Source organism: Nocardia sp. NPDC059236 (assembly GCF_042754085.1).
Lineage (GTDB): Bacteria > Actinomycetota > Actinomycetes > Mycobacteriales > Mycobacteriaceae > Nocardia.
On the sequence record NZ_JBHZAF010000001.1, the window covers coordinates 280,152 to 337,822 of the forward strand.

The following is a 57,671-nucleotide window of genomic DNA, read 5'->3' on the forward strand; positions in this document are numbered from 1 at the left end:
AGGCGGTGTCCGGCGCGGCGAGCGCGAAGTTCCCGCCCATCCCGATGAACACCTTCACCCGCCCGGCCGTCATCGCCTCGATGGTGGCGACCGTGTCCAGGCCGTGTGCACGCGGCGGCTCGATGCCGCACACCTGGCCGAGCCGGTGCAGGAACGCCTCGGTGGGCCGATGGTCGATGCCGCAGGTGCGATTGCCCTGCACATTGCTGTGCCCGCGCACCGGTGACGGACCCGCACCCTCGCGGCCCAGATTGCCGCGGAGCAGCAGCAGGTTCACGATCTCGCGCACCGTGTCGACGCCGTGCTCGTGCTGCGTGACTCCCAGACACCAGCTGACGATGGTGCGGTCGGCGGCACGATAGATGTCCACCGCCGCGCGGATTCGCGCTTCGCTGACTCCGGACAGCTGTTCGATCTCGGCCCACGAGGTGGCCTCGCAGACCGCGCGATAGGCGTCGAACCCGCTGGTGTAGCGGTCGATGAATTCGTGGTCCAGCGCCTTCGGATCCGACTTCGATTGCTCCAGAACGGCTTTGGCCATTCCCCGGAGCAGGGCCATGTCGCCGCCGATGCGAGGCTGCAGGTTCAGGTTGCTGGTCGGCGTCGCCCGGAAGGTGGCCATCGCGAGGAATTCGTGCGGGATGATCGCCTTGCGCGCCGCGGCCTCGACCAGCGGGTTGATGTGCACGATCCGCGCGCCCCGCTTGTGGGCCTCGACCAGCGCCGTCAGCATGCGCGGCGCGTTCGAGGCCGCGTTGACCCCCAGGATGAACAGCGCGTCCGCCGCTTCCCAATCCTTCAGATCGACTGTGCCCTTGCCGGTTCCGAGCGAGGCCTGCAATGCGCGGCCACTGGCTTCGTGGCACATGTTCGAGCAGTCCGGCAGATTGTTGGTGCCGAGCTCCCGCGCGAGCAGCTGATACAGGAACGTGGCCTCGTTGCCGAGCCGGCCGGAGGTGTAGAACGCCGCCCGATTCGGGTCGTCCAGCTCCCGCAGCGCGCGCCCGGCCATCTCGAACGCGTCTGCCCAGGAGATAGGGACGTAGCGGTCGGTATCGGGGTCGTAGCTCATCGGTTCCGTCAGGCGGCCCTGATTCTCCAGGTCGAACTCGCTCCACCCCGACAGTTCCGTGACGGTATGGGCGGCAAAGAATTCCCGCCCGACACGCTTGTGGGTCATCTCCCAGGTGACGTGCTTGATGCCGTTCTCGCAGATGTCGAGATGCAGGCCCTTCATGTCGTCGGGCCATGCGCACCCGGGACAGTCGAAGCCGCCGTTCTCGTGGTTCATCTTCAGGATCGCGCGCGGCCCGATGATGGGCTCGCCCTCGCGGGCCAGGAGACCGGTCACGCTCTTGGCCGCACCCCAGCCGGCCGCGGGGTGATGGTAGGGGTGGAAAACGGGTTCGTGCTCGTCGCTCTCGCCGACGCTCTCGGGTGAAACCGTGGCCATCACGTATCCCTTCGACGATCCGATGATCCGACCGGGCCGGGCCCGAAACTGTCCTCATCCTCGCCACTGCTCGCCGATGACGTCCAAGACGCATCAACAGACAAACGATAGATCTCGCCGATCACCGCGCGCGGGCGCCCCACCGATTTTGCTCGAGACAGCAGAAAGGCCCGGCGTGAGCCGGGCCTGATCTGTATGAAACATGGTGCGCGATACTGGGATTGAACCAGTGACCTCTTCCGTGTCAGGGAAGCGCTCTCCCGCTGAGCTAATCGCGCGGGTCTTCTGCTCTTCATAAAAGAAGAGGCGGCGACGGGAATCGAACCCGTGTGCACGGCTTTGCAGGCCGTTGCCTCACCACTCGGCCACACCGCCAAGCAGGCCGTGTTGGCCTCTCGAGCGGATGACGGGATTCGAACCCGCGACCCTCACCTTGGCAAGGTGATGCGCTACCAGCTGCGCTACATCCGCATTTCGTCCCGGGCGCCTTTCGGCTGTCCCGCTGACGAGAGAGAACATTAGCCGACGATCTGCGCAGGTAACAAATCGCCTGGTAGGAGGGGGTAAATCTGAACTACAGGCATGTAGTTCCGCCGGTCGTCCGAGGCGGGGAGAACCGGGTGGGCGTGAATCGCGGTCCATCCCACCGTGCCCAGGCGACGGGTCCGTGTCGCCTCGGCAACGCGCCGGTGAAGCCTCACCCACCACACCACCCTCAGAAACCTCAGTTTTACGCTGTTGTGCACGCGATTTGGTGTGACAGCAACCGGGTGTGTAATCTTCATTCTCGTTCGAGCGGCACCGCAAACGCCGGTCCGAACAGTCGCCTCGGCGACAACCCGCGGTTCTATAGCTCAGCGGGAGAGCACTCGCCTCACACGCGAGGGGTCGCTGGTTCGATCCCAGCTAGAACCACCATAAGGGGCTTATTCCAACCGGCGTCCGCTCGCTGGTTCGAGTAAGCCCCTTTCAGCATGTCGAGGCCGATGCGGTGCACGAGCAGCTCATGCGACGTGAGGTGATCGGGGATCTGCTGGCACGCGAACCGGACACGCGTGCATCGATAGTTTTCGGTATCCGCGCCACGAATCTGCTCGAGGACCGGTTTCGCCACCACTGTGCAGGGCGAGGGCCGCAGCCGCTCAGAATGCCGCGTGATTGGGGCGCTGGTGCATCGCGGCGAGGCGGGCCGGGATCGGGAGCCGTCATGCCGCGGCCTCGGACAACGGCGTCTACTGAAAGTTCCTTTTGAACCAGTCGACCAATTCCTGTTCGGACTTGGGACGGTTGTAGGGGGAATCGGGCGGGTCGGATAGGAAGCCGATGACGATATCGGCGCTCTGATCCACAGCGAGGAGCGAGGGAAAGGGCTGCCCGGTCGATCGATCGGTGGCGCAGGTGAACCGGCCGACCGTCGTGCCCTTTCGAATCCACGATTGGTCGGGAACCGTCGCATCGTCGCACGCGTGGCCGTCGAGCAGGATCCTGAAGAAATCGAAAACCCGGCTCGCGGCCGCATGGTCGGGTGACTGCGAGAAAGCTGCAAACGGTACACCGGACTCGTTGCCGAAGCAGAAAGCGGCGGCGGTCACATTGTTGGAGGGGGGTTCGACGTGTCGGCAGTACCGTGGGTTGTAGGCGGCGGGGAGTTTGGCGAGCAGCACGTGGTCGGCCGGAGTGTAGAAGTCAGGGTCCGCCGGAGTGGTCTTGAAAAGCGAATTCCCGTCTCCCTTGTCGCGCACCTGATAGGCCAATGCGGCGCTGCCGCCGGCCGACTCGTCGAAGAAGAAAACCGCTATGACGAAGGCCGCCTCGTCTGTTTGGATCAGCGCCGGTGTCGGTGGTGTCGTCGTCGCACTCGTGAAGCAGGCCATCCGCCCGACCTCCCTGCCGGCCTTTGTCGCGGGGCCGTCGGGGCCGGGTGGATCACCCGGACAGCTGCTGGCGTGGAGATCGCGGCTGACGCGGCGGTAGGTCAGGTGTAGTGCATCGGCATTGGGAAACAGATGGAAATCGCCGTTGGCCGAACGGATTTCGGCAATCCCGTCGCATGTGAGATGGGCTTTGTCCCCGTAGGTCCCCGGGTTCTGGTGATGACAGGTGCTGCGGCTGTACGGCGGGGGCAGGATTTTCAGCAGGGTGACATCGTCATCGGTGAATTCGGCTTTCGCCGGCCCTGTCCTCGGTGGTGCGGACTTGTGGAGCAGCGGCCAGGCGCCGACGGCCGCGGCGGCCACGACCGCGACCGCGGCAGCGGCGATCCAGAGGTGGCGTGGTCGGCGCCTGCCCGCCGGCACGGCCCCGGCCTCGGGTGTGGAGGTCGCCACCGGTGTGCGACGCGTCATGGTGGGCTCGCCGTCGACTGTGACGGTGGGACTGCCGTCTTCGGCGTCGCTGGGCGAGGATGCCAGTGCGGCGCGGGCGGCGGCGGCAAGTTCGCCGGCGCCGGTATAGCGCTGATCGGCTGGCTTCGCCATGCCGCGAGCAACGACAGCGTCGATCGCGACCGGTACTCCCGGTGCGCGGGTGCTCGGTCGGGGTGGAGGTTCGAATATGTGTGCGTGCATGACAGCGGCGTCGCTGCCGTCGTTCGGGTAGGGGCGGGTGCCGGTCAGGCATTCGTGCAATACGCACGCCAGGGCATACACGTCGACAGCCGCCGTGGTCGGGCCGGATTGGAAACGCTCGGGTGCCATGTAGTTGAACGACCCGATCGCCGAACCGGTCTTGGTCAGGCGTTCGTCGGTGTTCGTGTTGGCCAGGCCGAAGTCGACCAGATAGGCGAACCCGTCGTGGGTGAGCAGGATGTTGTCGGGCTTGACGTCGCGGTGGATCAGGCCTTCGTGGTGTGCGGCGTCGAGCGCGGCGGCGATCTGGCCGATCACCGCGATCGCTTGCTCGGGTGGCAGGGGGCCGGCGGTTCTCAGCACGGTGCCCAGGCTTTCGCCGCGCACCAGCCGCATGTCAATGTAGAGCAGCCCGTCGATCTCGCCGTAGTCATGGATAGGGATGACGTGAGGCTCCTGCAGCACTGCGGCGATGTGGGATTCGCGCCGGAACCGGGCCCGATAGACCGGGTCGTCGGCCAGTTGTTCGGGCAGCACTTTCAAGGCAACTACCCGGCCCTTGGTGGTATCGAGCGCCTCGAACACTCTGCCCATTCCGCCGGAACCGATCAACCGCCGCAGCCGATACTTCCCGAACGTCGACCCGGGCGTCAGCGGTAGCCGTGGGCTATTCACGCCCGCCCCGTATGTATTGCAGGTGACCTGCGCAGGTCGGTTGCTGCGGCACCGTGCCGGGCGCGATCGGGCATGTGCCCGGCTCCCAGGATCGTCCGATCGGATATCGCATCACCGCACCGACTTCCGGAATTCCCGCCGACGAGGGGCACCGACACGAAGCCTCGCAATCAAGGATGTCACGATTCACTGCACCCGGCGACGCTGCGGACAACCTGTCCAGCAAACCAAACGCGACCTCGCTGTCAACGCCGAGATGCGGCTGCCCTGCCCGAGCGTGTCGGGCGGTTGTCACCGGACAAGCCGTGCAGGCACCTCGCCGTCGTCGAAATGCACTGCGCTGGGCACGAATACGGCCTCGGCACCGGCGGCTCGGACTGTATCGAGGAGTTTCGGAAGCAGGCCGGCACGACATGTTCGAGTACGGTGTCGAGCCTCCGCTGATGGTGTTCGAAAGGTTCATGCACGCGTGCTTAGACGCTGTCCGCGACGGCGCCGTGCGACCTGGGGCTCGGGCACTGCGGGCCCGATCGTGACGTGTGCGAGCAACCCCGGTAGGTCGATGCCCAGATGCCGGGTGACCTCACACAGCGCGTTGTCGAGTGCCGTCCGCATGGACCCCGGCTGGGGGTGCAGCCGGACAATGGTGTCCGCGTGGCGGATTTCGACGCGGCAGACCTTGTCACCGTGGGCGCACCCGGCGACCGGCCGCGGTGCACCGATAACGACATGGGCCTCACCGCCGCGGCGGCTGACCCGGCCGGTGATGAACATCTGCACTCCAGCACTTCCCCTCGAGCGACTATTTCCACCTTGACGGTCCAATTGCTGCTCAGGCCGGGTGGATAGGAAGAGCCTGCGGGCCGATCCACCCGGCCGTCGAGCACGGTGCACCGCTCGGAGTCGGCGAAGCGGGGCACCTTTTCCGGAGCCGTCCACTGTGACCCCGGCCGGATGATCCGAAGTGAGAATGCGGCGCGATAACCCGCCCGGATTCCCGCCATGCTCCACGATCGGCTCACCCGCACCGAACCGTATCGAGATCCTGCGCTGGAGCGGCCCGAATGCCGCGGTGGTGGCACGAATCGAGAGTGCCCAGGCACGGAAGGTCAGCGATATCTCGGAATTAACTACGCGATTGAGATCCTTGACGCCTTCATCGCCCGTCTGCACCTCCTCCTGGACACACCCGCAGTCGCACGCCCTGTCGCAGTCGCGCCCTCGGCCGGTGGCCGGCACCGGCTCGCAGAGCCCAACGGGCCGAGTGCCGATGTACTGCAGCCCACCTCGCCTACGTGGCTGAAACCCGGGGGTTCCGGGCTATTGAGAGGCATGCGCAGGCAGGGTCAATCCGTATGCGCCGATTGCGGATTGGAGATCCTGCACGCAGGTCGTATGCGCTGATCAGGAATTTCACGGCGGTGACGACTTCGCCCTGAAGTCGAGGTGAGCCGTAGGCGGCCGCGTCGAGGACGGCGCGAGTGAGGACGCTGGCGGCCTCGAGCGTCCGGGTCGTGAACTTGCTGCGCACGCGGGCGGACCGAAACGTCACCCGCGAACGCGACTCGCCGAGGTCGGGGCTCCAGCTTCGGGAGGCCAGGACGGTGTGAATGCGTCCGCGGGTGCGGTTTTGGCGGTGGCCTATCCGTGCCAGGCCGTGCTCGAGGCGGTTCGATCCTCGTATGACAGCACACATTCCGCGATTACCGACCGCTGCGGTCGGCAGGCCGGGATCCAGCCGGTGTATGCGGTGTGGTCAGGTTCTCCAAATCCTTCGAACGGTTCCACGGGCCGTCTATCGGGTGTCAGTTCCCGATTGTCCGTGGTGGTGCGCTGAGTGCATGCACCGCACCGAGAGATGCGCCTATGCCGGCACCGATGGCAGCAATTGGAACCTCCATGAGGGCCGCACCGTAAGCAGCTCCTACGGGAACCGCCGCAAGGCCGATCGGCGCAAATGGCAGGCCGATTGCCGTGCCCATCATGCCGCCGACGACCCCACCGAACAGCCCGAAGGGGCTCGCCGCCACTGCCCCTGCCGTTACGCCGACCGCAGCGCCGCCAATGATTTCTCCTGCGACGCGGTCGGACCGGCTGCGCTCCATTCCGATCGAGTCGAGGAAGGTCGCCGTGGCCGCCTCGGCTTGGGCGGCGCCATCGTTCAGCTGGATTGCCTGCTCACGATTCAGCCACTCCGGTGAATCGACTTGCACGTCACCGAAGCGCAATTTGCCGGGCGGGGGCGCAATTGGCGGCACCGGGGCTACCGGCACGGGCGCATGCAACTCTCCCAAGGGAGCGAGGTACTTGTTCTCCGGCATCGGCCGCGCCCACTGCAGCGAACTCAGCGTGTCATCTGGAATCCGAAGCCCCTGGTACGGATGCACATTGGGTGCTTCAGCCGCGGGCCACTGCACCGGCTGGTCGGATCGAGGCTGTTCGCCCTGGAGCCGGTCAGGCTGCGATCCTTCAGGCTGAGTCTGGCCGGGCCGAGACGGGTCGGCCAGACGCTGGTCCTGTTGAGACTGGTCGGACTGCGACACTTCGGTGCTCTCAGTGGGCGCGGCGTTCGCGGGCTCGGTTCCCGCCAGCCCCAACGTCACCGGAACTACTCCCACGACGGCCAACGACGCCAATTTGTATCGGGGCTGGTGGGGGGCTCTATGTTTGCCCGTGCTCATAGATCGCCTTTCATATGGAAAGAGAATTTCAGCTACTACGTCACAACTGCCGGTGGCGAGTGTAATTCTCTCGCGTACGTTTTAATTCGACCTCGAGTCAAGCCTCGGTAACCTGCGAGCGTTCGGCGCGGACAGCCGAAACGCCTGTATGGAATACTTACATCCGCTCTGTACTATAGAAGTTCGGATAAAATCAACTGGACCTGCCGATGAACAATTGCAGCATTGATCGCGTCGTGTCGCAGATGGCTTGGAGCATGGCTGGATCAACACCGCTATCATCTTCTCCGTCTGTGTGAGTCGACACCCCCGCAGATCATGCCCGCGAACCGCGCGGTATGCGGCAACCGCTGAAATCGTGGCCGTAAGCGACGCACGGACGGGAACCGACCGGAAATCTATCCACCGCGGACTCGGACGTCAAGCATTGTCACATGCTGGCGTGTCACGTGGCTTATTCGTGCAAAACGGGCAAAATGTAAATATTGGTCAGGGTGCACGCCAGGGGTGATTCGGCCAGGGGTGCCACCACACGATTGTGGAGTTCAAAGACACCGCGAAGACCTCATGCAATTCTGTTCCAGCCAGAATCTGATCTTGACATCTTTGTACGAGAAGTCCATTCGAATCCAGAAGGTCGCAAATTTGAGCCAGACGGTTGTTTTTGATCGTTCGGTGGCCCAATCGTCGGCTTGTCGATCTGCGTAGATACCGGAGTTCGCTGGTGCTCGCGGGTGCCAGGTGAGCTGTTCGCTGCCACGGCCGGCGGTGGCGACCCCTCTGCTGCCCCGTCGTTCATCGGCAATCGTTCATCGGCATCGGGCGACGGAAGGGTAATACTGTAGCGAGTTCACTAGACCACCGGGAATCGTCGAGTGCGTTCAGCTCTTTCACGGATTCGGACCGTACCCGCCCCGACGTCTCGGATCTCGCCGAGCAATAGCAACACCCATCGCAGATCACCGTGATGGCTGGCGGGTAGCTCTGGCGCTTCCGTAGGCGCGCCGACATCAGATCTGCGACCGGCTGCGTTCTCGCTGTCACCCACGTGCTGCCGTTCCTCCGGTCCATCCGCGCACGTCGCCACGCCCGCGTGTTAGCACCCTCAGGATTCATAGCAGATGACTCTAGCTGTTCTGTCGTGGCTGGCCATGGATTTGCAGGATTAAGTCAAGCCAAATCCTTGAAATTCCCGGCGGGTCTCGTGGGTCAGGCCGACTGGGGAGTCCAGCCGCCGACCCGGCGCTCTGCGGCTGAATCTCGAGGCGGCGGCCGGTGCAATCTCGATGCGAATCCGACCAAGCCGGGTTGTTTCGATCGAATTGTCCGATTGCGGACCGTCCTCAAAGCGGCAATCAGGACGGATTACCTGGAATATTTGTAGGTTCCAACACGTACGTGCGCCGAAGCGGACCAACGGCCATCCCGTCGACGCAGTACGATGGCCGTCAGCGTTTGCCACCCATCATGACCCAGCCGAATAACAGGCCTAGAAGCGTCCAGATGGAAATCACCTCGGCGAGGATCACAATGCTCATGAGATCACGGCTTTCATCGAGCGGCCTCCGAACATGGGCGAAGCTGTCCAGGGGATATGTCGACGTCTCCGACGGTGAGTCATTCGGTAGTCGCATCGGAATCCTTTTCCGCATGAAGTGCCCTTTGGCGTATTTCGACGGATCCAAGCGCACCACCGTGCTGAACTCACGAAAGGTCGCTGCACACCAGCACATTGCGTGCCAGGTCCTCCAGACTCCGTCTAGCGCGCACCGCTGACCAGGGGTCTTTGGCGAACAGTCCCGGATAGCGTTCGCAGTAGGCAATGAAGGTAGATCTTTCGGTAACCCAGACAACCCGGAAATCGTTGAATGTTACGTGCTCGGCGTACACTGCGCTCCGTCCATGCAATCGGCACCTAAGACTTGCCCAAAACACTTACTCTCGAGTTGACATGCGAATCAGTGGAACAGCCGGTAACGGCCGGCTCGGATGAATTGGTTGCCGACTCGCGATTCGAGCCTCGGCCACCACTCTCTCATCGCGACAGTCCAACGCCTCCCAAGTCCAACGCCTCCCGATCGGTGAACATGTTCCCCCCGAGCGGTGGTGTCGGGGATAGACGACACCACCGCTACGTTGCGGAGCACAGAAGGGCGTTCGTTCCACAACATCGGGATCCGCCTGAGGGGGATAGCGGATCATTCGCCACATTACAGCTATTGGGCGATAATTGATGGATAAAGAGGAAAGGTTTCCTGTTTGCCGGATTGGTGACCGTCTCTATCCGGACGAAACGCCCGCAGCCTCGGTCTTGGGATTCCGGCAAACGTGCCAGTCGCCCTGCGTCCGGGATGGATCGACAAGTGTCAAACCCATTCCATTGTGTTAGCTGGACGATGGCCATATTGCTGCGCGGCCTCGATGAACCGGCTTCACCGGCCCCGGTGATCGCGAGGAGTGCGTTGAACACGGCGGCGGCCGGCTCCAGCAGCGCCTCGCGAGACTTCGGATCGGCCGGGACGCGCGGATCGTCGGCACCCTATGTCCAATGTTCGGACTTTGTCCGTTTTGCACGAACAATCCATGTGACACGCCAGTCATGTGGCAGTGCTTGACGTCCTGGTCCACGGTGGTTAGGTTTCCGGTCGGTTCCCATCCGTGCATCGCGCGGTGACGGAACACCGCGCAGTTCGCAGGCATGATCTGCGGCAAGTATCGACTCGCGCGGACAGAGATGACGATGGTTTGATCTAGTCATCCCTGGTGCGTACATGCCATGTACGCGCCAGGGATGATTGTCTTGCTCCTGACCACCTGCTACACGACGCAATCGATGCTGCAATTGTGAGGCGAGAATGAGCACTAACCCATTCGATGACGAAGACGGCAGGTTCTCCGTTCTGATCAACGACGAAGACCAGTATTGCCTGTGGCCAAGCTTTGCCGATATCCCGAGCGGGTGGCATCGAGCGTTCGGTGAGGACAGCCGAAAAGCTTGCATGGAATACATCGATAAGAATTGGACTGATATGCGTCCGAAATCCCTGAGACAGTCGATATCCGCCGATGCCGCAGCAGCTCAGGTCGCCGAGGCTTGACCTGAGGTCGAATTAGCGCATACGTGCGATAAGACGATAGCGCCATGGCAGTCGGCGCAGACCACGAGAGTCTCGCGCCGCCGATTCGCCACAGTCATGCCCTCGTTCTGGTGATGAAGCGGGATCAAGGCATGGCCGATCGGCGCAAGCAGTTCTTGGGCGTCCGTATCCGCCCGGCGTGCCGTTCGAATCTCTTGCACAACTCATCAGAAGTCGACAGAGAGGTCTTTCATGGCAGGACAGCATCTCGCTCGCTCGACCAGGCGGTTCGGGCGTGCTGGATCACTACTGGTCCTCGCGACGGTTCCATTGTCGGTGGCGTTGTTCGAGATCCCCGCGGCGTCGGCGGATGCGACCAATTCTCCAACGGCGACCAGTCGCAACGATATGAGCGGGAAGCGGTCCGTTCCTGACGGCCGCCTCGCCCCGGTCGACCCGTCCAGTCTGCACCTGCCAACGGCTCTCGCCCCGCCCGTCGCGCCGATCCAGGCTCCGGACGGGACCATTCGCATCGGCTCAGTTTCGGTCGGACGGCCGGACTGGGTCGACCCTGGGTTCACCGACGGGATCAACGACTCCTACGGGCAGACGGAGGCCATGCTGGCCCAGGGATTCGACTCGGTCGGATTCGCGCCGACGCGGTCGGACCGCATGGCCGCCGACGCTCTCGCCGGTGCACTTGCAGGCAATGTGGTGGCGGGGATAGTTTCCAGCCCGTTGACCTCCACCGGTGCGATGGTCGGTGCCGTCGCCGGTTTCATTGCCGGTATTCCCTTCCTCCCGGCGGGCTTGGTGGTCGTACCGGTCATCGGCGCTGCCATCGGTGCCGCAGTGTTCGCGATCCCTGCGGCCGTGGTCGGTTCCGCGGTCGGGGCGGGGGTGGGTGCCCTTGTAGGTGCGCTGGAACCCGCGACACCGAACCTGCCCGCCGATCAGCCGCCGCTGCAGGCCTAGGTCCACCAGAAGGGCCTCATCTTCACCAATTCAGGGTGAAGATGAGGCCCTTTTCGGCTTTCGGCGGCGTTGGTCCAAGGCTGAGCCGTGGGCGCTGATTCGGCCGAGCGGATCGTCGCCGCGGGCGGCGTCGGCGGGCTATGGTCGGGTATCGCAAGTAGGCGGTGACGTCCCTGCAACCTTCCGGGAGGCAGGCATATCGGCATGAGCCAGTCGCCGGCGGGCTCGCGGGTAGGCACGACATTCGGGCACTACCAGCTGAAAAGGCTGCTCGGGCTCGGTGGTGTGGGGGACGTCTACGAGGCGTATGACACGGTCAAAGACCGCACGGTTGCGCTCGAGCTGGTGTCTGGAGACCTGGCCGCCGATTCCCGCTACCGGGAGCAATTTCGCCGCGAATCACGTCTCGCGGCACGTTTGCAGGAACCGCATATCGTCCCGATTCACGACTTCGGCGAGATCGACGGATTGCTCTACATCGATCGGCGGTTGGTTCGCGGTGACGACCTCGGAACGCTGATCGCCCGGCACGGCCCGATGGATGCTGTCACCGCGGTGGCCGTGGTCGGTCAGGTTGCGGCGGCACTGGACGCAGCGCATGCCGATGGGCTGATCCACGGCGACGTCGAGCCCGCCAATATCCTTGTCGGCGACGACGACTTCGCCTATCTGGTCGACTTCGGTATCGGCCGCTCGGTCGCTCGTTCCGGATCGACCGACAGGGACACCCGGGCAGGAGTCTCTGGCAACGAGGCTCCAGAAGTCTTGCAGGACAATGAGATCACCGGCCGAGCTGACATCTATTCACTGGCGTGTGTTCTCCACGAATGCCTCACCGGCACCCGCCCGTACTCCAGTGGCAGTGCGGAGGCGGGGATCAGTGACGATCTGTTCGAACCGATTCCGCGTCCCAGCGTTGTGCATCCGGGAACTCCTGCGGCGTTCGATAGAACGGCCAGATTCAGGACACCAGTTTCGACGGCCTTTTCGGACCGGTCGCCGAGTACACCCTCAGCGGGCTGGACGGCCTGTCGCCGGGCGTCTACGACATCCACATCGTGTGCGGTGACGACAACGACGTGACCACCTTCGACCAGTACATCTACGGCGTCGAGGTCACCGGCTCCGACTCCGGGTGGAACTACGACAACCCGGACAACAGTCTCTCGCCCGACGATCAGGGGCTGGATGGCATCCCGTTCGACGGTGTCGGCGGCGCCGACGGCGTGTAGTCGTCGCCACGCAGAATCGTCGACGTACCTCCGGCCGGCGAGTGAGCGGGGGCGCTGCACCGATGCAGGCGCCCCCGGTTCGCTGCTCGGCGAGGGATAATCGACTTGATCATGCGGGTGCGGCCCAGCGGCAATCCTCGGAGCGGACAGAGCATGCCCAGCGAACGTCTTCGATTCCGGCTCCTCGGCCCGTTGCGGATGACGATCGACGGGATCGAGCAGGGGCTCGGCGGGCCCCGGCAGCGCGCCGTGCTCGCGATGCTGGTCATCAACCGCCGCCGAGCGGTCTCGGTGGAGGCGCTCGCGCAGGCGGCCTGGGGCGAGGAACTCCCGTCGGACATCCGGGCCGGCATACAGGTGGTGATCTCCACCCTGCGGAAGTTGTTGCGCGACGCCGGAATCGATCCCCGAGCCGTCCTCGCCACGGTCGCACCGGGGTACCGGCTCACCATCGACGACCGGTCCTGCGATCTGGGTCGATTCCTGGCCGAGAAGACGCTCGGTCTTCGATCGATGGCCGATCGACGCTTCGATGAGGCGACCGACCATTTCACCGCAGCCCTCGACGAATGGCATGGCCCGGCGCTCGCCGACCTGCGTGAGCTGTCCTTCGCGGACTCGTTCGCCACCGCGCTGGAGGAAGAACGGCTGATCGCCCTCACCGCCCGCGCGGAAGCGGAGATCGCCCGGGGCCGGGCGCAGGAGATCACGCCGGAACTGATGACCCTGGCCGCCGAGCACCCGCTGCGCGAACCCCTCTGGTGCCAGCTGATCTCGGCGCTCTATCTGTGCGGGTGTCAGTCCGATGCGCTGGGCGCCTGCCGGCAGCTGAGCAGCGCGCTCGCGGACGAGCTGGGCATCGATCCGAGCCGCCAGCTACAGGAGCTCGAGGGCCGGATACTGCGGCAGGAGCCGCTGCCCGCGCAGGAGGCCGCGGCCGCGACCGCCGCGGTGGCGGTCACGATCATCGACGAGCGTTCGCCGTCGGCAACCGCCCAGCTTCGCGACGACACCGGGAAGATCATCCGCCTCGGGTCCACAGCGCTGTGCATCGGACGTCTGCCGGACAACGACCTGGTGCTCTCGCACGGCAAGGTCAGCCGCCATCACGCGGTCATCGTGGACACCGGCCTGAGCTTCGTGATCCGCGACCTGCGATCGTCCAACGGGGTGTTCGTGCACGGTGAGCGGATCAGCGACAGCGCCGTGCTGTCCGATGGTGACGAAATCCGGATCGGCACCAGCGATTTCGTCTTCGAGCTGGTGGAATAGCCGGTCCATCGGAGATCTCCGATGGACCGGCCATCGTCAAACGGCAGTGCTAGTGGTGCTGCAGTTTCCGCTTCATCTCCTTGGTTCGGTCCTCCATGTCCGACCGCGCCCGCTGGCCTTCTCGCTTCATGCCGTCGCCCACCCGGTCCATATCGCGCTTGGCGTCGTCGGCCAAACGGTCCACGTCACGTTCCATGCGCTGGCCCTGGTCCTTCATGCCCTGCTTGGCCTTGTTTGCCGTCTGGCTGGGTTTTCGGCCCTTGCGATCAGACATTTCAACCTCCGCATTGGTAGGTTCCGTCCGAACTATGAGATCGGACGCGGATGACACCGCGTCCGCCGAATCTCCGTGCGCTGTGCAGCTCTCCCCGCCGCTCCGGCGACGATCACTGACAACCGGATACCGCAGCAACTGTCTAGACAACAATTGCGCCTCGTAAAGCCTGCGACGCCGGATCACCCTTGTCAATGATTTCGTCGAACCCGGCCGGATTCCCCCGGTCGAACACGCCGCGCGGAAAAGAGCGCGATGGGCACACGGGGGAGCGCTCGCGTCGGTAGGGTGACACCTCGGTCCGGGTCCGGGACGTGCGGTGTCGGGCGTCGGTGGAGTGCTGCGCAGTATGTGGAGTGGGTTCGATGTCAGAGTCAGTGCCGACCGTCGGCGGCCGGTATGCCGCGGTAGTCGATGCCGCCGGTGCGCGGGTGCCCATCTACACGCCGGAGTTCGCGGCCGACCCACACCGGGTCTATCGGGAGATGCGGGACAAGTTCGGGGCGTTGGCTCCGGTGGAGTTGGCGCCCGGGGTGCCGGCCACACTGGTGCTCGGATATCGCACGGCGGTAAGGATTCTCAACGATCCGGACCGTTTTCCCGCCGATCCACGGGAGTGGCAGGCAGGGGTTCCCGCCGACTGTCCGGCCCTGCCGATGATGCAGTGGCGGCCGAATGCCTTGCGTAATGCGGGAATCGAGCACGCGCGGTACCGGCGGATCAATACCGCCGGGCTGGCCGGAATCGATCAGTACGGTCTGCAGGGCACGGTGGAACGGGTCGCGGTGTCGCTGATCAATACGTTCTGTACGTCCGGGTCGGCAGATCTGGTGCGCGACTACGCTTTTCCGCTGGCATTCCGGGTGCTCAACCACCTGTTCGGCTGCCCGGTGGACATCGCGGGGCAGGCGGCGGAGGGTTTTCGCGCCATCTTCGAGGGCGTCGGCGCGGAACAGGGCAACAAACTGCTCGTGGACGCTCTGCTGCGGCTGACCCTGTACAAACGAGCGCACCCGGGCGACGACGTCACCACCCGCATGCTCCGGCATCCCGCCGATCTGAGCGAGACCGAAATGGTGCACCAGCTGGCCACGCTCTACGGCGCGGGTATCGAGCCGCAGCAGAATCTGATCGCCAATACGCTGCTGCTGTTCCTGGTGGACGACCGGTTCCGCGGCAGTGCCCTGGGCGGCAGCCTGTCCACCCGGGACGCGCTCGACGCGGTGCTCTTCGACGATCCCCCGATGGCGAACTTCTGCATCAGCTTTCCGCCCCGGCCCGTTCTGCTGGACGACCACTGGCTGCCCGCGCACCAACCGGTCGTCATCAGCATGGCGGCCTGCAATACCGATCCGGCCATCCGCGACAAGGAGCTGGCGGGTAACCGTTCGCATCTTGCCTGGGGTGCGGGCCCGCACTCCTGCCCCGCCAATTCGCTGGCCTATCTGATCGCCCAGGAGGCCGTCGACCAGCTGCTCGACGCCCTCCCGGAAATCCAGCTGGCGGTCCCGGCCCCCGAATTGTCTTGGCGGCCAGGACCGTTCCATCGCGCCCTGACCGCCCTCCCGGTCGTCTTCACACCCTCGCCGCCGCTGCCCGAGATGTGAGAGCTGCGGGTGTCACCGGGTGCTTGCCGCCTTCTTCCCCCCGCGGTGGTATCACACGTAGTATCATCACGCTGTGGCCTGGACGATGCGTTTTCCCGCCGATGAAGAGGCTGCGCTCGAGGCGCAAGCCGAGACCGAAGGGCGCTCCAAGCACGAGATCACCCGGGACGCGGTTCGGGAGTACCTCATGCGGCATCGTCGCTGGGAGGAGCCGCTGGTCGACGATGAGGACACCTTCGATATGGGTGGTCCAATCGGCAAGGACGATATCCACGATGCGATGAATCGGCCCGCATGATTGTCGTCGCGGATACTTCGGGCTTGCTCGCGTTGTTCAATCGGTCCGATCCCGAGCATTTCGCGGTCCGACGGGCGGCGGATGCCGCGAGCGCTCTGGTGGTGAGCCCGCTGGCGCTGACCGAGGTGCATCATGTGGCGAGCGTCCGTGCCGGCCGGAAGGTCGCCGATGCAGTGCTGGGCAAACTGGCCGACCGTATCGCAGTTACTCGTATTGTGCTCGGGGAAATCGGTGCCGCACAGTTGCGTTCGGCTCTGGAGTTGCGTTCGGCATACTACGACCTCGATCTCGATATCGTCGATGCGACCTGCGTCGTGCTGGCCGACCACTTCGACACCGATCGGATCTTGACGTTGGACCGCAGGGACTTTCGCACGCTCCGGCCGTTGGGCCGCTACTCTGCCTTCCAGATCCTCCCAGATGACTTCGCTGGGTAGCAGCGATGCGGGTCGAGCGGGGCCCTTGGCTCGGTGGGATCGTTGGAGGCCGTCCAGCGTCGATTCGGCGTGGATGGTTTCGGGCGGCTATGTCCGGTTTACCGAAGCTGTTGCGCGGCCGATCAACTCGTGGATGAATCGCATCTTGTCCAGTGCCGCCGGGGCCAGGACGAAGGGATAGAGGTCGGGGTGGCCCATCGACCGGTTGACCTGGTTGAGGGCCCATGACAGTGGCAGCCAGTGCTCGATGAGACGATCGAAACCGGTGTTGGCGGGTAGCCGCACTTCTGATCGGGTGCTTGCCGAGGTCATCGCGAATGATGCTGCGGTATCGAGGGTTTCACGGATGTGGAGGTAGTGGGCGAAGGTCTCGGCCCAATCCTCGACGGGATGCATTGCGGCATACGAGGAGACGAACCGATCCGGCCAGTCCGGTGGCGGGCCGATCCGATAGTTCCGGTCCAGTGCGGCCACATAGTCCTCGTCGGGGTCGCCGAACAGTGCTACGAATCTCGGCTCCCGCAGGCCGTCGCCCACCAGAACCTGCTGGTAGTGGTGGCCGAGTTCGTGGCGGAAGTGGCCCACGAGTGTCCGGTATGGCTCGTCCATCGATACGCGGAGTCGTTCGCGGTGCACATCGTCGCTTTCGGCGAGGTCCAGCGTAATCAGCCCGCTGTGGTGGCCGGTCGTCACCTCCTCACCCGCGCTGGACAACAGATCGAAAGCCAGGCCGTGGTCGGGATCCTCGTCTCGCCCGACGATCGGCAACCCGAGTTCGTTCAGCTCGAAGATCACCCGCCGCTTGCTCGTCTCGGCTTCGGCGAATTGGGCCAGCGCCGGGGAGTTGTCGTCCGCGGGCCGGGTTCGGGTCAACCGGCACGAACGGCACAATTCACCGCCGGCCCCGGTTGCCGCTGGGGCCAGCCAATTGCACCGGGCGCGCTGCAGATTGCCGCATGTCCGCCAGCGCTGACCGTCAACAGTGGTCGTCCCGCGCGTATCGAGGACGAGCAGGGTGCGACTGGGCAGGTGAAACCCCAGTGCCCCGCCGCACCTCAGGCAGACCGAATTCTCGAACGACAATCGCTGTCCGCACCGACCACACGTGAAGTCTCGCAAGGGATTCCTTCCAGTCGTACCTTCTGCTCCCGCCTTCTTCGTTCGGACCCCTGGCTGCGGGTACCCCCGAAGAGCAGGCGTCGGGCGTGTCGCCCGGGCCGGATGTGAGGTATCGACAATGACCACGGAAGGAGCGTCGGAGTTTCCGCCGCTCGACGGCGCTGCGGATCTTTCCCGCGCGACGCAGCTGCAGCAGGGAGAGGTGCTGGCCGACAGCCGGAACTGGGCGGGCTTCGCGTTGATGTTCTTCGGCGTCCTCGCCACTGCCGTCGCGTTCCTGGCCCTCTGGCTGCATCGGCCGACCCTGGGCCTGGTCGGGACGACCCTGGCCGTCGTCGGCCTCGTCAGCGGCGCCGCGCTCATCGTCCTGGAACGACGCAGGCGAACGACGGTGACGACCGACATCGACGAGCCGATCGTCTGGCGTCCAGCCGGGCCGCCGCGGTATTGAGTCTGACCCGGTGCAGCGATGTGGTGTTGAGATGGCGGACTGACCCAGAGGCGAGGAGCTATCCGTCGGTCGAATCATTCTCGGCCGAAACGCTTTTGCGCAGAATGCGGAAATCACGCTGCAGATCGCTGAGCGATACCGCACACACCCGGCCGCCACCGATAGGTCGAACCTCCGCGTACGGAATCGGGTTGTGTCGCACCGCTGTGACCTGAATGGAAGCGCCGAGCGCGGTGTCGTGGATGGGGACCAGACGCGTTCCTTTTGCGATTTCCACGGTTCTCGACCTCCGGGTGTATGCCGCGATCTGTTTCGTATTCGCGTACCCGCCTCGGCGTCGGTCAAACGGCACCAGGTCGTCTTCACGCCCTCGGCGCCCCGGCTCGAGCGGTGAGGGTCATGGGGAACCGAAGCCTGGCCAGGCGCGATGCACTGGCCAGGCGCGCACTCGTCAGTTGATGGAGAAGCTGCCCGCCATCGGGGGCGTGCCGGCCGCTCCGGCCGCCACGGTGCCGATCGGATCGCCCGAGCAGTCGATGCTGGCGTAGAAGGTGGCGTCCTGGTCGGTCGAGTTCGTCACGGTAGTCGTGTCCAGGTCGGTGAGCTTTATCCGGACACAACCGGACGGGTTGACGAGAACCCTGCCGTTCGAGACCAGGGTGCCGGTCGACGCGCCCGCGGTCGCGGGCACCAGCACCGCCACCATCCCGGCCACCGCGGCAGCGCCGAGTACTCCAGCAATACGCAACTTCATTGGATCCTCCGTGGTGAATCTGCACCCGATCGCTCGGGCACGTAACCCTGGCAAAGTACACCGGCCGAAGGCGCCGCCATGTATCCAGGAAAATACGGGCGTGTTTCGGCATGCGACCGGACCGCTGCCCGCGAATGCCCCACCAGTGCAGACGATTACCCTGGCGCCGGGCTTTTCGGAGGGCGCGGTCGCCGTGGGCAAGCGGTCCGCGAGTGCGGTGTCGCGGCCCGAGATCACCTGGCGCCCAGGTATCGGCGATTTCGAGGCGGTCTCGGAGGCCTCGACGCCGACGGTGTAGTAGTGAACTCGAATAGCGCAGCATTCCTGTGCAACAGGCAGATTCGTCTCGGGCACGGACACGCGGGGATCGGACTGGGCGGTCATCGGATGCGCATTCAGGGCGTGCCGCCGCGGGGATGGCCCTATCGTCCGCGTCATGCCGTCGAACAACCACGAGGTGCCGTTGGAACTGTTCCGGGAGCGACCGGAGTTGGCCGCGAAAGTGGCCCGTGACGTCTTCGGCCTACCCGTTCCAGAGGACACGTGCTGGCGGTTGGGTCCGGAGACGGTGACCGTCCTCGGACCGCTCGAGCTGCACCTGGATGTCGCCCTGGTCGGCGGCAACCCGCAGCGGCCCGAGTACGCGATCATCCAGGAGGTGCAGAACACCTGCACCGCCGACGACCTCGCGCGGATCCGGTCGAGCTGGCCCGAGTATGTGACCAACCTGCGCAAGCGGTTGGGGTGTCCGGTGGTGCTGCTGGCTTACTGTCCGATCGAGCGAGTCGCGGCGGCTGTCGGACAACCGATCCACACCGGCCATCCGGGTTTCGTCTTCACGCCGATCACGTACTGGCCGGGGCGGTTGGGACCGGTCACCGACCCGGACCAAGCGCGAGAATGGCCCGAACTGGTGCTGCTGTCGGCTCCCGGGCATGTGCAAGACGAGTCGCGGCGCCCAGTACTAGAGATGGTGCTGCGGGCGCTCGAGACCTTCGGGCCCGAGAGGGGCCTGATTTACTATGACTACATCAGCGCGCGACTGCCTGAGGCAGCCCGTATCGAGCTGGAGGCCATCATGTCGATTTCGGTCGAGAACTACCAGTGGGAGAGCGAATTCGCCCGGCGCCACCAGGCGATCGGTCATGCGGAAGGCAAGGCCCAGGGCGTGGCGGAAGGTCGGGCGGAAGGCAAGGCCGAGGGGGAGGCTTCGGCGATTCTCACGGTTCTGGCCGCTCGGGGGATCGAGGTTGACGAGGCTGCCCGTGAGCGGATTCTGGCATGCGCTGATCTGGAGCGGCTGTCGGATTGGCTGACCCGGGCTGTCACGGTGGCCGCGGTCGCCGAGCTGTTCGATTCACCCTAGCGCCGCTCGCTCCTGCGGATCTGGCAATGGTCGCCCACGTCGAAGACAACGTCACTGCCGCTGAAATCGCCCTCACTGCAGCGGAATTCGACGCGCTGGCCGACACCGACCGAGCCAGCTAACGCGCGCCGCAGCGAGCGATGGTGCACCCGATTTGGCATGACGGTGGGTGGACGCGCTAATGTTCTCTCAGCCGGAGCGGGGGAGACCCCGAGCCGGACAGTCGCCTCGAGCGACGAGCTACGGTTCTATAGCTCAGCGGGAGAGCACTCGCTTCACACGCGAGGGGTCGCTGGTTCGATCCCAGCTAGAACCACCATAAGGGGCTTACTCGAACCAACCAGCGTCCGCTCGCTGGTTCGAGTAAGCCCCTTTCTGCTTTCTGTGCGGTGGGGGACTGGTGCAGGCGCGGCCGGCTTGATGGAGGGCGGCGAACAGGTCGGTTTTCTCGTCGCTGATCGTCGGTTCGATGGTGTCCTGATGATCGTCGATGTAGAAGCGTTGGTAGAAGGTTTCGTTGAGCAGGCGGCGGACGTCGGTGCTGGCGTCGCGGTACAGGACGTAAGGGTCGGCAACGAGGTCCAAGGCGTGACGGAGCACTCCCGCGCCGATGGTGAGCTCTTCGGAGGTGTTCGTGAGCCCGGCTTCGAGCCGTTTGCGTTGGGTCTGGAGCTGGATCCTTTGCTCCGGAATCGGTGAAAAGTCCCAGTCCCGTTCGGGTGTCACGTCGCTCAGTCGGCGGGTTGGGCAGCCCTGTAGGGGAAGCCGCTTGATCGCAGCGGAATGCCGATCCGGTCATCGGGAAGGCTGACGACGGTGAGAGTTGGGTGGAGGCGGTGTGCGTTGATCTTTGTCTGTTCCCAAAACCAGGCGCGGATCGATTCCACAGGAATCCCCCCAGACCGTGCCCCGGCAGTCGTTCACCGTCGCGGGCAACACCTTCACAAGGGTTCATCGCCCCACGCCAGCCCCGGCAACGTCTGGGTCGAAAACCCTGACACCGGGAAACCGTTACTGCTCAACCATACCGAGGACCACGCGTTCTGGTCCTGGGCGGTGGACGGCATCGGTGATGAAGACTACCGCCTGCGGGACGATCGCCCGCCGCCTCGGCTCGGGGCTGAGGAACACCGCGCACGGCACGCGGCGCGGCGGTAGCGTCGGCCGGAACGACGGAGAGGAGCGGCCGTGTCCGAGCCGAAGGCCGAGTCGGATTCACAGACGGTTGCAGCGATCGAAAAGGCCGCCACCGGAGCGCATCTCGGCAAGTGGGTGGCAACCTATCCGTGGCGGATTCCGCCGGTTCCATGGCGTGGTTACCTCCTGTGGGGCGGGCTGTGGATTGTCATCGCAGGGGCGTGGGGGTTCGCGGCCGGCACCGCGGTCGTAGGCTGGTGGGCGATCTGGTTTGTCGTCGTGTTGGGTCTGCCGCTGATCGCGCGTTCCCGCAGCCGGTCTGGCTTCGCCGACCGGCACGCGCGGTTGGCGCTGTATGAGCGTGGCGTGGTCGTGGTGGGCGAGCGCGGCGTCCTCCATACCGCGCGCTTCGACGCCACACTCGCCTACCTCGTTGCCGCGGAGTATCCGGCCGACGCATTCCGGCGCGGAAAGGGGCGGCCGAGACAGTACACCGGCAACCTCACCGATAGTGTGGGACAACGTTTTCCGCTCACCGGCTACTTCGCCACCGACTTCTGGTTGCGCGGCGGATACACCGAGCCGGAGATTTGGGCTCCTGCGATTCAAGACGGAATTGTCGAGGCCCGATTCGATGCCGCGACCGTGGCACTCGACGCCGGGCAGACCCTCGACTTCGGCCCCGTTCAACTCGCCAAGTCAGGCATCTCCGCCGACTGCCAAACCATCGACCGGGCCAGTATCGAGGGGGTGTCCGTCGATACCGGCCGCGTCGGCGTCATCATCGCAGGAACCTGGCGGCCGTTGAATGGCGCCGCCCTCGAATCGGTTCCGAACTATCGGCTACTGATCGCACTGGCGAATCACCTCCGCGATGAATCATCGTGAAAGCGCAGGTGACACGGCCGCCGGGAATCAGTTCGAGAAATCTGGTGGTAGCTATTGGTGGGCTCGCCTGATCAAGTGTCGCCAGTCGGGGGTTCCCAGCCTAACGGCCCTCGTGGTCGGGGACCTGCGGCAAAGCGGATCCAGGTAGCGGTGACTTGGCCCGTGAGGGCCAGTGACGCGAAAAGTCACGCTAAGCGGCCCGCAGGCGTGCTTTGGATTCCGGAATGCGTTGCTTGGCAGCATGTTCCCGGTTATGGCTGAACGCCGGCGACTGGTAGAGACAGCAAGGGGATCGGCGGAAGATCAACTGGCCGTGGCCATCCGAGGCCGGCCGAACGCGCCATGATGCCGATGTGCGAGCGATTTTCCGCGGTCGCTGAAGCTCCATGCGGCGTCGCGCTGAAGTCGACGATGCACTGAAGCAGCTCGCCTGCTCATTCCTCGAGTGCTTCGCGTTGTGCCGGGCTCAGGCGGTCGGGTCTCGTGGTGAGGGTGTACGTCGTGGGCCCGATGGCTTGCAGGAGGAAGGGATCAGCGACAGCTGGTTGACGTTGGATCGCGTCGAGGGCTGCGATGGTGCGGTCCTGGGGCCAGTCGAGCGCGGTGGCCAGCGCGCTCAGGTCGAGCGGTCGACCGGCGTGTACGAGGGCTGCGAGCACGGTCAGCGCGTCGTAGCCGAGGGTCTCGGCGAGGCGGCTGCCGCGCATCTGCTCGCTGAGCCGGGCGAAGAACTGGCCCATCTTGGCGAGGCGGGCGCCAGGGGTGGTGTCGGCACCGAAGATCTCGATGCCCTGCTGTGCGGCGATCGCTATCTCGCCGTGTGCGCCGGTGTCGGCCTGCCACGCCCGGAGCCAGACGTCGTCGTCGATGAGGTATCGCTGGCGGCGACCACCCGAATCCGGTTGGCGCACCACCAGTTCCATGGCCTCGAGGTAGCCGATGGACTTGGATACCGACGCCGGACTGACCTGTAGCTCGCGCACCAGGTCGGCTGCGGTCAGCCCGTCGGCGTCGGCGGTGAGTAGGCGAACGAACACCCGCGCGGTCATCCGGGGAAGGCCGGTCGCGGCCAGCAGGGTCGCGAACCGGTCCACGAAGCCGCGTACCGCCGCGGGCGGCTGCGCGTCGATCGTGGATGCGGCGGGCCGGGCCGGTTTGCGGCGGCGGGCGCGGTCGCCAGCGGCCTGCTGCGCGTGCTCGGCCGAGTAGTCGCCGGGTGTGCCATTGCGTTCGACCTCGCGACTGATCGTTGAGGTCGGTCGGCCTAGCCGGCGGCCGATCTCGGCGTATCCGAGCCCGTCGGCCAGCCACGCCGCGATGCGGCGGCGGTCCGTATGGGTCAGTCTGCCTCCTGGCACCGGCATACCTCCTGTCCTTGCGTTCATCCACAGTACATTGCAACGACAAGCTCAAGATAGTTGCATTTATTGACAATTCTATTGCAACGATTGGCGTCTATCTCGGATTTTGTCCAGCCTTTCGTTGACGGTGATTGAAACGCAACGTAGCTTTTTCTCATCTGGAAAGAGAGGACCTGACAATGCACGTGATGGCCGTGTCGACCGTTTCGGACGACGGCAAGTTCTGGGGTGGCCTGAAGAAGGCACACGCCAAGCTCCCCGAGGGCGCCACCTGGAAGGTGGCAGTCGCGAGCAAGGACGGCGCCAAGGCGGTGAACATCATCACCGCCGACTCGATCGAGGGTGTCCGGGACTTCTTCGAGACACACGCCGGTGCCTACGCCACGACGGAGTACTTCGAAGCGGACGCCGCGAACGCAGTCGGTCTCCCGCGATGACAGTCGACATGTCACGGCTTCAAGCCCGGGTCACCGCACTCCTCGCGGAGTACGGAATCCCGAGCGCCGCGATCGGTGTGCTCCACGACGGAGAGATCGCCGAATTCGCGGTCGGCGTCAGAAACGTGGAAACCCGGGAACCGGCGATGCCCGACACCCTCTACCAATGCGGCTCCATGACCAAAACGTGGACCGCACTGGCCTTCAGGCAGCTCGTCGACGAGGGGAAAGCCGATCTGGACGAACCGATACGGACCTACCTGCCCGGTTTCACCGTGGCCGATCCCGAGACGAGCGCCAAGGTCACTGCTCGTCACCTGCTGAACCACACCAACGGCATCGAGGAAGCCTACGGCGATCCCGGCGAGGACGACGACGTCTACGAGCGCATGGTCGCCTACATCACCGACGCGCCGCAGGTGTTCCCGCTCGGTCACACCCATGGCTACAGCGCGGCGCTGGGTTACGCCATTCTCGCGCGGATCCTGGAGGTGCTCGACGGCAAACGCTGGGACGATGTCATGCGGGATCGCCTGTTCGATCCCATGGGCCTGACCAGTACGAGCAGCCGGCGCGAGCAGGTGGACGAAACCCGGGCCGCGACAGGGCATCTGATCCGTTCCCTGGACGAGGGCCCCATCCTCACCCCGATCGACTACCTGCCGCGTGCCTTCGGCCCTGGCGGGCACATCACCTCCACAACCAGGGAAGTGCTCACGATGGGGTACGTTCTGCTCAACGAGGGCGTGGCGCCGAACGGAAAGCGCATCGTTTCGGCCGAAAGCATCCGGGAGATGATGTGCTCGCGGGTGCCCGTACCGGATCCCTACATGCTCGGGCCGGAATGGGCGCTCGGGCTCATCGTGTGTGACTGGCACGGCGAAACCGTCTACGCCACCGACGGCAGCACGATCGGTCAGAACGCCAGGCTCCGGCTCCTGCCGGACTCCAACACCGCCATCGTCATGCTGACCAACGGCGGCCCGCGGGAAAGCTTCTACCGCAAGGTGTTCAACGAGATCCTGACCGACCTCGGCATGGTCACCATCCCGGACCTGCCCCTACCGGACACGACGCTGGCACTCGACCTGTCCAGATACGAGGGCATCTACGAGCGACCCGGCGCACGCTACGAGGTGTCAGCCGAACACGGAACGCTGCACCTGACCCTGGTCCTCGACCCAATGCAGGCCGAGTTTCTCCAGAAACCAGACCGCATCAGATACAAGCTGCTCCCGGTGAGCGAGACACATTTCCTGATGCCACCGGCGGATCCGTTGGAGGACACTCAGACGGTAGCGATCTACGACTTCACCAACGGCACTGCGGGATACCTCCACACCAACTGCCGGGTGAGCCCACGACTGGATTGACCTCCGAACAAGATTGAATACCCCTGCCGCCCTGGCTCCGTGCCGTCGGCATGCTGCACACGCTCGAGGTCCTGGGCGCGCTGGCCGAGCAGATAGGTCGGCGAGTAGTAATTTGCCTGCGACCATGGTGCTTTCGGTGTCGAAGACGACCTTCTCCTCGAAGAACGACACCCCGGTCGCCCGATCGCCCTCGATCTGGACGTCGTGCGCGTGCACGAACTGCTTGACCAGCGCCCCCGACGCCGGACCGCTGTTCTCGATCAGCTCCGGAAGACCCGCGAAGTACCGTTCGATCGCCGGTCGACCCTCGGCGCGGCCCAGCTCGCCATAGTCGAGAAAGGCTGTCTCGCTGAACAATTCGCCGACGCGATGCCATTGGCCGTCATTGATGCGGCGGGGTAGCCGGTGGCGCAGGGTGCGCAGTGAGTGCTGGTTCTCCAAGGTTCCGAGGCGCTCGGTGAGCCGTTTCACCTGCTCGATCAACTCCAGGTTGTCCGACATTTCGGCGATGCCTTTCGATCCGTTCGCGCCGCCGGTGTCCCTGCCCGGCTCTCGAAAACCTTTGCACGAGTGGATAACCGGTCACAACAGCCCGGAGCAGAACCTACGGTTCGCCCGTAGGTTTCAGTGCGGGACCGCTCCGGCTGCGGTGCGTCCGGAGACGGGCCGGACGTCGCGGTGCGAGATCAGCCATTCGCCGTCGAACTTCTCGAATCTATCCCGGATCAGGCCGATGACGGTCCAGTCCGCCGGCCGGTCGTAATCGGAGTACGCGGCGGGCGAAGACCAGTGCCACACCGTGGCATATGCGGTGAGCAGCGGCTGCCCACCGGTCCAGTCGATGTGCGTCTGACCGATGACATGCGCGACCGGGCTGCGCTTGTCCTCGGGAACCTGGGTCATGTACGCGGTGAACTCGTCGCGCCCCTCGAAACGGGTGACCGGGCCCGGCATGATCCGGTACTCGATCACCGCGTCGGGCGTGAAACATTCGTTGAAGCGTTCGCATTCGCCCGAATCGGCGATCCGGAAGAAGCGAAAGAACGTCTGGAAGATCGCCCGCTCGGCGGCGATGGTCGCGAGCAGGTCGTCGGGTATTGCGGTCACGGTCGATCCTTGGTCGTGCCGAGGGATATCAAGGTGCCGAGCGGTTCACCGATCTTCCCGAGGCCCGTACGCGCACAGGAAGGTATCGACCGCCACTGTCGCGACGGCCCGCATCTCGGCGGTGGGCACCTTGCGGGTGCCCAGGCGGGAACGGCCCTCCATCGGGCCGGTGATCAACATGAGGAACTGCTCGGCGGCGATCGCCGGGTCGGCGGCCCGCAGGTGGCCCGACAGCGACAGCCGCGCGATCCGATCGGCGAGGGTTTCGGCCAGTTGCACCGAGGTGCGGTTCACGACAATGTCGATCAGATCGGGGAATTGGACGATCTGGGCGTAAGTCAGCCAGCGCAGCGCCCGCGAGCGATCCGTGCAGCACAGACGGATCAATCGGTAGGCGACATCTTCGAGGGTGGCGCGCAGGTCCGGGCCCGGACTGCGCAAACGGTCGACCACGGACAGGCTTTCGGCCAGCACCTTGTCGGCGACCGCGGCCAGCGTCTGCCGGAACAGGGTCTCCTTGTCGTTGAGGTGGTTGTAGATGGTCGGCTTGGCGACACCGGCCTCCTCGGCGATCTCCTGCACGCACGCCTGCGCATAGCCCCGGCGGGCGAACACCACGAAGGCCGCCTCCAGGATCGCCCGGCGTTTGTCGATGCGTCCGCGCGTGGCTGTTCGACCGCCCGGTGGCGTTGTTGCTGTCACCTCCGCAGTGTATCCGACCAGTACTCGAAAATTTGATCCTCTGGTTCAGATTCATGTACCCGGTTGTACTACTCATACAAGGTCACCAAAATGAACCAGCGAGTATAGATTGTGCCGTTCGCGCCTGGAGTTGTCCACCGTCCGAACGGCATTCGCCACTTCTCAGGAGTTGCCGTGACCACTCTGACGCCCATGGATGCCCACATCGCCTTCTTCGACCAGCTGGCCCTCGATGCCGGTCCGGTCGTCATCGTCAACAGGTTCGGTGTCGATCCCGGCGACATTCCCGCCTTCCTGGCCGCGTGGCGCGTGCACGCGGCGTACATGCAGGGCCGGCCGGGCTACATCTCCACGCAGCTGCACCGCGGTATCGGGCCGTCTGCGACATTCGTCAATATCGCCGGGTTGGGGCTGTTCCTGATCGGATCGCTCGGTTCGGGGCTCGCGCCGGAGGTCGGAACGCTGATCGCCTTCCGCATCGTGCAGGGGATCGGCGCGGGCATCGTCGACCCGCTCATGCTCATGCTGCTGGCCCTGGCGGCCGGGCCCAGCCGGGCGGGCCGGGTCATGGGCATCATGGGCATCGTCGGGTCCAGCGGTCCGGTGTTCGGCCCCATCGTCGGCGGACTCATTCTCCGCCAATGGGATTGGCGGTGGATGTTCCTGGTGAGCGTGCCGATCGTCCTGCTCGCGGTGGTGCTGTCGCTACGCATCCTGCCCGCGGATCTGGCTGCGCCGCAGGGGATTCGGGCGCGGCTGGACCTGCTCGGCGTGGTGCTGATCGGGCCCGGCGCGGCCATCGCCGTGCTCGCGCTGACCCAGGCGGCCGAACGGCGCACCTTCGCGGCCTGGCAGGTACTGCTGCCACTCATCGCGGGCGTGGTGCTGTTGATCGCCTACGGTGCGCACGCGCTCCGGCAGCGCGAGAACCCGCCGCTGATCGACCTGCGGCTGTTCACCCGGCGCAGCTTCAGCGCCAGCGTCATCGTCGGCGCCTTCGTCGGCGTGGCGACCTTCGCCAGCCTCTTCGCCATTCCGCTGTACCTGCAGGCCGTGCGCGGTCACGACGTGTTCCAGGCCGGGTTGCTGCTCGCGCCGCTGGGCGTCGGCGCGGCGGTGACCATGCCCTTCGCCGGCCGCTTCTCGGACCGATTGGGTTCGCGGGAACTGGCTTTCGCGGGCAGCGTGGTGACCTTGCTCAGCGCGGTGGGCTTCAGCCTGCTGGGCAGCCACACCCATGAGGTGTGGGTGGTGGTGGCGGGGTTCTTCATCGGCGTCGGAATGGGCGCGACCGGTGCGCCCATCCAGGGTGCGCTGTACCGGACCCTGCCGCCCGAGCAGGTTCCGCAGGGCAGCTCGGTGCTGTACATGCTCAACCAGCTCGGCGGCTCCGCCGGAATCGCGGTGGTGGCCTTGCTGATTCAGACGGCAGCGACGCCGCTGGCGGGCTTCCATCACGCCTACTACTGGATCTCCGGCTTCCTGGCGATCGGCACCCTGGCCACCCTGTTCCTACCCGGCAAGCCCGCCGCCGCACCGTCGATGGACGCGTCGGCCGCGGAGCCGACCGCCGTCCCGCAGGAGGCGTGAATGAAGACCATCGTGATCACCGGCGGCACCGACGGCATCGGCCGATACCTCGCCGGCGTCTACGCCGGGCGCGGCGACCGAGTCGTCGTGATCGGCCGGCATCCGGAGAAGGGCGAGAGGTTCGCCGCGGCGGCGGGATCGAACGTGAGGTTCCTGCGCGCGGATCTGGATCTGCTGTCGGACAACCGGGCGCTGATCGAGGAGTTGCGGAACTCGTATCCGGTCCTCGACGCGCTGGTGCTGTGCGCGCGGTTCTATCGGTCCGCGCGCAACGAGACGCCCGAGGGTATCGAATCCACCTTCGCGCACTTCTACCTGAGCCGTTACCTGTTCGGTCACGAGCTGCGGGAGGCGTTGGAGCGCAGCGGCAATCCGGTCATCATGAACGTGGCCGGACCCGGAGCGGATCTGTCGGCCGTGCAGTGGAACGACATCCAGTTCGAGCGGTACTACAGCGGCGGCGCGGCCCTGGGGCAGGGCGGCAAGCTCAACGACCTGCTCGGTGTCTCGTTCGCTGCGCAGTACCCGGATGGCAAGACTCGCTATGTGCTGGTGCATCCCGGCGTCACCGCGACTGGTCAGACCGGGGAGTACGACCCGGCGACGGCGCTGATGGTGGAGAACATGCGCCGGTTCGGCAAACCGATTCCGGCCGCGGCGAAGCCGATCGTGGACCTGATCGACGCCCCGCCCGCGGACCCCTTGAGCGCGTTCGTCGAAGGCCGGCGGATCCCGATTCGTGGTCGCGGGTTCGACTCGAATGCCGCCGCCCGCTTGAACGAACTGACCGGCAAATTCTTGGCGTCACACCGAGAGTCGGCCCGATAGAAAACACCGCCGCCGGAGATCGAGCAAGAATGTGGATCTGCGAAATGCATATTAAACTTTGCTCCAGGCTGCATTGTGGTTCACGTCACGCCGGGTCGAGTCGCAATTCATTGAGGTTCGGGTCAAACTGGAAGGCAGGTCCCGCGGTCGGAGACGATTACGAAAGATGCTCAGCGACTGCCAGTTCCGTCGTTGCTCGCGCTGACCACCGCGGCTTTCATCACTGTTCTCACCGAGGCGTTGCCCGCTGGCGTACTGCCCGGAATGAGCGCCGACCTGAGAGTCGGCAACCGGGCAGCTGGTCACCGTCTACCCGATCGGAACCGCGGTATCGGCCATTCCGTTGTCGGTAGCGACGGCCGGATGGCGGCGCAAGCGGCTGCTCCTGGCTGGTGTGGCCGGATTTGCGGTGGCCAATACCGTGACGGCGGCATCGCTGTCGTACCCGCTGACGCTGGTCGCGCGGTTCATCGCCGGAATCGCGGCCGGTGTGGTGTGGTGCTGCTGGTCTTCGGCATCGCGTCGATGGTGAGCATCTGGTTCACCGGCGCGCACATCGACCGCCGCCTGCGTGGATTGACCATCGGCGGAACGATTCTGGTGGCCATCGCGGCCGCGATGCTGGCCGCGCAGGTGCACAACGCGGTGCTGATCTACGTGGCGGCGGCGCTGTGGGGCTTGGGCTGGGGCGGCGTGCCGACCCTGCTGCAGACCGCGGTGGCGATCGCCGGCGGTGACGCCGCCGATGCGGCCCAGGCCATGCTGGTCACGCTGTGGAACCTGGCAATGGCTGGCGGCGGTGTCGTCGGCGGGGTGCTGTTGACGCTGTTCGGCTCGATGGCATTCCCGTGGACCGTGCTGGCGCTGCTGGCACCCACCCTGCTGGTGGTCCTCGGGGCTCGCGGGCATGCCTTCCCCACTCGATCGATGGACTACGCGTGAAGGCTCCCGTGTCACCGGGGGCACGACAGCGTGCTCGGGTGTTGCTCGAGGCGGGACTCGAACCCCTCTGCATGGCATCCGTGCCGGTCCGCCCGTGAAACCCGGGGCTTGTCCGGGAGAAGCCGCGATGGTGTCGTGGTCTACGCGGGAGGACGGGTTGACGTGCTCGCCGTGAGAGGTCGTTGAGAGGGAGTGTTGGTGGAGGATCTGGAGCCGGGCGTGCGGCATGGGGCGGAGCTGACGCAGGAGTTGCTGGCCTACTTCGGGTCGATGGCCGAGATCGAATTGGCGCCGGAGGACGACATTTTCGCGCTCGGACTGGTGAATTCACTGCGGGCGCTGGAGATTGTCGTGCACGTGGAGAGCACCTACGGGATCTCGGTCGATGTCGATGATCTCGAGCTCGACAACTTTCGGAGTGCCGCGCGTGCGGCGGCCTTCGTTGTCCGCAAGCAGGGCGGGGACAGCCACTCGTGATCGAAGTGGACGACCTCGTGCAGGCTGCGGCCCGTGATGCGGCACGGTGGGATCGGGACGGTCTGCCCGATGAGATGATCGAGCTTGCGGCTCGGAATGGGCTGCTGGGAGCGGATCGGCCCGCGTGCTTCGGTGGTGCGGAGCTCGATGCGCGGGAGCTCGGGCGATTGGCCGCGACGCTCGGGCACGCGTGCACCAGCCTGCGTTCGCTGGTGACCGTGCACGGCATGGTGGCCGCCGCAGTGGATCGGTGGGGTACGGCCGCGCAGCGCGAGGCGTGGCTGCCCCGGCTCACCGCCGGTGAGGTCATTGCCGCGCTGGCGGCGACCGAAGTCGGCGCCGGAACCGAGTTGTCCGCTGTCGCTACGGATTTCGAGCCCGAGGGCACGGATATCCTGGTGTCCGGCACCAAGCTGTGGGTGACCTTCGGTCAGCGTGCGGACGTCTACCTCGTGCTCGGTCGAGCGCCGGGCGGACTGTGTGCCGCACTGGTGGATCGGGACCGGCCCGGAGTCGGTGTGGAACCTGCCGAGAGCGGTCTCGGGTTGCGCGGCGCGCGGCTGGCGACCGTCCGGTTCGACCGCGTGCGCATACCCGCCACCCAGTTGATCGCACCACCGGGGTTCGGTCTGTCCCATGTCCTCGGCACCGCATTGGATCACGGCCGCTACACCGTCGCCTGGGGTGGTGTCGGGCTGGCCCGCGCCTGCCTCGGCGATGCGGCCGCCCATGCGGCCGCCCGCGTCCAGGGTGGCACCGCGCTGGCCGAACATCAGCTGATCCGCGCCACGCTCGGCCGCTGCTGGGCGGATGTGGAAGGTGCGCAAGCCCTCTGCGAACGCGCGGCCGATGCGCGGATCACGGGATCGCCTCAGGCGCTGATCTTCACGATTGCCGCCAAATACGCCGCCGCCGGCGTCGCGGCGGCGGTCAGCGAACGGGCAGTGCAAGTACTCGGCGCGGCGGGCTGCGCACCGGACAGCCGGATCGGCCGCTTCTATCGCGACGCCAAAGTCATGCAAATCATCGAGGGAGCACAGGAGGTCGCCGAGGTGGCCATGGGCGAGCACGTCATGCGGGGTGCGCGATCATGAACGAACGCGTGCTGCTGGGTCCGGTCGCGACCTGGTTCCCGGACCGGACCGCCGCGGTCGCCACGCTGGCGGAGTTGGCCGATCTGCCCACGAACCGCCGGGAACACGCCCTGGCCCTGGGCATCGACACGGTGCGCACCGCTGACGAGATGACCGAGGTCGATCTCGCCGCCGAGGCGGCACGCGCGGCGCTGGACGAGGCCGGTCTCGCGGCCGCCGATCTGGACGCGCTGATTCTGGTCACCGGCCGCGCGCCGCAGTACCTGCTCGCCTCGGAAGCGACCCGGCTGCAACACCGGATCGGCGCGGCCCGCGCCTTCACCACGGCGGCCGGGGACCTCGGCTGCGTATCCGTCTCCGCCGCACTGACTCTGGCCGCGAGCCTGGTTCGCGCGGATGCCCACTGCCGCAATGTCCTGGTGGTCACAGCCGCCAGGACGCCCACCCGGAATCGCTACCGCGCCCCCATGACATTGCTCGGTGACGGCGCGGCCGCACTACTGGTCACCACCTCCGGACCCGGCCGCTGGGAGTTCGTCGACCAGATCGTGCGCAGCGAAGGCAAATACGCGGACCTGTTCCGCATCGACTACCGCGATATCGGCTCCGGCGACTGGGCCGAGGTGTGCGCGGACGAGTCCACCTACTCGTTCCGGCTCGCGGTCGAGAGCAAGAAGCGATTCGACGCCATTATTCCGGAACTGCTGCGACGCAATGGCATTCGAGACGGCGAGGTGGGACCGATCCTCATGCAGAACCTGTCGGCCGGCGCCTTCGCCTTCTGGGAGGAGGCCCTGGATCGCCCCGTCGACAAGGTCTGCCGAACCAATCTCGCGGCCTACGGCCACCTGGGCTCGATGGACATGCTGGTCAATCTGGAGGCCGCCGCGGCCACTCGTGCACCCGGTGAATACGCGCTGTTGTTGAACAGCAGCCCGGTCGCCGCGTGGAGCGCCGGCCTGCTACGGAGGGTGTAATGGCGGCGACAGTGAAATGCCTGGTCTGGGATCTCGACGATACGGTATGGCCCGGCGTTGTGCTGGAGTCGGACGGCGGTACGCCGAAACCGGAAGTGCTGCGAACGATCCGGACACTGGATGAACGCGGCATCCTGCATGCCGTAGCAAGTCGTGGCGAACCAGAGGCTGCCACAGCGCATTTGCGCATGCACGGGATCGAGGACATGTTCTCGGCCGTCGAGATCGGCTGGGGTCCCAAGTCGGAGGCCATTCGCCGGATCGCGGAATCCCTCAATATCGGCCCGGATACGATCGCCTTCGTCGACAATGATCCGGTCGAGCTGGCCGAGGTGGCCGCCGTCCTCCCGGAGGTCCGGTGCTACCCTGCCGACCGGATCACCGAACTCCCCGGCCTCTCCGAATTCACCACGGCCACAACGACATCCGAGGCACGGCAGCGCCGGTTGCTGTATCGCGCGGAACGGGAGCGCAAAGCATCCGAAGCCGAATTCAGCGGCTCGGACGCGGATTTCCTGGCCTCGCTGGATCTGGTCATGACCGTCAGCGAGGCGACCGAGGCGGATCTGGTTCGCGCACACGAGCTGACCGAACGCACCCACCAGCTCAACACCACCGGCGTCACCTTCGACATGGACGAGCTGCGGGCATTGTGCGCGTCCCCGCGCCATGAGGTGCTCGTGGCTTCCCTGACCGACCGTTTCGGCGGCTACGGCACGATCGGGCTGGCGGTGACCGAACGGCGCGGCCCCGATGCGGTGCTGCTCCTGCTGCTCATGTCCTGTCGTGTCATGTCGCGCGGCGTCGGCACGACTCTCATCGCCGAGGTGGTGCGCCGTGCCCGCGCGGCCGGTTTGCGGCCTGCGGCGGAATTCGTTGCCACACCACGGAATCGGGTCATGCTCGTGACTTTGCGCTTCGCCGGGTTCGAAGTGGCCGAGAAGGACGGCGATCGCATCCTGCTCGTGTGCACCGTGCCCGCCGAAAATATCGGCGGCACCGGCCATGTCGAGGTGGTTCGATGAGCGTGGATCTGCTCGGCGGCCTGATGCGCCAGTTCGAGCGGGTGCCCGATCGTCTCGCGGTCGTGGTCGGGGATCGTTCGCTCACCTACCGCGAACTGGACACCGCGACAACGGCTCTCGCGCGCCGCCTGCTCGTGGCCGGGGTGCGGCCCGGGCAGACGGTCGTCGTCTACCAGCGGCAGAACCTGGACACCGTGATCGGCATGATCGCGGCCCTGCGCGCCGCTGCGGCCTGGTGCGTCATCGAACCCGGCCACGGCGGCGAGTCGTCGCTCGGTGCGGTGCTGGAGGCGCTGGACTGTGCCGCGGTGATCATCGATGGCCGGGATCCGCTCACTCCGGGCGATGCGGCGGCCACGCTGGCGGACGCGATGAATGGTCCGGCGGTGATCGACATCGCGGCGTGGGTGGATCCACCCGAGATCCCGCTGCCCGGCCCGCCGCCGCGGCTCGCCCCGGCCTATGCCATCACCACCTCCGGCTCCACCGGTGTTCCGAAGGCGGTGGTCGTGTCGCGCGCCAACCTCGCCACCCAGATCGGGTCCCGGAACAATGCGCACACCGACGGTGCGCTGGTCACCTGCTCGGCCCTGCGGCTGATCTGGGACGGTTCCCTGCTGGGCGTGGTCTGGCCGCTCGCGGTCGGCGGCACCAGCGTGTTTCCCGACTACCGGATGGTGCGAGATGTCGACGCCGTCGCCGAACTCGCTCGCAGCCGGGGTGTTTCGCATTTCATCGCGACGCCGTCGTTCTATCGGCTGGCGCTGCCACGGCTGGCCGAGCTACGGCCGACGTTGCGAACGGTGATCCTGGCGGGGGAGGCGGTCCCGCCGCGCCTGGTGGACGAGCACCGCGAAGTACTGCCCGCCGTGGCGCTGCACAACGAATACGGCCCCACCGAGGCGACGATCACCTGCATCGGCCCGTACGTCGCGGACACGCCGCGGCGGGTCGTCCCGATGGGAAAGCCGGCCGCGGGCACGACGGCTCACCTGCTGGACGACAAGCTGCGCCCCGTGCGCAGCGGCACTCGCGGCGACCTGTACCTCGGTGGCGGGCAGATCGCCGACGGTTATGCGGCCCGTCCCGGACTGACCGCGACTCGATTCGTGGCCGACCCCTTCGCCACCGAACCGGGTGCTCGCATGTACTGCACCGGCGACCTCGCCCTCGCGGACACGAACGGCGACATCGAATTTCACGGCCGGGTCGACAATCAGGTGAAGGTCCGTGGCGTGCGGATCGAACGCGGCGCGGTGGAGGCGGTGCTGGAAGACCATCCCGCCGTGCGTGAAGCGGTCGTGCTGCCCGTCGCCGATGTCGACGACTCGGTGTATCTGGCCGCCTTCTGGGTGCCGCTGGACACCGCGGCGACCACGCCCGCATCGAGCGCGCTGGCCGGATTCTGCGCTGAACGCCTCGTGCCGGAAGCGGTTCCGGCACGGTTCGTGACCGTCGATGCCCTTCCCATCACGCCGGGCAGCAGCAAGCTCGACGAGGCGGCGTTGCGCGCGCTGCTGACCGGTTCCGCGGTCCGACAGGCGGTGTCGCGGGACGACTGGACCGAGACCGAGCGTGCCCTCGGCGAGATCTGGTCGGAGGTGCTGCTGCACGACGAATTCGACCGCGCGGACCGCTTTCTCGACGTGGGCGGCAACTCCCATCGCGTGGTCGCTCTGCACATGCGCCTGCAGGCGCGCTGGCCGGACGCCATCTCGGTGGGCCTGCTGTTCGATCTGGACACCGTGGCCGCGCAGGCGGCCGCACTGCCCGCCGACCTGTTGCAGCCCGCCGCACCGGCGGACGTTCCCCTGGCATTCGAAGTGTGAAGGACATCGTGACCGCACCCGCACCACGCGACGGCGACATCGCCGTCATCGGCATCGGCGCGCGCTTCCCGGACGCGGCGAACCTCGACGAGTTCCGCGAGAACCTCGCCGCCGGAAGGGATTCGATCGGCCCCATGCCGGAGTCTCGCGCCTCGGCGACCGCCCTGGACCGCCGCGTCCGGTATCTGCCCATGGGGCACCTCACCGATATCCACACCTTCGACTACGCGTTCTTCGGCCTGTCCAAACGCGAAGCGGCCCTGATGGATCCGCAGCAGCGGATCGCCCTGGAGCTGGCGCACCGCGCCATCGAGGATGCCGGTTACGCACCCGCCACCCTGCGCGCGGCCACCACCGCGGTGGTGTTCAGCGCGCCCATGCCCAGCTATCACGCCATGGCCGTCGACCCGGGCCCCCTCGCCATGCTGGGCAATCTGCCCTTCGGCGTCCCCGCCCGCATCGCACACCTGCTCGGCTTCGACGGCCCCTGCTACGCCGTCGACAGCGGCTGCAACGCCTCCCTCATCGCCGTCCACCACGCCTGCCGCGAATTGCGCAGCGGCGACGCCGACTACGCGCTGGCCGGCGGGGTCAGTGTCCGCGCGCACGGCGCTCCGGACTGGGCCGTGCAGACGATGACCGAGATCGCCTCACCGAGCAGCCGGGTCCGAGCCTTCGACGCCGACGCCGACGGCACAGTCCCCGGCGAAGGCGGTGCGGCGCTGCTGCTGACCACGCTCGAGCGGGCCCGCGCCGACCGTGCTCCGGTCTACGCGGTCATCCGGGGCAGCGCCGTCCTGCACAATGGCCATGCCGCCGCAACCATCAGCACCCCCAGCGCCGCCGCGCAGGCCCGGGTCATCGCGCGCGCCTGGCGCAAGGCCGGTGCCGATCCCCGTGATGCCGGATACCTCGAAGCCCACGGCTCCGCCACCCGGCTGGGCGACGCTGTCGAACTGGAGGGCCTGCGCACCGCGTTCGCCGAGCGCGCCACCGCCCTCCCGATCGGATCGGTGAAGACCAATATCGGCCACCTCGATCACGCCGCCGGTGTGGCCGGCCTGGTGAAGGCCGTCCTGTCGGTCGCCGACGGACAACTCTTCCCCTCTCTCCACTTCCACCGTCCCACTGGCGATCTCGACTTGGCCGCGGCCGGCCTCGAGGTGGTCACGCAATCGAGACCGTGGCGGAGCGACGGCCCGCGCCTGGCGGGTGTCAGCTCCTACAGCCTCGGTGGCGCCAACGCCCACTGCGTCGTGCAGCAGGCCCCCGATGCGGTACCGCAGCCGGAAGCCGAACCGGCCGAGGCGAGTCGCGAGCCGGTGCCCCGGCTGATCGGGGTTTCGGCGCGGACGGCGACGGCGCTCGCGGACCTGTGCGGCTCGCTGGCGGGGCGTATGCGGGACGATTCGATCGATCTCGCGGATGTGGCGTTCACGCTCGGCCGGGGCCGTGCGCACTTCGGCCATCGCATCGCGGTATGTGCGAGCAGCACCACGGAATTGGCCGATCTGCTCGAAACGCGCGGCGCTGCCGTCGATTCGGACGGTGTGCAGCCGGTCGCGCCGCGAGTGGCGCTGTTGCTCTCGCCGGGTGCTCTGCCGACCGGGCAAGGTGGCACCGCACTGCCGGAACAGCTGCCCGCGAACGGGGAGACGGCCGCGGTGCTCGCGGCACAGCTCGCGGTGCACGATCGACTGCGGGCCTGTGGGATTCAGTTCACGGCCGTGCTCAGCGGGGGCGCGTCGAAGTTCGCGGCACGCTATCTGCTCGGGTCGCGGGAGCCTGTCGACCCGGGCGAATTGGCAGTTGCCGCGGAGACCCCCGCGGTGGACCGGTCGCGTCTGCTCGCGGCGGCGGAACTGCTGTTGCGGGATGGGCCGGTCGTCTTCGTCGATCCCAGCCGGGACGGCATGCTCGGGCGGTACCTCACCGAGGATCTCGCGGGTCGTGCGGATGCCGAGATCCTGTTCGGCTCGGCCGATTCCGCGGCGGCGCTCGGCATCCTGGGTCGGCTCTACGAGCGTGGAGTGGATCTCGACTGGGCGCGGGTGCAGGGCCGGGCCGGTCGCAGGCTGCGGTTGCCCGGGCACCCGCTGCACGGCACCCGGTGCTGGGTCGAACTGCCCACTGCGGCGCAGCATGCCGAGATCGCGTCCGAGCCCGTCGAAGCTGTCGCCGCGCCCGAGCCTCCGGTGGTCGCCGTGCCGTCGGATGCGGCGGAGTGGTTGCGCGCAGTGCTGCGCGAACTGCTGCACGCGGAGACCGAAATCGGGCTGGATGACGACTATTTCGACGTCGGTGGCAATTCGATCATTGCCGTGCAGTTGGTCGAGCGGGTGGAGGAGGCATTCGGGTTTCGGCCGAAACTGCTCGATGTGTACGAGCGGCCCAAGGTGGCCGAGTTCGCGGACCTGCTGCGGGAAGGGGCGCGCCCGGCGCCCGAGGTGATGCCGGGAGCCCGCGGGCTGCCGGCCATTACGCGCACCGACGAGCTGGTCATGTCGCCCGGGCAGGAACGGATGTGGTTCCACCATCAGCTTGTTCCGGACACCACGCTCTACAACTATCCGGTGGTCAACGTTCTGCGCGGGCCGATCGACGTCGATGCGGTCAAGGGAACATTCGAGGATTTCGCGGAGCGGCACGAACCGCTGCGCTACAACCTCGTCGAGGTCGACGGTGTGCCGGCGGTGCGAGTGCGGCCCGCGCTCGGCGAGTTCTTCAGGGTCGTCGATGTGTCCGGTGCCGCCGATTCGGTCGCCCGGGCGCGCGAGCTGCTCCGGGAGGCCGCGGTCCGGCCGTTCGATCTGGGCCGTGACCCCATGGTGCGGGTGCTGGTGGTCGAGCTCGCTCCGGAAATGCATGTGCTGCAGGTGGTGTGCCATCACTGCGTCACCGACGGCCAGACGCCGGGGATTCTCGCGCGGGAGATTCCGGTGCTCTATGCCGCCCGGCGGGAGGGGCGCCCGGCCGAGCTGGAACCGCTGCCGATCCGCTACCGCGACTACGCGCGCTGGCACCGCGAGCTGCTCGACTCCGGCGCGCTCGCGCACGAGCTCGAATACTGGACGCACATGCTGCGTGGCGCGCCGAAACTGCGGCTGCCCACCGACTTCCCGCGACCGGCGCGTAAGACGTTCGCCGGTGAACTGGAGCCGTTCACGGTGCCGGCGACGCTGCTCGCCGCGGCTCGCACGGTCGCGAAGCGGGAGTCGGTGTCGCTGTTCGTGGTGCTGCTGTCCGCCTTCTATCTGCTGCTCGCCCGGCGCAGTGGTCAGCGCGACCTCGTCGTCGGCACGCCGACCACCGGCCGCACCCGCCGCGAGCTGGAAGGGCTCATCGGCTTCTTCAACAGCACCGTCGCGCTGCGCGCCAACCTCTCCGGTCCCGCGACGCTGGGCGATCTGCTCGAACGAGTGCGTGGAATCGTGCTGGGCGCGCTGGAGAATCAGGAGATCCCATTCGAGCGGGTGGTCAATGCCCTCGACGATCAGCGCGACATGTCGCGCACCCCGATCTTCGATGTGCTCTACGTCCACCAGGACCTCACCGGCGCCGGATCGGTCAACCCGCTCGGCGGCGGGGCGACGGAGTTCTTCGACTCCGAGCACACCATCCACAATGCCTTCGGCGGATTACCGCCCGGCACAGCCAAATTCGACCTCAGCCTGATCACCTACGATCGCAGCGACGACCTCGACATGCTGGCCTGCTTCGAGTACAGCACCGAGCTGTTCACCCAGCGCACCGCCGCGGGGTTGGCCGCCGCCTACCTCGGGATCCTCACCGAGGTCGTGGAGTCGGCTCCGGATCGGTCGATCGAGGAGCTGCTCGTCACCGTGCCGTCGCCTGCCGGCATGCGGGCGACGGAACAGGCTGTGGCACTGGATATTCCGACAGACCGGCCGCGCGGAACCGGCTCGGCCCGATACACGCCGGGGACGGTGCGCGAGCGGCTCGATGCCGTGCCGGGCGATGCGGATCTGCTCGCCGCCTGGGCGGCACTGCTGAGCTGGTACTCCGGCTCCGATGACGTCGTGGTCTGTTCGGCAGCCGGTACCGCCCGAGTGGACTTCGCCGGCGAACCCACCGGGGCCGAACTGCTGGAACGAACCGCCGCGGAGCTGGCCGCGCTGGCGCAGGGTGACGGCCGTGCCGGGGCCATCTGGTTCGGCGACACCCCGCCGGACACCGCGGAACTGGCGCTCGATCGGGAGTCCGGTGACCGCGCGGTCCTGAAACTGGCTTACGCCACAGAACTTTTCGACGAATCGACCGCGCAGCAGATGCTTTCGGATCTGACCCGGCTGCTGCACGGCCTGCTGGAGACACCGAATGATCCGGTGCCGGACATCGCGATGCGCTACATCGCGGAAGCGGAGGTGACCCGATGACCGGAGTCGTGGCAGTGATCGGCGCGGGCACCATGGGCGCCGGCATCGCACAGTGCCTCGCGCAGGCCGGACGCGATGTCATTGTGGTCGAACCCGATCCGGCCGCCGTGGAGCGGGCGCGCCGTGGGTTGAACGAAGCGGTGCGCCTGGCGCTGCTGCTGGGCCGCGGTGACCGGCGGACGGCGCTCGAGGCTGCCCGCCGGGTGCGCTGGACCGACCGTCTCGATGACCTCGGCGCGGTCGAGTTCGTCATCGAGTGCGCGGTCGAGCGGATCGAATTGAAAGAGAAGCTCTTCGCCGAACTGGACCGCGTCTGCCCGGCCGACGCCGTGCTCGCCTCCGCGACGTCGGCCATCCCCATCGCCCGGCTGGCCGCCGCTACCGGTCGCCCCGATCGCGTGCTCGGCCTGCACTTCATGAACCCGGCCCCGCTGACCGATGCGGTGGAAGTCGTTCGCGGGGCACAGACCTCGGCCGACACCATGGCGCGCGCCACCGAACTGCTCACCGCTCTCGGCAAGGAATCGCTCGTCGTCGGCGACCGCCCCGGGTTCGTCATCAACCGCCTGCTCATGCTGAGCATCGCGCAAGCCGCCGCCACCCTCGACACCGGTACCGACGCCGCGACGGTGGACGCCCTCTTCGAACGCTGCCTCGGCCATCGCATGGGTCCGCTGCGCACCGCCGACCTGATCGGCCTGGACAACGTCGCCGACACCATCGAGGTGCTGCGGCGCGAGACCGGCGAGGACCACTACCGCATTCCGCCCGCGCTCGCGACGCTCGTCGCCGCGGGACATTTCGGCCGCAAGACCGGACAAGGATTCCATGACTATCGTTGAGACCACCCGCACCGCGACGACCGGACCGCAGGTCCCGAGCGATGCGCAACGCGCCGCCCTCGCGGCCGGTGATCGCTATGTCGACCTCTACATCGAACTGACCGGCCGAGTGGACGCGGAGCTCCTGCGTCAGGCGATCGACACCGTGATGACGGAATGCCCGGTGCTGCACAGCGTGTTCCGTGCCGACGCCGGTGCGATCCAGGTGTGCGAGAACCCGCCCGTACCGACCGCCGTGCTCAGCGTCGACGGGAGCGGTGCGGGAGATTTCGTCGCCGAGTGGATCGCCGAAGAACGTGCGTGCCGAATGGATATCGCGCACGGGCCGCTGTACCGGCAGGCCGTCTTCCGATTCCCGGATGGCCGGCTCGGCTGGTATCAGCGCTATCACCGCCTGGTCAACGACCAGCCGGGAGCGCTCGCGATTCTCGCCCGGGTGCGTGATCTCCTGGACGGCGCGCCCACGACCCCCGGCGCGAATCCACCGTTCGGTACGACAGCCGACCAGCTGGAAAATGAACGCCGATACCGCGAATCGGGCGCGTGGTCCGCCGACCGGGACTACTGGGAGCAAACTCTCGCCGACGCCGCCCGGCCCGAACCTCCCGCCGCGGGTATCGCGCGTCCTACCGGCGGTACTCCGGGTGAGGCGGTCTGGGCTGCGGTGGGAGCATCGGCGGAACTCACCAGGGCCGCACGTGTGTGCGGGGCCGGTGCGCCCGCGGTGGTGCTGGCCGCGTTGGCCGTCTACGCGTCTCGCTTGGCGTCCGCGGGGGAGTGCGTGGTCGCACTCGATACCGGGGAAACCACTGTGCCGCTGCGGATTCTGGTCACGGCCCAGGCCGGGTTCTACGCGATCGCCAAACAGGTGGGGCGGGAGCTGCGCAAGGCACGGCGACTCAGGTTCATTCCCGATATCGATGAGCCCTGGGCGAATTCGCCGGTGCACGGGCAGTGGCCGCTCGCGGTACGAATGCTCGGCGGTGCCGTGATCGACGGCTTCGGCACGGCAGCGGTGACCGAGTGTTTCGGGGGCGGGGACGAGTTCACCGTATGCGTCGATGATCAGGCGGCCGGTGGCTGGCGGATTGCCGTTCCCGGAGCGCATCGTTCGCACCGGGACCGGCTGATTCGGCTGCTGGAGCAGTTGGTCCGTACGCCGCATGCGCCCATCGCCCGGATCGATATCGCCGCCTCGGGGGAGATCGAGCGCCTCATCGGCAGTCCCCCCGCCGACGTGGTCACGGCGTCCACGACACTCGCGGCTCTGTTCACCGAGCAGGCGGCCCGGTCGCCCGAGGCGGTGGCGATCGTCGGACACGAAATCCGCATGACCTACGCGGACCTGCACGCCGACTCGAATCGACTGGCGCGCAAGCTGATTACCCTCGGCATCGGGCCGGAACAAGTGGTGGCGCTCGCTTTCGGGCCATCGGCCGAACAGATCCTCGCGGTGCACGCGGTGCTGGCAACCGGTGCCGCGTACCTGCCGTTGGACCCGGAGCATCCGCGCTCGCGTCATGCCCAGGTGCTCGACATCGCACAGCCGGTGTGCGTCCTCACCACGCGGCGGGACGGATTCGACGCTCCCGATGGCGTCCGGGTGATCCACATCGATGAACTCGACCTGGCCGCCGAGTCGGGTGCCACGGTCACCGATGACGACCGCATCGCCCCGCTGCGTCCGGAAAACCAGGCGTACGTGCTGTTCACGTCCGGCTCCACCGGGCAGCCGAAGGGCGTGGGCGTCACCCACGCGGCCGTCTGCACTCATCTCGCCTGGATGCAGCACCTGCACCGCCTCGACGACACCGACACCGTCGTGCGCAAGACCGCCCTGACGTTCGACGTATCGGCCTGGGAAGTGCTGTGGCCGTTCACCGTCGGTGCCCGGCTCGTAGTCGACGGATCGGGTGCGCACGGCGATCCGAACGCGCTGGCCAGAGCGATCATCGAGCACGATGTCACCACGGTGCAGTTCACGCCGTCCACGCTCGCGGCGCACCGGCAGGCGGTGGCCGCGCCGATGCCGCCGAGCGTGCGTCGCATACTGCTCGCCGGTGAGGCGCTCACGCCCGCACTGGCCGCGGCGCTGCCGACTGTCGCTCCGGGCGCCCGCTACGACAATCTCTACGGTCCGACCGAGGCGACAATCGCCGTCACCCGGCACGCGATCGGCGCGAACGACACTGCCGCGGTACCCATCGGAGCACCTGCGTGGCATGTCCGTGCCCACGTGCTGGACGCCTTTCTGCGGCCGGTTCCGGCGGGCGTGCCGGGCGAGCTCTATCTCGGTGGCGCGACGCTCGCGCGCGGCTATGTGCGCCGGGCGGGGCACACCGCCGCACGTTTCATCGCCGACCCGTTCGGTGATGCCGGGCAGCGGCTCTACCGCACCGGTGACATCGTGCGGTCGACCGGTCACGGCGAGCTGGAGTACCTCGGCCGCAGCGACTTCCAGGTGAAGCTGCGCGGCGTGCGCATCGAACTCGGAGAGCTCGAATCGGTGCTCGCCGCACAGGAATCCGTGGCCCAGGCAGTTGCCGTCGTCGATGACCGCAACCATGCCGGTGGTCGCCTGATCGCCTACGTCACCCCGGCCGCCGGGCACACCATCGATCCGGACGCTCTGGACCAGCGGTTGCGTGCGGTACTGCCCAGGCACCTGGTGCCCGCCGTGATCATCGGTCTTCCCGAGCTGCCGGTGAACCGTTCCGGCAAGGTGGATCGAGAGGCCCTGCCCGCACCCGATGTCGAGACGGTGGCCTTCCGGGCCCCGCGCACCGACACCGAAACCGCGCTCGCCGCCGCCTACGCCGAGGTGCTCGGCCGGGACCGCATCGGTGTCGACGACTCCTTCTTCGGGCTCGGCGGCGACAGCATCATGTCGATCCTGCTGGTGTCGCGGGCACGGTCGCGCGGTATCGCGGTGACCGCGCAACAGGTCTACGAGCACCGCACCGTCGCCCGCCTGGCGGCCATCGCCGAAACCGCGGGCGGAGAGGAGATTCCGCCGCTCGCCGAGCTGCCCGGCGGCGGCGTCGGCGAACTGCCGCTCAACCCGATCCTCCGGTTCCTGGTCGAGCGCGGCGGCACCTTCGATCGTTTCTGCCAGTCCATGACCCTGGACCTGCCGGCCGGAATCGACCGCGGCGCACTGGTTTCCACCCTCTCCGCGGTCGTCGATCACCACGACATGCTGCGCTCGCGGCTCTACCGCGACGGCTCGGGGGACTGGCATGCGCGGGTCACGCCGCCAGGCAGCGTCGATGTGGACTCGCTCATCCACCAGGTGGCCTACGACACCGTCCTCACCGGTGAGGAACTCCGGGTACTCGCCGAAGCCGAGCTGAACTCGGCCATCGACTGGATCGATCCGTCCGCCGGCGCGGTACTGCGGTTCGTCTGGCTGACACCGGATTCGGGCACCGCCCCCGGAATGCTTGTCATCGCCGCGCACCACATCGCCGTCGACGGCGTCTCCTGGCGAATCCTGTTGCCCGACTTCATTGCCGCATGGGCGGCGGTCGCGGCGGGGAACACCCCGCGGCTGCCCGCGGTCGGAACATCCATGCGCCGATGGGCGCACGCGCTCGTCGACGCCGCGCACACCGAGGCGCTCACCGCCGAGCTGCCGCTGTGGCGCGAGATCGTCGAGGGCCCGGCGCCGTCCTTCGGCGAGCGGCCCTTCGATCCCCACTGCGATATGGCAGCCGACGTGGCGCACACCTTCGTCGAACTCGACGAGCGCGATACCGCCGCTATCCTCACCGTCATTCCCGACCGCTACCGCGCCCGCGTCGCGGACGCGCTGCTGACGGCGCTCGCGCTGGCGGTGACGCGCTGGCGGTCGCGGCGCGGCGAGGACGAGCGGTCGGTGCTGCTGCGCCTGGAAGGCCATGGCCGCGAACAGGACGCGGTGCCCGGGACGGAACTGTCGCGCACCGTCGGCTGGTTCACCTCCATCGTCCCGGCACGGCTGGACCTGACCGGAGTGGATCTCGACGACGCCTTCGGCGGCGGCCCGGCCATGGGAGTCGCTCTCAAGGCCGTCAAGGAACAGCTGCGGGCAGCGCCGCACAATGGCCTCGGCTACGGCCTGCTCAGATACCTGAACGAGGACACCGCCGCCGCACTGCCGCCGGGCGAGCCGGGGGAGATCTCGTTCAACTACTTCGGGCACATCGCCGGCCTCGACATTCCGGAGGAACTCGCCGGAATCGGCTTCCTGCCCTCCACCGAATTCGGCATGCTGGCCGTTCGTCCCGACACCGGCCGTGGCGCGCTGGGTGCGGTGGAAGTGGATTCCATCGTCCTCGGCCACCGCCTGGTGACCGGCTTCGGCTATGCGCGTGGCATATTCGGCGAGGCCGCGGGCGAGGAACTGGTCGAGCTGTGGCGTGCGGCGCTCGGCGCCGTGGCGCGGCACGCGCGCGATCCCCGTACCAGCGGCGGACACACCCCGTCCGACTTCCCCCTCGTGTCCGTCACACAGGGCGATATCGACGTCTGGGAACAGCGGTACCCGACGCTGAGCGAGGTGTGGCCGGCGACGCCGCTGCAGTCCGGCATGATGTTCCACGCCCTGTTCGATCCGGACGCGGTCGACGTGTACACGGTGCAGCTGGTGCTGGGCCTGGATGGCGTGGTCGACGCGTCGCGGCTGCGGTCGGCCGCGGCGGCCGTGCTGGAGCGACATGCCAACCTGCGCACCGCCTTCGAGGTGGACGCCGCCGGGACGCCCGTCCAGATCGTCACCGGTGATGTGGTCCTGCCCTGGCGCGAGGTCGACCTGTCCGGGGCGACCGGCGCCGGCGAGCGCCTGCTCGCCGCCGAACGTACGATGCCGTTCGACCTCACCGCCCCGCCGCTGCTGCGCTTCCTGCTGCTCCGTCTCGGCGACGGGCGGACCCGGTTCGCCGTGACCTGCCACCACGTGCTCCTCGACGGTTGGTCCATCCCGCTGCTGCTGCGCGAGATCATGGCCGGTTACGCCGGTTTCACGGTCGAACCCCCGCCTCCTTACCGCCGCTATGTGGAATGGCTCGCCCGGCAGGACGACTCACGTTCCCGGCGGGTGTGGGCCGAGGCGCTGGCCGGGGTCACCGAGCCGACGCTGCTCGCGGACACCGCTGCAGTGCACGCCCCCACCGGACTGCCCCAGGAGCGGGCGTTCGACCTGGACGAGGCGCAGACCCGGGCGCTGATCGGCCTGGCGGCCGAGTTCGAGGTGACGATCAATACCGTCGTGCAGGCGGCCTGGGCAATCCTGCTCGCGCGCACCACCGATCGCGACGACATCCTCTTCGGCACCACGGTCTCCGGCCGCCCCGCCGACCTCGCGGGTGTCGAGAACATCGTCGGGTTGTTCATCAATACGATCCCGGTGCGCATTCGGCTGGCCCCGGGCGAGTCCGTGGGCGCGCTGCTGCGTCGCGTACAGCGTGAGCAGTTCGAACTCACGGCCCACCACCACCTGGGCCTGCCGGATATCGGCGCACAGACCGATGTCGGTGAGCGGAACCTGTTCGACACGCTGCTGGTCGTCGAGTCCTACCCCGTCGACGAGGCGAAACTGCGCTCGGATGCCCTCGCATTCGCCGGATTGGCGATCGGCGGATTCGAGTCCAGGGAGGCGACGCACTACCCGCTGACACTGACTGTCCGGCAAACCGATCGGCTGCACCTGCTGGCAGGCTGGTGGCCCGAGCTGCTCGACGCGGAGACCGTGTCACGACTGGGCGAACGGCTGACCCGGGTGCTGGTGGCGCTCGCCGCGAATCCGAATACCGCTGTGGCGGACATCGATCCGATCGGCGAGGCGGAACACCGCCGGGGGTGGGACTGGCAGCGCCCCGCCGCGCCGGTGCCGGACGTGACGCTCGTGGACCTGTTCCGCGCCCGGGCCGCGGTGCGCGCGGATGCCGTCGCGGTGCGATTCGGCGACCGAGTATTGACCTATCGGGACCTCGACGAGGCATCCGATGACCTGGCCTGCGCTCTCGCGGCGCGCGGCGTCGGCGCGGAATCGCTGGTTGCCGTGGGTGTTTCACGGTCGGTGGAGCTGATCGTGACGCTGCTGGGAGTGCTGAAATCGGGGGCGGGCTACGTTCCGCTCGACCTCGGTAATCCGGCGCAACGGCTCGAATTCATTCTCGCTGAAACGAACCCGCTCTGCATCGTGACCACCGCCGCCGACCGGGCGGCACTGCCCGCGGGCGACCGGCCGTACCTGGTACTCGACAGCGTCGACCGCAGCGGCGGCGAAGTCGCCTCGGTCGCCTCGGGTCCGGACAATGTCGCCTACGTGCTGTACACGTCGGGTTCCACGGGGCGTCCCAAGGGCGTGAGCGTGACGCATCGCAATGTCGTCGCCATGCTCGCCGCGACGCGGGATCTGGTCGATGCCGACCACACCGATGTGTGGACCATGTTCCACTCGCCCGCCTTCGACTTCTCGGCATGGGAGATGTGGGGAGCGCTCGCGAGTGGTGGCACGCTCGTCATCGCCGACGCCGACGTGACACGTTCACCCGACGAGTTCGCCGAACTCATGGCCCGCGAGGGTATTACGGTGCTGAGCCAGACACCCTCGGCCTTCGGCGCACTGCTCGACACCGGCCTGCGCCGCGCCGTCGTGCCCGCGCTACGGCATATCGTGCTCGGCGGCGAAGCCCTGGATCCGCGTCTCCTGCGGTCGTGGTACGACACCGATCCGGCCGGGGAGGTCCGGATCTCGAATCTGTACGGCATCACCGAGGCGACCGTGCACGCCACACACTTCGCGGTGGACCGTGCCCACGCCGGGTCGGCAACTGCCAGCGTTGTCGGTCGTGGCCTACCGGGAATGACTGTGCGCGTGCTGGATTCGTGGCTGCGGCCGACGCCTGTCGGCTCGCGCGGCGAGATCTATCTCGCGGGAGCCCAGCTCGCCCGTGGTTACCGCGCCCGCGCCGCGACCACCGCGGAGCGCTACGTGGCGGATCCGTTCGGTGCACCCGGCACCCGCATGTATCGCACCGGTGATCTGGCGCGCTGGAATGGCGACGGGCAGCTGGAATACCTCGGCCGTAGCGACCAGCAGGTGAAGATTCGCGGCTACCGCATCGAACCGGGGGAGATCGAGGCCGCGCTGCTCGAACACGAGTCGGTGGCCCGGGCGGTCGTCGTGGCCCGGACCGCGGATTCCGGATCGGCACGCCTGATCGCCTATGTGGTACCCGGCACTCATGATGCGCTCGCGGTCGAGACACTGGAAACGCATATCGCACAACGTGTTCCCGTCTACATGCGACCGGCCGCCATCGTGCCGGTCGATACGCTGCCGCTGACCGGCAACGGCAAGCTCGACGTGGCCGCACTGCCCGACCCCGTCCTGGTGTCGCGCTCGGATCGGGCACCGCGGACCCCCGCCGAACAGGTGGTGGCCGAGCTTTTCACCGAGGTGCTCGGCGTCGACCGGCCGGGTGTGGACGACTCGTTCTTCGCGCTCGGCGGGGACAGCATCATCTCCATTCAGCTGGCCTCGCGGGCGCGGGCTCGCGGCCTGCACTTCACGCCGCGCGAGGTGTTCGAGCGCCGGACCGTGGCCGGGATCGCCGCTGTGGCAAGGACACCGGAGGCCGCTGCCGGCGCGCCGCGCCTGCTGCCCGAATTGCCCGGCGGCGGGATCGGCGAAATGCCGCTGACGCCCGTGGTCCGGTGGCTGACCGAACGTGGCGGCGGCTTCCGCCGGGTCGATCAGACCGTCACCGTCGAACTGCCCGCTCGGACCGGGCACGACGCCCTGATCCAGGCCGTCTCGGCGCTGATCGACCGCCATGACATGTTGCGCAGCAGGCTGTTCCGCGACGACTCCGGCGAATGGCGACTCGAAACCATGCCGACGGATGCGCTGGACGCGTCGGAACTGGTGCACCGCGGCACCTTCGAGGATGCCGCGGACGCCGATACCCTGCGAGAGCTCATCGCCGCGGAACTCGACGCCGCGCTGGATCGCCTCGATCCGGCCGCCGGGGTGATGGCGCAGTTCGTCCGGCTCGATGCTGAGCGGGGGAGCGTGCCGGGTCGGCTGATCATCTCCGTGCACCATCTCGCCGTCGACGGCGTGTCCTGGCGCATCCTGCTGCCCGACCTGTTCGCGGCCCTCGCGAATGCCGCGAGTGGCGTCGTGCCGCGGCTGGATCCGGTCGGAACCTCCATGCGCCGCTGGGCGCACAGCCTGGTCGATGCCGCGCACGCACCGGATCGGCTCGCCGAGCTCGATTTCTGGCGGCAGGTCTGCGCGACACCGGATCCCCTGCTGGGCTCCCGGCCGCTGGACCCCGCCGTCGATACCGCCGCCCGGCTCGGGACGGTCGAAGTCACCGCGGACGAAACGGTGACCGAGGCGCTCGTGCGGACCGTTCCCGCACGCTTCCATGCGGGTGCCGACGAGGTCCTGATCGCCGCGCTGGCCGTCGCGCTCGCGGTCTGGCGTGCCCGGCGGGGCAGGCACGCTCCGGTCTCGCTGCTGCGGGTGGAAGGCCACGGGCGCGAGGAACAGGTCGCGCCGGGCGCGGACCTGTCCCGCACCGTCGGCTGGTTCACCTCGCTGTACCCGGTTCGGCTCGATATCGGTGGGATCGATATCGAGGCGGCATTGGCCGGGACCGATGCGACCGGTGCCCTGCTCAAGACGATCAAGGAACAGCTGCGTGCCATCCCCGATCACGGAATCGGCTACGGATTGCTGCGCTACCTGAATCCCGATGCCGCCCAGCAGCTCCCGGCGGCGATGCCCGGGCAGGTCGCCTTCAACTACCTGGGCCGCGTCGACGACCGCGGTGCGGACGTGCTCGCGACACCGGATGCCGACCCGGACCCGGACCTGCCCGCGGCCGCCGCCATCGAGGTGAACGCGATCGTGACGGGCACCCGGCTGCGCGCCGGATTCACCTATCCCACCACGCTTCTCGACGAGGCTGCGGTCTCGGAGCTGGCGCGGCTGTGGGTGGTCGCGCTGGGAGCCATCGCCACGCACGCCCGGGATGAACGCGCGGGCGGGCACACGCCGTCGGACTTCCCGCTGGTGCGGGTGAGCCGTGACGACATCACCGGCTGGGAGCGGGATTACGGCCGGCTCAGCGACGTGTGGCCACTCACACCGCTGCAGTCGGGGTTGTTGCTCCACGCCGTTATGGCCATGCCGTCCGCTTCCGGCGTCGCCGACGTCTACAACGTGCAGACGGTGGTGCGACCCGGTGGGGCGATCGACCGCGATCGGCTGCGACAGGCCGGGCAGGACATCCTGCAGCGCCATGCGAACCTGCGCGCGGCCTTCGTCTTCGACGATTCGGGCAAGCCCATGCAGGTGGTGCCCGAAACAGCCGAACTGCCGTGGCGTGAAGTCGATCTGGCCACGGTGGACGATCTCGTGGCGCTGGCGGCACAGGAGCGTGCACGTCGATTCGATCCGGCCCGACCACCGCTGCTGCGCTTCACGCTCGCGCGTGTCGCGGAGGCGGAGCCGGTGCTGATCGTGACCTACCACCACATCCTGTTCGATGGCTGGTCGGTGCCGCTGGTACTGCGCGATCTGCTGGCGCTCTATGCCGGTGTGCCGCTGCCCGCGCCGGACGGATCCTTCCGCGACTACCTCGCCTGGAACCACGACCGGGACGCGGCCGCATCCACTCGGGCCTGGCAGCGAGCCCTGGACGGTGTGGCCGAGCGGACCCTGGTCGCCCCGCCCACCCGCTTCCGCGAAAGTACGGTCACGACAGGGGAATACCGGTGGTCTCTCGATGCGGAGACCACCCGCGCACTCGTCGCGACCGCCGCCGAAATAGGTGTCACTGTCAACACCGTGGTGCAGGTGGTCTGGGCAATTCTGCTGGGGCGCAGGCTCGGACGCGGTGACGTGGTCTTCGGCGCGACCGTCTCCGGTCGGCCCGCCGCACTGCCCGGCGTGGAATCCATTGTCGGACTGTTCATCAACACCGTGCCGGTGCGTGTGCAATTCGGTCCGCGCATGCCCGTGGCGGATCTGCTGCGCGCGGTGCAGGTCGAACAGGCCGAAATGATCGAACACCACCAGCTCGGGCTGAGTGAGATCCACGCCGCCGCCGGCCTGCGCGACCTGCTGTTCGACACGGTGCTGGTCTTCGAGTCCTATCCGGTGGACGCCGAGCAACTCACCGCCGCGGTCGCCACCCTCGACGGCGTGACCGGCGGGCGCCTCGAACTCACCGACGCCACCCACTATCCGCTGTCGGTCACCGTCGATCCGGGACTCGAGTTGAGAGTTCGAATCGGTTATCTCCGAGATGTTTTCGATGAGTCACAGGTGGCCGAGATCGGGGCCACCATGCGGGAACTGCTGACCGCCATCGCCCGCCATCCACACTCGACCATCGAGGAGCTAGCATGACCCGGCGCCTACCGCTGACACGTGCGCAGCAACACGTCTGGGTCGCACAGCAACTCGATGCCACCGGGCAGCGTCTGATCGTCGGCGGCTACGTGCAGATTCACGGCGCGCTCGACGAGGAGGTGTTCGAGCGGGCACTGCGCCTCGTCACCGCCGGGGCGGAATCACTGCGCGTGCGCTTCGACACCGAGGCCGACGGTTCGCTCGTGCAGGTGGTGGAAGAGGTGCCGGACTGGCCCTTGCACCGCAACAGCTTCCGCGGCGCGGCGGACGCGCACGGGGAGGCGTTGCGGTTCATGGAGGCGGCCCTGCAGCGGCCGTTCGACCTGGGGCGCGCGCCGCTGTTCGAACACCATCTGCTCGATGTGGGCGAGGCGGGCACGCTGTGGTTCATTCGCTCGCATCACGTGGTGCTCGACGGGGCGTCCTCGGCCGCCTTCATCCGGCGTGTCGCCGACACCTACACCGCGCTGCTCGACGGGTGTCCGGTGGAGGAATCGGTGTTCGACCGGGTGGCGGATCTGGTCGCCGAGGACGAGCGGTTCCGGACTTCCACGCGGTTCGCGGCCGACCGCGAATTCTGGGCGCAGCGGCTCGCCATCGGCGGGTCCTACGAGCCACCGCAGTTCGCCGCCGCGCCGGCGGCCGCGGACGGTAATCGGTACCTGCGGCAGGCCGGGGTGCTCGCCGAAGCCGAGTGGAAGACACTGCGCGCCCGGGCGGATGCCACCGGGACCCCGTGGCCGGTGTGGATGCTCGCCGCCATCGCGCTGCTATTGCACGCGGATTCGGGCACGCGCACGGTCACTGTCGGTTTGGCGGTACCCGCCAAGCGCTCTCGGCACGCACTCGGTATGACGGCGAACATCCTGCCGCTGCGGATCACGGTCGATCCGGCCGCCACCCTCGGCGAGCTCCTCGCCGCCGTGCGCGCCGAAACCCTGATCATCCTGCGCCACCAGCGTTTCCAGTACGGCGATATGCTCGCCGACCTGGGCGGGAGCGGGCTCCAAGGCGGCATTCTCGGGCCCACCGTCAATGTGATGCCCATGCAGAAGGATCTGCGCTTCGGATCCGAATCCGCCTCCCTGCGGCATTTGGCGGCCGGACGCTCCGACAATCTGAACATCAGCGTCTACGACAACGGCGATCCGGCGCTGTCGGTGGTGCTGGAATCGACGGCGCTGCGGTACTCCGAGCGCGACCTCGCCGCGCACCACCACCGGCTCACCGAGACCGTTGCCGCCCTGGCCGTGGCCCCGGAGGAACTCCCGCTCGGCATGCTGCGGCCCACACCGGATCCGGCCGGGCCCTCGGTCACCGACGACGTAGCCGAAACACTCGTCGATCGATTCGACCGCATGGTGGCCGCGAACGGTGGGGCCGTCGCCGTGGTGCACGGCGACGAGCAGCTCACCTATGCCGAGCTCGACGAGCGGGCTCGCAGACTGGCCCGGATCATTACCGGATACGGCGTCGGCCCGGGGGAATTCGTCGGCCTCGCACTACCGCGCTCCATGGATCTCATCGTCGCCATCATCGCGGTGCTGCGCGCGGGTGCGGCCTATGTACCGCTCGATCCGAGCTATCCGCCGGGACGGCTGCGTGCGGTCCTCGACGATGCCGCACCGGCGCTCGTACTCACCGGTGCCGGAGTCGAACTCCAGGAGGGGATCTCGGCCGCGCCCGTCCTGCGCATCGGGGACCCGTTGCAGGTCGTTCCGAGCGAACACGCTGTGCCGCGGTCGCCGCAATTGCCTGCCTACGTGATTCACACCTCGGGAACGACCGGCCGCCCGAAGGGCGTGGTCGTCACACACGCGAATGTGGTCCGGCTGCTCACCGCGACCCGGCCGTGGTTCGAGTTCGGGCCCGATGATGTCTGGACCCTTTTCCACTCCGCCGCATTCGACTTCTCGGTGTGGGAGATCTGGGGAGCGCTGGGCCACGGCGGCAAGCTGGTCATCGTCGACGCCGAGACGGCCCGATCGCCGCGTGAATTTCTCGAACTGCTGGTGACGCAACGAGTCACGGTGCTCAATCAGACGCCTTCCGCCTTCGGCATGCTGGTCGACGCCGAGGCGAGCCGGCCGGCCGAAAGTGACCGGCTCGCACTGCGTTACGTGCTGTTCGGCGGTGAGCCGGTGGAGCCGTGGCGGCTGGCCGAGTGGTGGGCGCGGCATGATCCGCGGGCGCCGCGCCTGGTCAATATGTACGGCATTACCGAGACGACGGTGTTCACCACCGGAACGCCGCTGACCGGTGTCGCGTCGGCCGGCGAAATCGGCACGGCTATACCGGATCTGGCCGTGTACATCCTCGACGCCGCGCTGCGACCCGCCGCGCCCGGGGTGCCGGGTGAGCTCTACGTCGCCGGTCCCGGCGTCACCGCGGGATATCTGCGTCAGCCGGGCCGCACCGCCGTGCGCTTCACCGCCGATCCCTTCGGCGGACCCGGCACCGTCATGTATCGCAGCGGTGATGTGGCGCGGTGGACCGAGGACGGGACACTCGAATACCTCGGGCGAGCCGACCGGCAGGTGAAGATCCGTGGCTTCCGCATCGAACCGGGCGAGATCGAGGCCGCCCTGTGCGCACTCCCGGCGGTGTGTGCGGCGGTGGTGCTGATCGTGGAACACCGGCCGGGTGACCGGCGGCTGGCCGCCTATGTCGCCGGCCCGGGTATCGATATCGGCGCGGTGCGCACCGCGATCGCCGAACGGCTTCCCGCACATGCTGTTCCGTCGCTCATCGTGGCGGTCGACGCCATCCCGACGACCTCCAACGGCAAGATCGACGAACGCGCTCTGCGCGCGCTCACCATTGATGGCACGGCACCCGCCGACGGTGCTTCGCCGCGTGGCGATGCCGAGGCACGGCTGCGCGCCGTGTTCGAGGAAGTGCTCGGGCACAAGGGTTTCGGCGTCGACGACGGCTTCTTCGCCATCGGCGGGGACAGCATCCTCGCCATCCGGCTGTCGGACCGGGCCCGTGCCGCCGGGCTCGCGATCACACCGCGGGATGTGTTCGAACACCAGAGTATTCGTGCGCTGGCACGCACGGTCGGGACGCCGTCGCCGGTGCCCGCCCGGGCGGCGGCGAGCCCGCTCGCCATGCGCGACGGCCGTACCTTCCTGCCCGCGACGCCCTTGCAGGCCGGGCTGTTGTTCCACTCGCTGTACCAGGGCGGGGAAGGCGAGGACCCCTATCTCATACAGGTTGTGCTGACGGTGGACGGCCCGATCGACGCGGAGCGGCTGAGCGCTGCCCTGCGCGCGGTGCTCGATCGACATCCGCACCTGCTGGGCCGGTTCGTCGTGGATGGCGATATGCCGGAGTACGAGATTCGCGCTGACATCGAGTTGCCCTGGCGGGTAGTGGATCTCGGCGATCCGACGTCGGGCCGGCGTGACGAGGCGCTGGAGCGGGTGTGCGCCGAGGACGCGCACCCGGAGCCGCTGGTGGGTCCGCTGCTCACGGTCACTCTCGTTCGCACCGGGCCGAACTCCGCCACCCTGCTGGTGACGCACCACCATGCGCTGCTCGACGGCTGGTCGCTGGGCATCCTGCTCCGCGAACTGCTGCTGGGCTACCGCGGCCTCGAATTGCCCGCTGCCACACCGTTCACCGCATTCCTCGAATGGTCCGCGGCGCAGGACCGCGACGGTGCGCGCCGGGTCTGGGCCCAGGCCCTCACCGGAGCCGAACCGTGCAAGGTCGCGCGGGCCGACCAGCGGCGGTGGCGGCGGCCCGAGGAGCGCAGCTTCATCCTGCCCGCCGCCACGGTCACCGCGCTGCGCGAACAGGCCGCGGCGCACGGGCTGACGCTCAACTCGATGATCCAGGCGCTGTGGGCGCTGGTGATGTCGAATCTGACCGGAAGCGATGACGTCGTCTTCGGCATCACCGTCTCCGGCCGCGATGGCGGTGATCTGGACGGCGCCGTCGGACTGCTGATGAATACCGTGCCGCTGCGGGTGCGCACGCGCGTGTCGGAGACGCCGATCGAACTCGCGGTCCGGATTCAGCGGGAACGCGTGGCGTTGATGGAGCACGACCATCTCGGGCTGCCCGACATCCTGGCGGCGGCGAGCGCGAGCGACCTGTTCGACACCTCGCTCGTCTTCGAGAACTTCCCCATCGATACCGCTCTGCTCGACGATCCGGACACGGACCTGCGGGTGACCTCCGTGAATGTTGTCGGCGGAACACATTTCCCGCTGACCGTCATCGTGGAGCCCGCTGCGGGGGCGCTGACCTTCCGAATCGCGGTGCAGCTCGAACAGGTCGATGCCCTCACCGAGGTCGACGAGCTGTGGTCGCGCATCCTCGCCGCCGCGGCGGCGCTCACCACACCGCGGCAGTCCCCGGTGGGCCGGCTCGACCTGCTGCCGCCCGCGCACCGAGCCGAACTGCTCGCCGCCGGACGCGGCGCGACGGCCGATATCGAGAATGGCGGGCTCGGACAGTGTTTCGAGTCGACCGTACGGGCGCACGCACACGATGTCGCGCTCTGGTGCGACGGTGCGGAGCTCACCTACGTCGAGTTGAACGCGCGCGCCAATCAGGTCGCTCGCTGGCTGCGCGCCCGTGGTGCGGGACCGGGCGTGCCGATCGGCATCGCATTGCCGCGCTCGGTCGATCTCGTGGTCGTTTTTCTCGCCATCGCCAAGTTGGGCGCGGTATGCGTACCGCTCAGCGACCGCTACCCGCCCGCGCACGTGCGGCGGCTGCTGGCGTTCACCGGTGCCGAACTGGTGATACATGAACTCGACGGTGCGGCAACCGAGTTCGACGACAGCGATCTCGGCGTCGCCGTGCCGGCCGATGCCGTGGCCACGCTCATGTTCACCTCCGGATCGACCGGTGCGGCCAAGGGCGTGGAGGTCACCCACCGCAATATCGTGACGCGCGCCCGCGATCGGATCGGCCGGGACGACGGGCATCAGCGGATGCTGATGCATCTGCCCTACACCTGGGACATGGTGGTGTGGGAGATGTGGCTGCCGCTGCTCAATGGTCACACCGTGGTGCTCGCGCGCTCCGGCGTCCTCGATGTGCACGACTACAGCGAGGTACTGCGCGCTGGCCGGGTCACCTCGATCATGCTGTCGCCGGGCCTGTTTCACATACTGGCCGAGCAAATTCCGAACGAGCTCGCCGCACTGCGGATGATCGCGTCCGCCGGTGATGTGCTGCCGCCGCACGCCGCCGCGGCCGTGCGGCGCGGCGAGCACCCACCCGTGGTGAGAAATCTGTACGGGCCGGTCGAAGCGACCAGCTTCGTGCTCAGCTTTGCGCTCCCGGACGACATGTCGCCGGACCGGCCGGTCCCGGTCGGACGCCCGGCCGACAATACCCGTGTCGCGGTACTGGACTCGGCGCTGCGACCGGTACCCGCCGGGGTCACCGGTGAGATCTACCTGTCCGGCGCGGGACTCGCCAACGGCTACCACCGCGAACCGGCGCGCACTGCGGAGCGGTTCGTCGCCGACCCGTTCGACGCCGCCGGTGGGCGGATGTACCGCACCGGTGATCTCGGGCGCTGGGACACCGACGGCCTGCTGCATTTCCTCGGCCGTGCCGATCGGCAGTTGAAGGTCAACGGTTTTCGCGTCGAACCGGGAGAGGTAGAGGCGGCCATCCTGCGCGAGCCCGGCATCACCGCGGCGATCGTCACGGCGCGCCGGGCCGCGAGCGGACAGTCGCTCATCGCCCACGTCGTCGGGGACGGCGCCGTCGATACCGCCGCATTGCGCACCCGGCTGGCCACAACCCTGCCCTCGTATCTGGTGCCCTCGGCCATCGTGGCCATGGACGAATTGCCGCTGACCCCCATCGGCAAGCTCGATGTCGGCGCGCTGCCCATGCCCGTGGCCGGTGAGCGCGTTCCCGTTCGCACACCACGGCAGCAGGTCATCGCGACCACGTTCGCGCGGGCGCTGGGTGTGGTGGAAGTCGGACTCACCGATGACTTCCTCGCGCTCGGCGGCAACTCGCTGTCCGCGATCCGCAT

General features: G+C 67.3%; 40 protein-coding genes, 5 tRNA genes and 1 pseudogene (2 of these 46 cut by a window edge). 30 read left to right on the forward strand and 16 right to left on the reverse strand.

Translation table 11 applies throughout. The annotated features are described in order from the left end of the window. From ACFXIV_RS01485 to ACFXIV_RS01500, 4 genes are all read right to left on the reverse strand, one after another. Positions 1–1,453, reverse strand: the 5' portion of a protein-coding gene (locus tag ACFXIV_RS01485; protein ID WP_379395474.1) for an FdhF/YdeP family oxidoreductase. It extends 845 nt beyond the left edge of the window; 1,453 of the gene's 2,298 nt are visible here — the first part of the coding sequence; its start codon is at positions 1,451–1,453; its stop codon lies off the left edge, out of view. Positions 1,454–1,656: 203 nt separating this feature from the next. Continuing rightward, positions 1,657–1,731, reverse strand: a tRNA-Val gene (locus ACFXIV_RS01490). Between the two features lie 26 nt (positions 1,732–1,757). Further along, positions 1,758–1,828 (reverse strand) — tRNA-Cys (locus tag ACFXIV_RS01495). A gap of 23 nt (positions 1,829–1,851) precedes the next feature. Next, a tRNA-Gly gene (locus ACFXIV_RS01500) sits at positions 1,852–1,924 on the reverse strand. A gap of 372 nt (positions 1,925–2,296) precedes the next feature. Here ACFXIV_RS01500 and ACFXIV_RS01505 point away from each other — a divergent pair. Both ACFXIV_RS01505 and ACFXIV_RS01510 read left to right on the forward strand, forming a co-directional pair. After that, positions 2,297–2,371: transfer RNA gene (locus ACFXIV_RS01505), tRNA-Val, on the forward strand. Positions 2,372–2,402: 31 nt separating this feature from the next. Beyond that, complete coding sequence (locus ACFXIV_RS01510) at positions 2,403–2,705, forward strand: iron-containing redox enzyme family protein (protein WP_379421213.1); 303 nt, start codon at positions 2,403–2,405, stop codon at positions 2,703–2,705. Here ACFXIV_RS01510 and ACFXIV_RS01515 read toward each other — a convergent pair. The 3 genes from ACFXIV_RS01515 to ACFXIV_RS01525 all read right to left on the reverse strand — a co-directional run bounded on the left by ACFXIV_RS01515 (position 2,686) and on the right by ACFXIV_RS01525 (position 7,298). After that, a complete protein-coding gene (locus ACFXIV_RS01515) occupies positions 2,686–4,695 on the reverse strand; it encodes a serine/threonine-protein kinase (RefSeq protein WP_379395472.1) in 2,010 nt (669 codons plus the stop codon). The genes ACFXIV_RS01510 and ACFXIV_RS01515 overlap by 20 nt on opposite strands. Before the next feature lie 459 nt (positions 4,696–5,154). Continuing rightward, positions 5,155–5,469, reverse strand: a complete 315-nt coding sequence (locus tag ACFXIV_RS01520; protein ID WP_379395470.1) for a hypothetical protein — start codon at positions 5,467–5,469, stop codon at positions 5,155–5,157. 1,031 nt (positions 5,470–6,500) lie between these two features. After that, positions 6,501–7,298 (reverse strand): hypothetical protein, encoded by a 798-nt coding sequence (locus ACFXIV_RS01525; RefSeq protein WP_379395468.1) that lies wholly within the window; start codon positions 7,296–7,298, stop codon positions 6,501–6,503. Between the two features lie 2,933 nt (positions 7,299–10,231). Between ACFXIV_RS01525 and ACFXIV_RS01530 the strand changes: the two genes are divergently transcribed. The 5 genes from ACFXIV_RS01530 (at position 10,232) to ACFXIV_RS01550 (ending at position 13,932) form a co-directional block, all read left to right on the forward strand. Beyond that, positions 10,232–10,474, forward strand: a complete 243-nt coding sequence (locus ACFXIV_RS01530) for an MbtH family protein (protein WP_379395466.1) — start codon at positions 10,232–10,234, stop codon at positions 10,472–10,474. Positions 10,475–10,861: 387 nt separating this feature from the next. Continuing rightward, positions 10,862–11,428, forward strand: a complete 567-nt coding sequence (locus ACFXIV_RS01535; protein ID WP_379395464.1) for a hypothetical protein — start codon at positions 10,862–10,864, stop codon at positions 11,426–11,428. 204 nt (positions 11,429–11,632) lie between these two features. Further along, positions 11,633–12,511, forward strand: a complete 879-nt coding sequence (locus tag ACFXIV_RS01540) for a serine/threonine-protein kinase (RefSeq protein ID WP_379395462.1) — start codon at positions 11,633–11,635, stop codon at positions 12,509–12,511. After that, positions 12,508–12,660: a hypothetical protein gene (locus tag ACFXIV_RS01545; RefSeq protein WP_379395460.1), complete on the forward strand. Its 153-nt coding sequence runs from the start codon at positions 12,508–12,510 to the stop codon at positions 12,658–12,660. Before ACFXIV_RS01540 ends, ACFXIV_RS01545 begins: the two co-directional genes overlap by 4 nt. A 153-nt stretch (positions 12,661–12,813) precedes the next feature. Continuing rightward, entirely contained in the window at positions 12,814–13,932 is a 1,119-nt protein-coding gene (locus tag ACFXIV_RS01550; protein ID WP_379395458.1) for a BTAD domain-containing putative transcriptional regulator, read from the forward strand. 49 nt (positions 13,933–13,981) lie between these two features. On the opposite strand, the gene ACFXIV_RS01555 is transcribed toward ACFXIV_RS01550, so the two are convergent. Next, complete coding sequence (locus tag ACFXIV_RS01555; protein WP_379395456.1) at positions 13,982–14,206, reverse strand: hypothetical protein; 225 nt, start codon at positions 14,204–14,206, stop codon at positions 13,982–13,984. Between the two features lie 365 nt (positions 14,207–14,571). Between ACFXIV_RS01555 and ACFXIV_RS01560 the strand changes: the two genes are divergently transcribed. The 3 genes from ACFXIV_RS01560 (at position 14,572) to ACFXIV_RS01570 (ending at position 16,548) form a co-directional block, all read left to right on the forward strand. Then, positions 14,572–15,813 carry a cytochrome P450 gene (locus ACFXIV_RS01560; protein WP_379395454.1) on the forward strand — a complete coding sequence of 414 codons (1,242 nt, stop codon included), beginning with the start codon at positions 14,572–14,574 and terminating at the stop codon, positions 15,811–15,813. 73 nt (positions 15,814–15,886) lie between these two features. After that, positions 15,887–16,111, forward strand: a complete 225-nt coding sequence (locus ACFXIV_RS01565) for a ribbon-helix-helix protein, CopG family (RefSeq protein ID WP_379395452.1) — start codon at positions 15,887–15,889, stop codon at positions 16,109–16,111. Further along, the gene (locus tag ACFXIV_RS01570) at positions 16,108–16,548 is read left to right on the forward strand and encodes a type II toxin-antitoxin system VapC family toxin (protein ID WP_379395450.1); all 441 of its coding nucleotides are present in this window, start codon (positions 16,108–16,110) and stop codon (positions 16,546–16,548) included. The genes ACFXIV_RS01565 and ACFXIV_RS01570 overlap by 4 nt, the downstream gene beginning before the upstream one ends. Before the next feature lie 87 nt (positions 16,549–16,635). Here ACFXIV_RS01570 and ACFXIV_RS01575 read toward each other — a convergent pair whose 3' ends face one another. Continuing rightward, positions 16,636–17,667, reverse strand: coding sequence for a putative zinc-binding metallopeptidase (locus tag ACFXIV_RS01575; protein ID WP_379395448.1), 1,032 nt, complete (start codon positions 17,665–17,667; stop codon positions 16,636–16,638). Between the two features lie 118 nt (positions 17,668–17,785). Between ACFXIV_RS01575 and ACFXIV_RS01580 the strand changes: the two genes are divergently transcribed. Next, complete coding sequence (locus ACFXIV_RS01580) at positions 17,786–18,118, forward strand: hypothetical protein (RefSeq protein WP_379395446.1); 333 nt, start codon at positions 17,786–17,788, stop codon at positions 18,116–18,118. 58 nt (positions 18,119–18,176) lie between these two features. Here the strand turns inward: ACFXIV_RS01580 and ACFXIV_RS01585 are convergent, their stop codons facing one another. Then, entirely contained in the window at positions 18,177–18,395 is a 219-nt protein-coding gene (locus tag ACFXIV_RS01585; protein ID WP_379395444.1) for a hypothetical protein, read from the reverse strand. Between the two features lie 174 nt (positions 18,396–18,569). Beyond that, positions 18,570–18,872, reverse strand: a complete 303-nt coding sequence (locus ACFXIV_RS01590) for a hypothetical protein (RefSeq protein ID WP_379395442.1) — start codon at positions 18,870–18,872, stop codon at positions 18,570–18,572. A gap of 100 nt (positions 18,873–18,972) precedes the next feature. Between ACFXIV_RS01590 and ACFXIV_RS01595 the strand changes: the two genes are divergently transcribed. From ACFXIV_RS01595 to ACFXIV_RS01605, 3 genes are all read left to right on the forward strand, one after another. Next, on the forward strand, positions 18,973–19,170 hold the full coding sequence (locus tag ACFXIV_RS01595) for a hypothetical protein (RefSeq protein ID WP_379395440.1): 198 nt from the start codon (positions 18,973–18,975) through the stop codon (positions 19,168–19,170). 165 nt (positions 19,171–19,335) lie between these two features. Further along, positions 19,336–20,238 carry a hypothetical protein gene (locus tag ACFXIV_RS01600; protein ID WP_379421197.1) on the forward strand — a complete coding sequence of 301 codons (903 nt, stop codon included), beginning with the start codon at positions 19,336–19,338 and terminating at the stop codon, positions 20,236–20,238. Positions 20,239–20,482: 244 nt separating this feature from the next. Continuing rightward, positions 20,483–20,557: transfer RNA gene (locus ACFXIV_RS01605), tRNA-Val, on the forward strand. An 8-nt stretch (positions 20,558–20,565) separates the two neighbouring features. Here ACFXIV_RS01605 and ACFXIV_RS01610 read toward each other — a convergent pair. Next, positions 20,566–20,964: a hypothetical protein gene (locus ACFXIV_RS01610; protein WP_379395436.1), complete on the reverse strand. Its 399-nt coding sequence runs from the start codon at positions 20,962–20,964 to the stop codon at positions 20,566–20,568. A gap of 462 nt (positions 20,965–21,426) precedes the next feature. Between ACFXIV_RS01610 and ACFXIV_RS01615 the strand changes: the two genes are divergently transcribed. Next, complete coding sequence (locus ACFXIV_RS01615) at positions 21,427–22,263, forward strand: DUF6585 family protein (RefSeq protein ID WP_379395434.1); 837 nt, start codon at positions 21,427–21,429, stop codon at positions 22,261–22,263. A gap of 434 nt (positions 22,264–22,697) precedes the next feature. Here the strand turns inward: ACFXIV_RS01615 and ACFXIV_RS01620 are convergent, their stop codons facing one another. Beyond that, positions 22,698–23,627: a helix-turn-helix domain-containing protein gene (locus ACFXIV_RS01620; protein ID WP_379395432.1), complete on the reverse strand. Its 930-nt coding sequence runs from the start codon at positions 23,625–23,627 to the stop codon at positions 22,698–22,700. Positions 23,628–23,812: 185 nt separating this feature from the next. Between ACFXIV_RS01620 and ACFXIV_RS01625 the strand changes: the two genes are divergently transcribed. Further along, positions 23,813–24,061, forward strand: a complete 249-nt coding sequence (locus ACFXIV_RS01625; RefSeq protein ID WP_379395430.1) for a hypothetical protein — start codon at positions 23,813–23,815, stop codon at positions 24,059–24,061. Positions 24,062–24,069: 8 nt separating this feature from the next. Next, entirely contained in the window at positions 24,070–25,434 is a 1,365-nt protein-coding gene (locus ACFXIV_RS01630) for a serine hydrolase domain-containing protein (protein ID WP_379395428.1), read from the forward strand. Positions 25,435–25,575: 141 nt separating this feature from the next. On the opposite strand, the pseudogene ACFXIV_RS01635 reads toward ACFXIV_RS01630, so the two are convergent. The 3 genes and pseudogenes from ACFXIV_RS01635 to ACFXIV_RS01645 all read right to left on the reverse strand — a co-directional run. Then, positions 25,576–25,935 (reverse strand): annotated as a pseudogene (locus ACFXIV_RS01635) (nuclear transport factor 2 family protein); the annotation flags it as partial. A 123-nt stretch (positions 25,936–26,058) separates the two neighbouring features. Next, positions 26,059–26,541 carry a nuclear transport factor 2 family protein gene (locus ACFXIV_RS01640; protein WP_379395426.1) on the reverse strand — a complete coding sequence of 161 codons (483 nt, stop codon included), beginning with the start codon at positions 26,539–26,541 and terminating at the stop codon, positions 26,059–26,061. 45 nt (positions 26,542–26,586) lie between these two features. After that, positions 26,587–27,243: a TetR/AcrR family transcriptional regulator gene (locus tag ACFXIV_RS01645; RefSeq protein WP_379395424.1), complete on the reverse strand. Its 657-nt coding sequence runs from the start codon at positions 27,241–27,243 to the stop codon at positions 26,587–26,589. A gap of 174 nt (positions 27,244–27,417) precedes the next feature. Here ACFXIV_RS01645 and ACFXIV_RS01650 point away from each other — a divergent pair, with 174 nt between their 5' ends. From ACFXIV_RS01650 to ACFXIV_RS01710, 13 genes are all read left to right on the forward strand, one after another. Further along, the gene (locus ACFXIV_RS01650; RefSeq protein WP_379395422.1) at positions 27,418–28,833 is read left to right on the forward strand and encodes a DHA2 family efflux MFS transporter permease subunit; all 1,416 of its coding nucleotides are present in this window, start codon (positions 27,418–27,420) and stop codon (positions 28,831–28,833) included. Next, on the forward strand, positions 28,834–29,661 hold the full coding sequence (locus ACFXIV_RS01655; RefSeq protein ID WP_379395420.1) for an SDR family NAD(P)-dependent oxidoreductase: 828 nt from the start codon (positions 28,834–28,836) through the stop codon (positions 29,659–29,661). Positions 29,662–30,004: 343 nt separating this feature from the next. Beyond that, positions 30,005–30,193, forward strand: a complete 189-nt coding sequence (locus tag ACFXIV_RS01660; RefSeq protein ID WP_379395418.1) for a hypothetical protein — start codon at positions 30,005–30,007, stop codon at positions 30,191–30,193. Continuing rightward, positions 30,160–30,603: a hypothetical protein gene (locus ACFXIV_RS01665; protein ID WP_379395416.1), complete on the forward strand. Its 444-nt coding sequence runs from the start codon at positions 30,160–30,162 to the stop codon at positions 30,601–30,603. The genes ACFXIV_RS01660 and ACFXIV_RS01665 overlap by 34 nt, the downstream gene beginning before the upstream one ends. Before the next feature lie 198 nt (positions 30,604–30,801). Beyond that, positions 30,802–31,080 (forward strand): acyl carrier protein, encoded by a 279-nt coding sequence (locus tag ACFXIV_RS01670; protein ID WP_379395414.1) that lies wholly within the window; start codon positions 30,802–30,804, stop codon positions 31,078–31,080. Continuing rightward, positions 31,077–32,174, forward strand: coding sequence for an acyl-CoA dehydrogenase family protein (locus tag ACFXIV_RS01675; RefSeq protein WP_379395412.1), 1,098 nt, complete (start codon positions 31,077–31,079; stop codon positions 32,172–32,174). The genes ACFXIV_RS01670 and ACFXIV_RS01675 overlap by 4 nt, the downstream gene beginning before the upstream one ends. Further along, a complete protein-coding gene (locus ACFXIV_RS01680; RefSeq protein ID WP_379395410.1) occupies positions 32,171–33,151 on the forward strand; it encodes a 3-oxoacyl-ACP synthase in 981 nt (326 codons plus the stop codon). Before ACFXIV_RS01675 ends, ACFXIV_RS01680 begins: the two co-directional genes overlap by 4 nt. After that, entirely contained in the window at positions 33,151–34,176 is a 1,026-nt protein-coding gene (locus tag ACFXIV_RS01685; RefSeq protein WP_379395408.1) for an HAD-IIIC family phosphatase, read from the forward strand. The genes ACFXIV_RS01680 and ACFXIV_RS01685 overlap by 1 nt, the downstream gene beginning before the upstream one ends. Then, positions 34,173–36,005, forward strand: a complete 1,833-nt coding sequence (locus ACFXIV_RS01690) for an AMP-binding protein (RefSeq protein WP_379395406.1) — start codon at positions 34,173–34,175, stop codon at positions 36,003–36,005. The genes ACFXIV_RS01685 and ACFXIV_RS01690 overlap by 4 nt, the downstream gene beginning before the upstream one ends. Further along, complete coding sequence (locus tag ACFXIV_RS01695; protein WP_379395404.1) at positions 36,002–40,402, forward strand: condensation domain-containing protein; 4,401 nt, start codon at positions 36,002–36,004, stop codon at positions 40,400–40,402. The genes ACFXIV_RS01690 and ACFXIV_RS01695 overlap by 4 nt, the downstream gene beginning before the upstream one ends. Continuing rightward, on the forward strand, positions 40,399–41,244 hold the full coding sequence (locus ACFXIV_RS01700) for a 3-hydroxyacyl-CoA dehydrogenase family protein (RefSeq protein WP_379395402.1): 846 nt from the start codon (positions 40,399–40,401) through the stop codon (positions 41,242–41,244). Before ACFXIV_RS01695 ends, ACFXIV_RS01700 begins: the two co-directional genes overlap by 4 nt. Beyond that, positions 41,231–51,655 (forward strand): amino acid adenylation domain-containing protein, encoded by a 10,425-nt coding sequence (locus tag ACFXIV_RS01705; RefSeq protein ID WP_379395400.1) that lies wholly within the window; start codon positions 41,231–41,233, stop codon positions 51,653–51,655. The genes ACFXIV_RS01700 and ACFXIV_RS01705 overlap by 14 nt, the downstream gene beginning before the upstream one ends. Then, on the forward strand, positions 51,652–57,671 hold the 5' portion of the coding sequence (locus ACFXIV_RS01710) for an amino acid adenylation domain-containing protein (RefSeq protein WP_379395397.1). It continues 1,543 nt past the right edge of the window; 6,020 of the gene's 7,563 nt are visible here — the first part of the coding sequence; the start codon lies at positions 51,652–51,654; its stop codon lies off the right edge, out of view. The genes ACFXIV_RS01705 and ACFXIV_RS01710 overlap by 4 nt, the downstream gene beginning before the upstream one ends.

Excerpts from the sequence above, each read along its gene's own strand:
- ACFXIV_RS01625 (WP_379395430.1), top strand. The coding sequence starts at position 23,813 with ATGGCCGTGTCGACCGTTTCGGACGACGGCAAGTTCTGGGGTGGCCTG.
- ACFXIV_RS01690 (WP_379395406.1), top strand. The coding sequence starts at position 34,173 with ATGAGCGTGGATCTGCTCGGCGGCCTGATGCGCCAGTTCGAGCGGGTG.
- ACFXIV_RS01520 (WP_379395470.1), bottom strand. The coding sequence starts at position 5,469 with ATGTTCATCACCGGCCGGGTCAGCCGCCGCGGCGGTGAGGCCCATGTC.
- ACFXIV_RS01705 (WP_379395400.1), top strand. The coding sequence starts at position 41,231 with ATGACTATCGTTGAGACCACCCGCACCGCGACGACCGGACCGCAGGTC.
- ACFXIV_RS01560 (WP_379395454.1), top strand. The coding sequence starts at position 14,572 with ATGTCAGAGTCAGTGCCGACCGTCGGCGGCCGGTATGCCGCGGTAGTC.
- ACFXIV_RS01685 (WP_379395408.1), top strand. The coding sequence starts at position 33,151 with ATGGCGGCGACAGTGAAATGCCTGGTCTGGGATCTCGACGATACGGTA.
- ACFXIV_RS01590 (WP_379395442.1), bottom strand. The coding sequence starts at position 18,872 with ATGAAGTTGCGTATTGCTGGAGTACTCGGCGCTGCCGCGGTGGCCGGG.
- ACFXIV_RS01540 (WP_379395462.1), top strand. The coding sequence starts at position 11,633 with ATGAGCCAGTCGCCGGCGGGCTCGCGGGTAGGCACGACATTCGGGCAC.
- ACFXIV_RS01555 (WP_379395456.1), bottom strand. The coding sequence starts at position 14,206 with ATGTCTGATCGCAAGGGCCGAAAACCCAGCCAGACGGCAAACAAGGCC.
- ACFXIV_RS01680 (WP_379395410.1), top strand. The coding sequence starts at position 32,171 with ATGAACGAACGCGTGCTGCTGGGTCCGGTCGCGACCTGGTTCCCGGAC.
- ACFXIV_RS01630 (WP_379395428.1), top strand. The coding sequence starts at position 24,070 with ATGTCACGGCTTCAAGCCCGGGTCACCGCACTCCTCGCGGAGTACGGA.
- ACFXIV_RS01550 (WP_379395458.1), top strand. The coding sequence starts at position 12,814 with ATGCCCAGCGAACGTCTTCGATTCCGGCTCCTCGGCCCGTTGCGGATG.
- ACFXIV_RS01700 (WP_379395402.1), top strand. The coding sequence starts at position 40,399 with ATGACCGGAGTCGTGGCAGTGATCGGCGCGGGCACCATGGGCGCCGGC.
- ACFXIV_RS01530 (WP_379395466.1), top strand. The coding sequence starts at position 10,232 with ATGAGCACTAACCCATTCGATGACGAAGACGGCAGGTTCTCCGTTCTG.
- ACFXIV_RS01535 (WP_379395464.1), top strand. The coding sequence starts at position 10,862 with ATGAGCGGGAAGCGGTCCGTTCCTGACGGCCGCCTCGCCCCGGTCGAC.
- ACFXIV_RS01570 (WP_379395450.1), top strand. The coding sequence starts at position 16,108 with ATGATTGTCGTCGCGGATACTTCGGGCTTGCTCGCGTTGTTCAATCGG.
- ACFXIV_RS01620 (WP_379395432.1), bottom strand. The coding sequence starts at position 23,627 with ATGCCGGTGCCAGGAGGCAGACTGACCCATACGGACCGCCGCCGCATC.
- ACFXIV_RS01580 (WP_379395446.1), top strand. The coding sequence starts at position 17,786 with ATGACCACGGAAGGAGCGTCGGAGTTTCCGCCGCTCGACGGCGCTGCG.
- ACFXIV_RS01655 (WP_379395420.1), top strand. The coding sequence starts at position 28,834 with ATGAAGACCATCGTGATCACCGGCGGCACCGACGGCATCGGCCGATAC.